Source organism: Burkholderia sp. MBR-1 (assembly GCF_013822785.1).
GTDB classification, from domain to species: domain Bacteria; phylum Pseudomonadota; class Gammaproteobacteria; order Burkholderiales; family Burkholderiaceae; genus Burkholderia; species Burkholderia vietnamiensis.
The window spans coordinates 2,041,841-2,098,016 of record NZ_CP053609.1; the positions used below are offsets into that span (position 1 = coordinate 2,041,841).

52 protein-coding genes and 2 pseudogenes (2 of these 54 cut by a window edge) are annotated in these 56,176 nt (G+C 67.7%); 22 read left to right on the top strand and 32 right to left on the bottom strand.

The annotated features are described in order from the left end of the window. Positions 1–186: the final stretch of an OmpW/AlkL family protein gene (locus tag MBR110_RS09445; protein WP_011884926.1), read on the top strand. Its footprint begins 456 nt before the window's first position; 186 of the gene's 642 nt are visible here — the last part of the coding sequence; its start codon lies beyond the left edge, outside the window; it ends in the stop codon at positions 184–186. A gap of 221 nt (positions 187–407) precedes the next feature. Here MBR110_RS09445 and MBR110_RS09450 read toward each other — a convergent pair whose 3' ends face one another. After that, positions 408–611, bottom strand: coding sequence for a DUF1289 domain-containing protein (locus MBR110_RS09450; protein ID WP_011884925.1), 204 nt, complete (start codon positions 609–611; stop codon positions 408–410). Positions 612–1,119: 508 nt separating this feature from the next. Here MBR110_RS09450 and MBR110_RS09455 point away from each other — a divergent pair. From MBR110_RS09455 to MBR110_RS09470, 4 genes are all read left to right on the top strand, one after another. Next, positions 1,120–2,214 carry a polyamine ABC transporter substrate-binding protein gene (locus MBR110_RS09455; RefSeq protein WP_011884924.1) on the top strand — a complete coding sequence of 365 codons (1,095 nt, stop codon included), beginning with the start codon at positions 1,120–1,122 and terminating at the stop codon, positions 2,212–2,214. A gap of 86 nt (positions 2,215–2,300) precedes the next feature. Further along, entirely contained in the window at positions 2,301–3,461 is a 1,161-nt protein-coding gene (locus MBR110_RS09460) for an ABC transporter ATP-binding protein (RefSeq protein ID WP_011884923.1), read from the top strand. Next, positions 3,458–4,387 (top strand): ABC transporter permease subunit, encoded by a 930-nt coding sequence (locus MBR110_RS09465; protein ID WP_011884922.1) that lies wholly within the window; start codon positions 3,458–3,460, stop codon positions 4,385–4,387. Before MBR110_RS09460 ends, MBR110_RS09465 begins: the two co-directional genes overlap by 4 nt. Beyond that, a complete protein-coding gene (locus MBR110_RS09470; protein WP_011884921.1) occupies positions 4,384–5,205 on the top strand; it encodes an ABC transporter permease subunit in 822 nt (273 codons plus the stop codon). Before MBR110_RS09465 ends, MBR110_RS09470 begins: the two co-directional genes overlap by 4 nt. A 140-nt stretch (positions 5,206–5,345) precedes the next feature. Here MBR110_RS09470 and MBR110_RS09475 read toward each other — a convergent pair whose 3' ends face one another. Genes MBR110_RS09475 through MBR110_RS09485 form a run of 3 tightly spaced genes read right to left on the bottom strand, consistent with a single transcriptional unit; the run spans position 5,346 to position 8,765 of the window. Then, positions 5,346–6,152: a sulfite exporter TauE/SafE family protein gene (locus tag MBR110_RS09475; RefSeq protein ID WP_011884920.1), complete on the bottom strand. Its 807-nt coding sequence runs from the start codon at positions 6,150–6,152 to the stop codon at positions 5,346–5,348. An 18-nt stretch (positions 6,153–6,170) separates the two neighbouring features. After that, positions 6,171–7,838: a bifunctional protein tyrosine phosphatase family protein/NAD(P)/FAD-dependent oxidoreductase gene (locus MBR110_RS09480; RefSeq protein WP_181709038.1), complete on the bottom strand. Its 1,668-nt coding sequence runs from the start codon at positions 7,836–7,838 to the stop codon at positions 6,171–6,173. A gap of 42 nt (positions 7,839–7,880) precedes the next feature. After that, the gene (locus tag MBR110_RS09485) at positions 7,881–8,765 is read right to left on the bottom strand and encodes an MBL fold metallo-hydrolase (RefSeq protein ID WP_034193156.1); all 885 of its coding nucleotides are present in this window, start codon (positions 8,763–8,765) and stop codon (positions 7,881–7,883) included. A 249-nt stretch (positions 8,766–9,014) separates the two neighbouring features. Between MBR110_RS09485 and MBR110_RS09490 the strand changes: the two genes are divergently transcribed. Then, complete coding sequence (locus tag MBR110_RS09490; RefSeq protein ID WP_059735692.1) at positions 9,015–10,400, top strand: sigma-54 interaction domain-containing protein; 1,386 nt, start codon at positions 9,015–9,017, stop codon at positions 10,398–10,400. Positions 10,401–10,439: 39 nt separating this feature from the next. Here the strand turns inward: MBR110_RS09490 and MBR110_RS09495 are convergent. The 6 genes and pseudogenes from MBR110_RS09495 to MBR110_RS09520 form a co-directional block, all read right to left on the bottom strand. Further along, positions 10,440–10,682 (bottom strand): annotated as a pseudogene (locus MBR110_RS09495) (TipAS antibiotic-recognition domain-containing protein); the annotation flags it as partial. 7 nt (positions 10,683–10,689) lie between these two features. Next, entirely contained in the window at positions 10,690–11,850 is a 1,161-nt protein-coding gene (locus MBR110_RS09500; RefSeq protein WP_034193953.1) for an IS30 family transposase, read from the bottom strand. Positions 11,851–11,904: 54 nt separating this feature from the next. Beyond that, positions 11,905–12,702, bottom strand: a pseudogene (locus tag MBR110_RS09505) (MerR family transcriptional regulator); the annotation flags it as partial. Positions 12,703–12,825: 123 nt separating this feature from the next. Beyond that, positions 12,826–14,409 carry an efflux transporter outer membrane subunit gene (locus tag MBR110_RS09510; RefSeq protein WP_181709039.1) on the bottom strand — a complete coding sequence of 528 codons (1,584 nt, stop codon included), beginning with the start codon at positions 14,407–14,409 and terminating at the stop codon, positions 12,826–12,828. 2 nt (positions 14,410–14,411) lie between these two features. Next, on the bottom strand, positions 14,412–17,561 hold the full coding sequence (locus MBR110_RS09515) for an efflux RND transporter permease subunit (protein WP_011884914.1): 3,150 nt from the start codon (positions 17,559–17,561) through the stop codon (positions 14,412–14,414). Beyond that, on the bottom strand, positions 17,558–18,667 hold the full coding sequence (locus MBR110_RS09520) for an efflux RND transporter periplasmic adaptor subunit (protein ID WP_176300158.1): 1,110 nt from the start codon (positions 18,665–18,667) through the stop codon (positions 17,558–17,560). Before MBR110_RS09520 ends, MBR110_RS09515 begins: the two co-directional genes overlap by 4 nt. Before the next feature lie 190 nt (positions 18,668–18,857). Here MBR110_RS09520 and MBR110_RS09525 point away from each other — a divergent pair, with 190 nt between their 5' ends. Further along, positions 18,858–19,478 (top strand): TetR/AcrR family transcriptional regulator, encoded by a 621-nt coding sequence (locus MBR110_RS09525; RefSeq protein WP_011884912.1) that lies wholly within the window; start codon positions 18,858–18,860, stop codon positions 19,476–19,478. Between the two features lie 184 nt (positions 19,479–19,662). On the opposite strand, the gene MBR110_RS09530 is transcribed toward MBR110_RS09525, so the two are convergent. Together MBR110_RS09530 and MBR110_RS09535 are read right to left on the bottom strand one after the other, a co-directional pair. Further along, positions 19,663–21,396, bottom strand: coding sequence for a ClcB-like voltage-gated chloride channel protein (locus tag MBR110_RS09530; RefSeq protein ID WP_220138100.1), 1,734 nt, complete (start codon positions 21,394–21,396; stop codon positions 19,663–19,665). Positions 21,397–21,511: 115 nt separating this feature from the next. Continuing rightward, positions 21,512–22,585, bottom strand: coding sequence for a YeiH family protein (locus MBR110_RS09535; RefSeq protein WP_011884910.1), 1,074 nt, complete (start codon positions 22,583–22,585; stop codon positions 21,512–21,514). A 110-nt stretch (positions 22,586–22,695) separates the two neighbouring features. On the opposite strand from MBR110_RS09535, the gene MBR110_RS09540 reads away from it, so the two are divergent. The 8 genes from MBR110_RS09540 to MBR110_RS09575 all read left to right on the top strand — a co-directional run bounded on the left by MBR110_RS09540 (position 22,696) and on the right by MBR110_RS09575 (position 30,676). Beyond that, positions 22,696–23,589 carry a LysR family transcriptional regulator gene (locus MBR110_RS09540; protein ID WP_011884909.1) on the top strand — a complete coding sequence of 298 codons (894 nt, stop codon included), beginning with the start codon at positions 22,696–22,698 and terminating at the stop codon, positions 23,587–23,589. A gap of 314 nt (positions 23,590–23,903) precedes the next feature. Then, complete coding sequence (locus MBR110_RS09545; protein ID WP_059568172.1) at positions 23,904–24,668, top strand: xylose isomerase; 765 nt, start codon at positions 23,904–23,906, stop codon at positions 24,666–24,668. A 28-nt stretch (positions 24,669–24,696) separates the two neighbouring features. Next, complete coding sequence (locus MBR110_RS09550) at positions 24,697–25,698, top strand: sugar kinase (RefSeq protein ID WP_011884907.1); 1,002 nt, start codon at positions 24,697–24,699, stop codon at positions 25,696–25,698. Between the two features lie 163 nt (positions 25,699–25,861). Then, positions 25,862–27,142, top strand: a complete 1,281-nt coding sequence (locus MBR110_RS09555; RefSeq protein ID WP_181709041.1) for an MFS transporter — start codon at positions 25,862–25,864, stop codon at positions 27,140–27,142. Between the two features lie 5 nt (positions 27,143–27,147). Next, on the top strand, positions 27,148–28,113 hold the full coding sequence (locus MBR110_RS09560) for an NAD(P)-dependent oxidoreductase (RefSeq protein WP_059622592.1): 966 nt from the start codon (positions 27,148–27,150) through the stop codon (positions 28,111–28,113). Between the two features lie 301 nt (positions 28,114–28,414). Next, the gene (locus MBR110_RS09565) at positions 28,415–29,458 is read left to right on the top strand and encodes a LacI family DNA-binding transcriptional regulator (RefSeq protein ID WP_046427002.1); all 1,044 of its coding nucleotides are present in this window, start codon (positions 28,415–28,417) and stop codon (positions 29,456–29,458) included. 53 nt (positions 29,459–29,511) lie between these two features. Then, positions 29,512–30,300, top strand: a complete 789-nt coding sequence (locus MBR110_RS09570) for a YhfC family intramembrane metalloprotease (RefSeq protein WP_011884903.1) — start codon at positions 29,512–29,514, stop codon at positions 30,298–30,300. Positions 30,301–30,313: 13 nt separating this feature from the next. Continuing rightward, complete coding sequence (locus MBR110_RS09575; RefSeq protein ID WP_011884902.1) at positions 30,314–30,676, top strand: DUF3022 domain-containing protein; 363 nt, start codon at positions 30,314–30,316, stop codon at positions 30,674–30,676. A 58-nt stretch (positions 30,677–30,734) separates the two neighbouring features. Here the strand turns inward: MBR110_RS09575 and MBR110_RS09580 are convergent, their stop codons facing one another. Further along, positions 30,735–31,166: a PGDYG domain-containing protein gene (locus MBR110_RS09580; RefSeq protein ID WP_034193149.1), complete on the bottom strand. Its 432-nt coding sequence runs from the start codon at positions 31,164–31,166 to the stop codon at positions 30,735–30,737. A gap of 130 nt (positions 31,167–31,296) precedes the next feature. Continuing rightward, positions 31,297–31,827 carry a Spy/CpxP family protein refolding chaperone gene (locus MBR110_RS09585; protein ID WP_011884900.1) on the bottom strand — a complete coding sequence of 177 codons (531 nt, stop codon included), beginning with the start codon at positions 31,825–31,827 and terminating at the stop codon, positions 31,297–31,299. Between the two features lie 349 nt (positions 31,828–32,176). Between MBR110_RS09585 and MBR110_RS09590 the strand changes: the two genes are divergently transcribed. Then, a complete protein-coding gene (locus MBR110_RS09590; protein WP_011884899.1) occupies positions 32,177–32,641 on the top strand; it encodes an Lrp/AsnC family transcriptional regulator in 465 nt (154 codons plus the stop codon). A 906-nt stretch (positions 32,642–33,547) separates the two neighbouring features. After that, on the top strand, positions 33,548–34,648 hold the full coding sequence (locus MBR110_RS09595) for a saccharopine dehydrogenase family protein (protein ID WP_011884898.1): 1,101 nt from the start codon (positions 33,548–33,550) through the stop codon (positions 34,646–34,648). A 115-nt stretch (positions 34,649–34,763) separates the two neighbouring features. On the opposite strand, the gene MBR110_RS09600 is transcribed toward MBR110_RS09595, so the two are convergent. Both MBR110_RS09600 and cydX read right to left on the bottom strand, forming a co-directional pair. Continuing rightward, positions 34,764–35,381 (bottom strand): AAA family ATPase, encoded by a 618-nt coding sequence (locus MBR110_RS09600; protein WP_011884897.1) that lies wholly within the window; start codon positions 35,379–35,381, stop codon positions 34,764–34,766. Beyond that, positions 35,378–35,524: a cytochrome bd-I oxidase subunit CydX gene (gene cydX, locus MBR110_RS09605; RefSeq protein ID WP_014723062.1), complete on the bottom strand. Its 147-nt coding sequence runs from the start codon at positions 35,522–35,524 to the stop codon at positions 35,378–35,380. The genes MBR110_RS09600 and cydX overlap by 4 nt, the downstream gene beginning before the upstream one ends. Before the next feature lie 181 nt (positions 35,525–35,705). Here cydX and corA point away from each other — a divergent pair, with 181 nt between their 5' ends. Next, positions 35,706–36,683, top strand: a complete 978-nt coding sequence (gene corA, locus MBR110_RS09610; RefSeq protein ID WP_011884896.1) for a magnesium/cobalt transporter CorA — start codon at positions 35,706–35,708, stop codon at positions 36,681–36,683. An 8-nt stretch (positions 36,684–36,691) separates the two neighbouring features. On the opposite strand, the gene MBR110_RS09615 is transcribed toward corA, so the two are convergent. Continuing rightward, positions 36,692–36,979 carry a YciI-like protein gene (locus tag MBR110_RS09615; RefSeq protein ID WP_011884895.1) on the bottom strand — a complete coding sequence of 96 codons (288 nt, stop codon included), beginning with the start codon at positions 36,977–36,979 and terminating at the stop codon, positions 36,692–36,694. A 459-nt stretch (positions 36,980–37,438) separates the two neighbouring features. Between MBR110_RS09615 and MBR110_RS09620 the strand changes: the two genes are divergently transcribed. Continuing rightward, positions 37,439–37,927, top strand: coding sequence for an aminoacyl-tRNA deacylase (locus MBR110_RS09620; protein ID WP_181709042.1), 489 nt, complete (start codon positions 37,439–37,441; stop codon positions 37,925–37,927). Positions 37,928–38,359: 432 nt separating this feature from the next. Here MBR110_RS09620 and MBR110_RS09625 read toward each other — a convergent pair whose 3' ends face one another. The 10 genes from MBR110_RS09625 to MBR110_RS09670 are packed head-to-tail and all read right to left on the bottom strand — an operon-like array spanning position 38,360 to position 47,681. Next, a complete protein-coding gene (locus tag MBR110_RS09625) occupies positions 38,360–39,361 on the bottom strand; it encodes an NAD-dependent epimerase/dehydratase family protein (RefSeq protein ID WP_181709043.1) in 1,002 nt (333 codons plus the stop codon). Next, on the bottom strand, positions 39,358–40,398 hold the full coding sequence (locus MBR110_RS09630) for a fumarylacetoacetate hydrolase family protein (RefSeq protein ID WP_059740902.1): 1,041 nt from the start codon (positions 40,396–40,398) through the stop codon (positions 39,358–39,360). The genes MBR110_RS09625 and MBR110_RS09630 overlap by 4 nt, the downstream gene beginning before the upstream one ends. Next, the gene (locus MBR110_RS09635; RefSeq protein WP_045579098.1) at positions 40,395–40,991 is read right to left on the bottom strand and encodes a cupin domain-containing protein; all 597 of its coding nucleotides are present in this window, start codon (positions 40,989–40,991) and stop codon (positions 40,395–40,397) included. The genes MBR110_RS09630 and MBR110_RS09635 overlap by 4 nt, the downstream gene beginning before the upstream one ends. After that, positions 40,988–41,803, bottom strand: coding sequence for a cyclase family protein (locus tag MBR110_RS09640; RefSeq protein WP_045579099.1), 816 nt, complete (start codon positions 41,801–41,803; stop codon positions 40,988–40,990). Before MBR110_RS09640 ends, MBR110_RS09635 begins: the two co-directional genes overlap by 4 nt. Then, positions 41,800–43,026, bottom strand: coding sequence for an MFS transporter (locus tag MBR110_RS09645; protein WP_080938702.1), 1,227 nt, complete (start codon positions 43,024–43,026; stop codon positions 41,800–41,802). Before MBR110_RS09645 ends, MBR110_RS09640 begins: the two co-directional genes overlap by 4 nt. Before the next feature lie 14 nt (positions 43,027–43,040). Continuing rightward, positions 43,041–44,171 (bottom strand): FAD-dependent oxidoreductase, encoded by a 1,131-nt coding sequence (locus MBR110_RS09650; RefSeq protein WP_059734207.1) that lies wholly within the window; start codon positions 44,169–44,171, stop codon positions 43,041–43,043. A 19-nt stretch (positions 44,172–44,190) separates the two neighbouring features. Further along, the gene (locus MBR110_RS09655) at positions 44,191–44,562 is read right to left on the bottom strand and encodes a Rieske (2Fe-2S) protein (protein WP_181709044.1); all 372 of its coding nucleotides are present in this window, start codon (positions 44,560–44,562) and stop codon (positions 44,191–44,193) included. A 12-nt stretch (positions 44,563–44,574) separates the two neighbouring features. Beyond that, the gene (locus MBR110_RS09660; RefSeq protein WP_059461756.1) at positions 44,575–45,525 is read right to left on the bottom strand and encodes a VOC family protein; all 951 of its coding nucleotides are present in this window, start codon (positions 45,523–45,525) and stop codon (positions 44,575–44,577) included. Positions 45,526–45,551: 26 nt separating this feature from the next. Next, complete coding sequence (locus tag MBR110_RS09665; protein ID WP_059734202.1) at positions 45,552–46,715, bottom strand: alpha/beta hydrolase family protein; 1,164 nt, start codon at positions 46,713–46,715, stop codon at positions 45,552–45,554. Positions 46,716–46,766: 51 nt separating this feature from the next. Next, the gene (locus tag MBR110_RS09670; protein ID WP_059734199.1) at positions 46,767–47,681 is read right to left on the bottom strand and encodes a SphA family protein; all 915 of its coding nucleotides are present in this window, start codon (positions 47,679–47,681) and stop codon (positions 46,767–46,769) included. Positions 47,682–47,978: 297 nt separating this feature from the next. Here MBR110_RS09670 and MBR110_RS09675 point away from each other — a divergent pair, with 297 nt between their 5' ends. After that, positions 47,979–48,905, top strand: a complete 927-nt coding sequence (locus MBR110_RS09675) for a LysR family transcriptional regulator (RefSeq protein WP_045579103.1) — start codon at positions 47,979–47,981, stop codon at positions 48,903–48,905. Positions 48,906–49,408: 503 nt separating this feature from the next. On the opposite strand, the gene MBR110_RS09680 is transcribed toward MBR110_RS09675, so the two are convergent. Together MBR110_RS09680 and MBR110_RS09685 are read right to left on the bottom strand one after the other, a co-directional pair. Beyond that, positions 49,409–50,749 (bottom strand): APC family permease, encoded by a 1,341-nt coding sequence (locus MBR110_RS09680; protein ID WP_011884877.1) that lies wholly within the window; start codon positions 50,747–50,749, stop codon positions 49,409–49,411. A gap of 136 nt (positions 50,750–50,885) precedes the next feature. Next, on the bottom strand, positions 50,886–51,731 hold the full coding sequence (locus MBR110_RS09685) for a carbon-nitrogen hydrolase family protein (RefSeq protein WP_014723049.1): 846 nt from the start codon (positions 51,729–51,731) through the stop codon (positions 50,886–50,888). A gap of 150 nt (positions 51,732–51,881) precedes the next feature. Between MBR110_RS09685 and MBR110_RS09690 the strand changes: the two genes are divergently transcribed. After that, positions 51,882–52,700: a response regulator transcription factor gene (locus tag MBR110_RS09690; protein ID WP_011884874.1), complete on the top strand. Its 819-nt coding sequence runs from the start codon at positions 51,882–51,884 to the stop codon at positions 52,698–52,700. A gap of 271 nt (positions 52,701–52,971) precedes the next feature. Here the strand turns inward: MBR110_RS09690 and MBR110_RS09695 are convergent, their stop codons facing one another. The 3 genes from MBR110_RS09695 to MBR110_RS09705 form a co-directional block, all read right to left on the bottom strand. Next, positions 52,972–53,115 carry a hypothetical protein gene (locus MBR110_RS09695; RefSeq protein ID WP_014723047.1) on the bottom strand — a complete coding sequence of 48 codons (144 nt, stop codon included), beginning with the start codon at positions 53,113–53,115 and terminating at the stop codon, positions 52,972–52,974. After that, positions 53,112–53,483, bottom strand: coding sequence for a GFA family protein (locus MBR110_RS09700; RefSeq protein WP_014723046.1), 372 nt, complete (start codon positions 53,481–53,483; stop codon positions 53,112–53,114). The genes MBR110_RS09695 and MBR110_RS09700 overlap by 4 nt, the downstream gene beginning before the upstream one ends. A gap of 156 nt (positions 53,484–53,639) precedes the next feature. Next, positions 53,640–54,740, bottom strand: coding sequence for an NAD(P)H-dependent flavin oxidoreductase (locus MBR110_RS09705; RefSeq protein ID WP_014723045.1), 1,101 nt, complete (start codon positions 54,738–54,740; stop codon positions 53,640–53,642). A 359-nt stretch (positions 54,741–55,099) separates the two neighbouring features. On the opposite strand from MBR110_RS09705, the gene MBR110_RS09710 reads away from it, so the two are divergent. Continuing rightward, positions 55,100–56,176, top strand: partial view of a hypothetical protein gene (locus MBR110_RS09710; RefSeq protein WP_059734195.1) — the 5' portion only. 72 nt of this gene lie beyond the right edge of the window; only the first 1,077 of its 1,149 coding nucleotides appear in the window; its start codon is at positions 55,100–55,102; the stop codon falls past the right edge of the window.

Sequence of the window (56,176 nt, forward strand, 5' to 3'; positions counted from 1 at the left end):
AACAAGAGCAGCTTCGGTCCGGCGCTGCAGTTCGGCGTCGACGTGCAACTCACCAAGAAGGTGTTCATGAACGTCGACTTGAAGAAGATCTGGATGAGCACCGACGCGACGCTCGGCGACAAGGGCATCGGCACGCTGCACATCGATCCGCTGATCGTCGGTATCGGCGTCGGGATGAAGTTCTAAGCGAGCAGAGCAACAAACTGAGTTGGGGTTGGCGGCATGGCAGTCGGCATGCCGCTCTTTTTTTATGCAGCGCCGTTGCGGGCAGAGCCGGGGGCACGCAGCGCGCGGCGGCAAGCGGGACGCGTACGTCGCGCTGCCGGAACACGCCGGCGTCGCGATTAACCGGCAGCGGCGTTGCCGTTCACGGGCCGCGCGAGCGGTACGTATCGACGCGCGTCGTCTTACAGCTTGTCGTACTGGAAGCGCATCGCGGTGCCGTCGCGCGTGATGCGTTCCCACACGGCGCGCTTTTCTTCGTCGCTGAGGAACACCCAGTTCGATACCTCGGCGGCCGTACGGCCGCACCCCTTGCACACTTCGTCGAACAGGGTCGAGCACACGCCGATGCAGGGGCTGTCGGGCAGGTCGTGGAGATTGGAGGCCATCTGAAGGGTTCGCGCGGTGGAGTCGACGGGGCGTCATTTTAATGCATCGGCATGGCTCGACCCGGGCGAGCCGCCATCCGGGCGCACGGCGCGTCGCCCGACCGCGCGTGCGGCTGACCGGGCGCCGATCCACATCGGCCGTCCAGCACGGCACGGCATGCGGCGACGTCACCCACTGAGCGCCTACGCGCTCGCGACCCGATCGCAACCTTGGCGTGCCCTGCGCGCCCGCAAGCACGACTCGCACGCCGATTCACCGCCGCCTTGTTTTCCCCATGGACAGACGCCGATTACCCGATAGAATTCCCCGGGATGCGTTGCTGCGCGCGCCGCCTGAGCGGCCGGTGGCGGCAATGTGTTCCGTTTGCGCGACACGGGCATGATTTTTTTGTGACCGGGCGCGAATGATGATAGCGTTCGGGGTTTTCGGGGGGCGGCGCGCCCAACTGCGCCGCCATGATGAGGCAGACGGCAGCCGGACAAACGGTCCGGTCGGAGGGAGAGCGGGATGAAAGCAAAAGTAGTGGGCCGGTTCGCAGCGCTCGCGCTGTGCGTGGGTGCATCGGCGGCGGCGGCGAAGGATACGCAGCTCAATGTCTATAACTGGTCGGACTACATTGCGAAGGACACGATCCCGAACTTCGAGAAGCAGACGGGCGTCAAGGTCCGCTACGACAACTACGACAGCGACGACACGCTGCAGGCGAAGCTGCTCACCGGCAGCTCGGGCTACGACATCGTCGTGCCGACCAGCAACTACGCGGGCAAGCAGATCGCGGCCGGCATCTTCGCGCCGCTCGACAAGTCGAAGCTCCCCAACCTCAAGTACCTCGATCCGCAGCTGATGGCGCTGGTCGCCGGCGCCGATCCGGGCAACAAGTATTCGGTGCCGTGGGCATACGGCACGACCGGTCTCGCGTACAACCTGACGAAGGCGCAGCAGGCGCTCGGCAAGGTGCCGCTCGACAACTGGGACATTCTGTTCAAGCCGGAAAACATCTCGAAGCTGAAGACCTGCGGCGTGTCGGTGCTCGACGCGCCGGACCAGATGTTCGCGGCGGCGCTGCACTACATCGGCAAGGATCCGATGAGCACGAACCCGGCCGACTACAAGGCCGCGATGGACGTGCTGAAGAAGATCCGTCCGTACATCACGCAGTTCAACTCGTCGGGCTACATCAACGACCTGGTCGGCGGCGACATCTGCTTCGCGTTCGGCTGGTCGGGCGACGTCGTGATCGCGAAGCATCGCGCGGTCGAAGCGAAGAAGCCGTACAAGGTCGAGTACTACATCCCGAAGGGCGGCGCGCCCGTGTGGTTCGACGTGATGGCAATCCCGAAGGACGCGAAGAACAAGGACGCCGCGCTGCAATGGATCAACTACATCGAGGATCCGAAGGTGCACGCGGCGATCACCAACGCCGTGTACTACCCGAGCGCGAACGCCGAAGCGCGCAAGTACGTGCGCCCGGACGTCGCGAACGACCCGGCCGTCTATCCGCCGGCCGACGTCGTGAAGACGCTGTTCCTGCTCAAGCCGCTGCCGCCTGAAATCCAGCGTCTGCAGACCCGTCTGTGGACCGAGCTGAAATCGGGCCGCTGACGCGCGCCGCGGTGAGCCAGCAGTCATGAAGCCCCTGGTGTCCCCGGGGGCTTTGTTCGTCAAACGCAGGAGAGAAGCAGCACATCATGAATAGCCAGTCGGGCGCGCCGGTCGCGGGTGCGCCGTCCTTCGTTCCTTCTTCCGGCGCCGCGTCGCGCGCGGAGAACTTTGTCCAGATCGTCGACGTCGTCAAGAAGTTCGGCGAAACCGAAGTGGTCCGCAATGTGAACCTCACGGTGCGCCAGGGCGAGCTGTTCGCGCTGCTGGGCAGCTCGGGTTCCGGCAAGTCGACGCTGCTGCGGATGCTCGCCGGCCTCGAGACGGTCACGTCGGGCAAGATCCTGATCGACGGCGAAGACCTCGCGCAAATGCCGCCGTACAAGCGGCCCGTGAACATGATGTTCCAGTCGTATGCGCTGTTCCCGCACATGTCGGTCGAGGCGAACGTCGCGTACGGCCTGAAGCAGGAAGGCACGCCGAAGGCCGAGCTGAAGGAGCGCGTGGCCGCCGCGCTCGAGCTCGTGCAGATGAGCAAGTACGCGAAGCGCAAGCCGCATCAGTTGTCGGGCGGCCAGCAGCAGCGCGTCGCGCTCGCACGCTCGCTGGTCAAGCGTCCGAAGGTGCTGCTGCTCGACGAGCCGATGTCGGCGCTCGACAAGCAGATCCGCCAGCGTACGCAGATCGAACTCGTCAACATCCTGCAGAAGGTCGGCGTCACCTGCATCATGGTCACGCACGACCAGGAAGAGGCGATGACGATGGCCAACCGGCTCGCGGTGATGAGCGAAGGGCAGATCGTGCAGATCGGCTCGCCGAGCGAGGTCTACGAATATCCGAACAGCCGCTTCTCGGCCGAGTTCATCGGCTCGACGAACCTGTTCGAGGGCATCACCGTCGAGGACGAACCCGACTACGTGTACATCGAATCGCCCGAGCTGCCGAGCCGGCTGTACGTGAGCCACGGCATCACCGGCCCGCTCGGGATGCCGGTCACGGTGTCGGTGCGCCCCGAGCGCATCGCGCTGACCCGCAAGCCGCCCGAAGGCGCGTTCAACTGGGCGCACGGCCGGATCGCCAACGTCGCGTACATGGGCGGCTATTCGCTGTATCACGTGAAGCTCGACGCGGGCAAGACGGTGATCGCGAACGTGTCGAGCCTCGCGATCAGCGAGCTCGAAACGCCCGCGCTCGGCGACGAGATCTACGTGCGCTGGAGCGCGACCGCCGGCGTGGTGCTGACGTCATGAACGCGCTCAAGTCGATGTTCTCGTGGCCCGTGCGGCGCTTCAACCTGACGGGCGCCACGGCGGTCGTCGCGGGGCCGTACACGTGGCTCGTGCTGTTCTTCCTCGTGCCGTTCGTGCTGGTCGTGAAGATCAGCTTCGCGGAGCTGCAGCTCGGCATCCCGCCGTACACGGAGCTCGCGTCGTATACGGACGGCGTGTTGCACATCGCGCTGAACCTGTCGCACTACGCGTTCCTGCTCACCGACAGCCTGTACTTCGCGACCTACGTGAACTCGGTCGTGGTGGCCGCGATCACGACGCTGCTGTGCCTGCTGATCGGCTATCCGATGGCGTACTACATCGCCCGCTCGAACCCGGCCACGCGCAACCTGCTGATGATGGGCGTGATGCTGCCGTTCTGGACGTCGTTCCTGATCCGCGTGTACGCGTGGATCGGGATCCTCAAGAACAACGGCTTGCTGAACAACTTCCTGATGTGGATCGGCCTGACGCACACGCCGATCGAGCTGTACCGCACCAACTACGCGGTCTATATCGGGATGGTGTATTCGTATCTGCCGTTCCTCGTGATGCCGCTGTACGCACACCTCGTGAAGATGGACCTGCGCCTGCTCGAGGCGGCGTACGACCTCGGCGCGCGGCCGTGGAAGGCGTTCGTGCAGATCACGCTGCCGCTGTCGAAGAACGGGATCATCGCGGGCTGCCTGCTGGTGTTCATCCCGGCGGTCGGCGAGTACGTGATTCCGGAGCTGCTCGGCGGCGCGAACACGCTGATGATCGGCCGCGTGATGTGGAATGAGTTCTTCAACAACGCAGACTGGCCGATGGCGTCGGCCGTGACCTGCGCGATGGTGCTGCTGCTGCTCGTGCCGATGGCGATGTTCCAGCACTTTCAGGCGAAGGAGCAGGAGGGCCGCCGTCGATGAAGCCGAATCGTTTCCTGCAGTTCGCGGCGCTGTTCGCCGGCTTCGCGTTCCTTTACATCCCGATCGTCAGCCTGATCGTCTACTCGTTCAACGAGTCGAAGCTCGTCACCGTCTGGTCGGGCTTCTCGTTGCGCTGGTATGCGGCGCTCGTGCAGGACGACGAGCTGCTCGCGGCCGCGTGGCTGTCGCTGAAGATCGGCGTGCTGACCGCGTTCGCGTCGGTCTTCATCGGCACCTGGGCCGGCTTCGTGCTCGCGCGGATGGGGCGCTTCCGCGGCTTCGCGCTGTTCAGCGGGATGATCAACGCGCCGCTCGTGATCCCCGAGGTGATCCAGGGCATCTCGTTGCTGCTGCTGTTCATCGAGCTCGCGAAGTGGATCGGCTGGCCGGCCGAGCGCGGCGTGTTCACGATCTGGCTCGGCCACGTGATGCTGTGCATCTCGTACGTCGCGATCATCGTGCAGTCGCGCGTGCGCGAGCTGAACCCGTCGCTCGAGGAAGCCGCGCTCGATCTGGGCGCGACGCCGCTGAAGGTGTTCTTCACGATCACGCTGCCGCTGATTTCGCAGGCGCTGGTGGCCGGCTGGCTGCTGTCGTTCACGCTGTCGATCGACGACCTCGTGCTGTCGGCGTTCCTGTCGGGTCCCGGCTCGACGACGCTGCCGCTCGTCGTGTTCTCGCGCGTGCGCCTCGGCCTGAATCCGGAGATGAACGCGCTCGCGACGCTGTTCATCGTCGCGGTGACGGCCGGCGTCGTGATCGCGAACGTCGTGATGCTGCGCCAGCAACGCAAGCGGATGGCGGGCTTCGCGGCCTGAGCGCCGCTTGAGTGGCGCTCGAGTGTCACCTGAGCGCCGCTTGACGCGCCGGTTGCCGCGCAACCGGCAACAACAAAACGCCCGGCGCCGACGATGAGTCGGGCCGGGCGTTTTTGTCGCCAGCGCAGGCTGCGCGCGGCTTATGCGCTGAACGCGGCCTTCGCGAGCAGGCCGAGCGCCACGCACACGAGCACGATCGCGAAGCCGGCCTGCACGTGGCGCGCGGACAGGTGCCGCGAGGCTGCGCGCCCGACTACCATGCCGAGCGCCGTCGCGACGGTGAACCACAGCATCATGTCGAGCGGCGCGCGCGTGCCCGCCACGAAGGTCGCGAGCACGCCGCCGGTGCCGACCAGCGCGATCACCATCAGCGACGTCGCGACCACGCCGTGCATCGACACGTTCGTGAACTTGCGCAGCATCGGCACGATCACGAAGCCGCCGCCGACGCCGAGCAGCCCCGTCATCAGTCCCGTCACCGCGCCGGTGGACGCGAGCGCGAACCCGACCGGCCACGACCACACGAGGCGGCCGGTGTCGGGATTCACGCGGCCGACGCACAGGCGCGACTCGTCGTGCTCGCCGGCGCCTTGGCGCAGTGCCTGCCGCAGCAGACGGGCCGCGACGATCAGCATCGTCAGCGCGAACAGCGCGAGCAGCACGCGTTGCGGCAGCACGTGCGCGAGCCGCACGCCGAGCGTGGTGAGCGGCACGCCCGCGAGCGCCATCAACAGCGCCGCGCGGTAGCGCACGAGCCCGCGGCGAAACCCTTCGAGCGCGCCGAGCGCGGCGCTGCCGGCCACCGCGACGAGCGCGACCGGCGTGGCCTGCTGCATTGGCCAGCCCATTCCGACGACGAGCGCCGGGACCGCGAGAATGCCGCCGCCCGCGCCGGTGAGGCCGAGCACGGCGCCGACGAAGCCGCCGAGTACCAGAGAAATCAGCATGGTGTCATCGGCTTCCGGTCAACGTGCGATCGCGGGCTTCGCGAGCCATTCGCGGCCCTTGAGCATCCCCTTCCAGTACAGCGGCGGCAGCAGGCGCTCCTTGAGCAGCCACGCGAGCCGCGACGGACGCCGGCCGTCGATCAGCCACGCGGGGAAGGTCGGCGCGACCTTGCCGCCGTACAGGAACTCGGCGAGCACGATCTTGCCGCGCTCGACCGTGAGCGGACACGAGCCGTAGCCGTCGTACGCGGCGTCGCCCTGCACGCGGCCGAGCGCCGCCAGCACGTTGTGCGCGACCACGGGCGCCTGCTTGCGCGCGGCCGCGGCGGTTTTCGCGTTGGTGGTGTTGGCGACGTCGCCGAGCGCGAAGATGTCCGGGAAGCGCTTGTGCCGCAGCGTCGCCGGGTCGACGTCGATCCAGCCGGCAGCATCGGCGAGCGGGCTCGCGCGCACGAAGTCGGGCGCCTTCTGCGGCGGCACGACGTGGATCATGTCGAAGTTGCGCTGGACGGTCTCCGTGCTGCAGTCGGGCAGCGTGCGCCGGAACGTCGCGCGCCGCGCCGGCCCGTCGATCGCGATCAGGTTGTGGCCGAACGACAGCGCGATGTCGTAGCGCTCGACGTATTCCATCAGCGCGGGCACGTAGTCGGCGACGCCGAACAGCACGGCGCCCGCATTCAGGAATTCGACGTTCGCCGCGCCCAGGCGGCCGTTGCGCCGCCAGTGATCGCACGACATGTACATCGCCTTCTGCGGCGCGCCCGCGCACTTGATCGGCATCGGCGGCTGCGTGAACAGCGCATTGCCGCCGCGGAACGCCTGCACCAGCTGCCACGTGTACGGCGCGAGATCGTAGCGATAGTTGGACGTGACGCCGTTGTGGCCGAGCGTGTCGGCGAGGCCCTCGATCGCGTCCCAGTCGAGCTTCAGGCCCGGGCACACGATCAGCTTGCGATAGCCGATGCGGCGGCAGCCGTCGAGCACGACCACGTGCGCGTCGGGCTCGAAGCCGGCGACGGCCGCCTGGATGCGCTTCACGCCGCGCGGCAGCACGTCGACGATGCGGCGCGCGGTCGTCTCGGGCCGGAACACGCCCGCGCCGACCATCGTCCAGCCCGGCTGGTAGTAATGGATCTCGGCCGGGTCGATCACCGCGATGTCGAGCGAGCCGTCGCGCGCGAGCAGGCTCGACGCGACCGCGACGCCGGCCGCGCCCGCGCCGACGATCACGATGTCGTGCTGCGCGTCGACGGCCGGTGCGCTCTGCGCCGCGCCGCGTGCGAGCCGCGACGCGACTGCCGCGAGATCGTAGCCGGCCTTGGCGGCCGTCGCGACGATCTCTTCGATCGGACGCGAGCCGGCCTGCGACAGCGCCCACAGCGTCGCCGAGCGCATGCCGCTGCGGCAGTACGCGTGCACCGGGCCGGCGAGCGACGCGACGAGCACGCCGAACTGCGCGGCCTGCTCGTCGGTGACCTTGCCCGTGTCGACCGGCAGGTAGTGCACGGCGATGCCGAGCGGCGCGGCGGCGGCGCGGATCTCGGCGACGGTCGGCTGATCCGAGCCTTCGCCGTCCGGCCGGTTGCAGACGATTGCGCGCACACCTGCCGCTTGCAGCGCGGGCAGGTCGGTCGCGGCGATCTGGGGGGAGACCGATAGCGTGTCGGTCAGCTTGCGGATGTTCATGTCGGGGGTTCTCCGGTCGGGCGGCGGCTCGGCTTCAGATCGTCAGATCGCGTTCAGCGGGATCTTCAGGTAGCGCACGCCATTGTTTTCGGGTTCGGGCAGGTGGCCGGCGCGCATGTTGACCTGCACCGACGGCAGCATCAGCACCGGCATGTCGAGCGTCGCGTCGCGCGCGGTGCGCATGGCGACGAAATCGTCCTCGCTCACGCCGTCCTTCACGTGGACGTTCGCCTGACGCTGCTCGGCCACCGTCGTCACGAACTGCACGTCGCGGCCGCCGGGCTGGTAGTCGTGGCACAGGTACAGGCGCGTATCGGCCGGCAGCGCCAGCACGCGCGCGATCGAGCGGTACAGCGTGCGCGCGTCGCCGCCGGGGAAGTCGCAGCGCGCGGTGCCGTAGTCGGGCATGAACAGCGTGTCGCCGACGAAGGCCGCGCGCTGGGTCGCGTCGTCGACGCAGTAGGTCATGCACGCCGGCGTATGGCCCGGTGTGTGCATCGCGCGGATCGTCAGCGCGCCGAGCGCGAGCGTGTCGCCGTCGTCGAGCAGGCGGTCGAACTGGCTGCCGTCGTGCGCGAAGCCGGGGCCGGCATTGAACAGCGTGCCGAACACGTCCTGCACGCGGCGCACGTGCGAGCCGATCGCGATCTGGCCGCCGACGTGCGCCTTCAGGTACGGCGCAGCCGACAGGTGGTCGGCGTGCACGTGCGTCTCGAGCAGCCAGTGCACGGTCGCGCCGAGTTCGGCGACGCGCGCGATCAGCCGGTCGGCGCTGTCCGTGCGCGTGCGGCCGGATTTCGGATCGTAGTCGAGCACGCTGTCGATCAACGCGCAGGCGCGGCTGCCGGTATCGAGCAACAGGTAGCTGACGGTATGGGTCGCCGGGTCGAAGAAGCCTTCGACCGACAATTGGGGGGCATGGCTCACGTTATGTCCTCGCTGGGGTTCTGCATCTGCAATTGCGTATCCCATGTTCAAGAAGCGTGCCAATCGACGCGGTAATCGGGGTCAATGTGACAAGTGCTTGATTGGGATCGGGTTTCAGGTGGGGCGGCGGTGCGTCATGCGGCGTCGCGCGCGGCTGCGGGCCGATCGGCACTGCCATGTGCGGCAGTGTCGTGGCAGAATTGGCAGTCGGCCTGGCAGTCCGTCGGGCGACCGTGACCGAGCTTCCCCATGAATCAACACGACATCATTCCGATCGTTCCCGCCCAGCCGCGGGACGTGACGCCCGACGTGCGCGCGCTGATCGCGTATCTGGAGCAGGACCCGCAGCCGATGATCGTCGTCGATCCCGACTACCGGATCCTCGCGGCGAACGGCGCGTACCGGCGGCAATTCGGCGTGGCCGGCGTCGAGCACGTGGGGCGCCATTGCTTCGAGGTGTCGCATCACTACGCCGTGCCGTGCGACCAGGCGGGCGAGCACTGCCCGATGAAGCAGGCGATCGAATCGCGCAGCCTGAATCGCGTGCTGCACATCCACCATACGCCGCGCGGCCCCGAGCACGTCGACGTCGAGTTGCGGCCGATCTTCGATGCGCGCGGCGACGTGACCGCGTTCGTCGAGCGGCTGACCACGGTGCGCAGCGCGTCCGCGCAGCCGAGCGCGGAAGGGCTGGTCGGCGGCGCCGACGCGTTCAATGCGGCACTGGGCGCGCTGCAGCGCGTCGCGCCGTCGATGCTGCCGGTGCTGCTGCTCGGCGAGTCGGGCACCGGCAAGGAGCTGTTCGCGCGCGCGCTGCACGAGGCGAGCGAACGCGCGATGGGCCCGTTCGTGGTGGTCGACTGTTCGGGGATCGCCGAGACGCTGTTCGAGAGCGAGCTGTTCGGCTACGAGAAGGGCGCGTTTACCGGCGCCAATCAGCGCAAGCCCGGGCTGGTCGAGACCGCACAGGGCGGCACGCTGTTCCTCGACGAAATCGGCGACGTGCCGCTGCCGATGCAGGTGAAGCTGCTGCGGCTGATCGAGTCGGGGACGTTTCGCCGGGTCGGCGGCGTCGAGGCGCTGCGCGCCGATTTCCGGCTGGTCGCAGCGACCCACAAGCCGCTGCGCGAGATGATCGACGACGGCCGGTTCCGTCAGGACCTGTACTACCGCATCAGCGCATTTCCGATCCAGCTGCCGGCGCTGCGCGAGCGCCGCGGCGACGTCGCGCTGCTCGCCGAATCGATCCTGCGGCGCATCGCCAATACGCGCGCCGGCAGCGGCGACGCAGGCGCGCGGCCGTTCGTGCTCACCGACGCGGCGCGCGCGTGCCTCGATGCGTATGCGTGGCCCGGCAACATCCGCGAGCTGCGCAACGTGCTCGAACGCGCGTGCCTGTTCGCCGACGACGGCGTGATCCGCGTCGAGCATCTGCCTGCCGAACTCGTCGCGGCGTCGGCATTGCCGCACGACGCGCAGCGTGCGGCCAACCCGCCGAGCGACGCGGAACTGCTGCGGATCGCGAGCGGCTTCGTCGGGACGCGCAAGGCGCTGGCCGAGCGCACGGGGCTCAGCGAGCGCACGCTGTACCGGCGGCTGAAGGCGCTGGGGCTCGGCGCGCGCGGCGACGATTGACGGTGCCGCGTCGCGCGGCCGTCGCGCTGCCGCCGTCGTTCAATGCCGGGCCGTCTGCAACTGCGCCATCGCGTCCCGCACGAAGCCGAGCAGCGTCTCGTCGGTCCACGCGTTCTTCAGCAGCGCGGGCTCGGTCGCCATCGCGTGGCGGAACTTCGCGTGCGTGGCCGGATCGGTGCCCGCGTAGCTGCAGAACAGCTCGAGCCAGCGTCGCGCGAGCGCGCGGCCTTCCGGCGAAGCGGGCGTCTTGCCGGCGTCGATCGCATCGCGCGCGTCGGCGATTGCGGATTCAACCGGTCGATGCAACAGATTGATGGAACCGCTGGGCGGGTGTGTCAAAGTTTAGCGTCTTACGCGGACGCTCGTTGAGACGCCTCGCTACAGCGTCGAGTTGGGCTTGGGAATAGGCAGAGAGGTCGGTGCCTTTCGGGAAGTACTGCCTCAGCAGTCCGTTCATGTTTTCATTCGAGCCGCGTTGCCACGGATTCTGCGGATCGCAGAAATAGACCTGAATCTTGGTCGCCACGGTAAAGCGTTTGTGATCAGCCATTTCCGTGCCCCTGTCCCAGGTCAGCGATTTATATAGTTCTCGAGGTAACTTGCTGGCGTGTCGTATCAGCGCGTTGACCACAGCCTCGGAATCCTTACCGGCTACTTTTACCAGCATCACGTATCGACTCTGACGTTCGACAAGAGTCGCAATCTGGCTGGTCGCGTTGCCAAACAGCAAGTCACCTTCCCAGTGCCCGGGTATCGCGCGATCCTCCGCCGTCGCGGGGCGTTCACTGATCGATACAGCGTCGCGAATGTTCGTGCGGTCTTCGGTTTTCAATGTGTGATGGCGAGACCGGCGCATCGCTCGAGAGCGTCGCAAGTGTTCAAGCAATTCCTTTTTCAGGGCACCGCGGGCTTGAATATAGAGGCTCCGATAGATCGTCTCGTGTGACACCAGATGGTCCTTGTTGACGGCATACGCATGCTTGAGCCAACCAGAAATCTGCTCAGGGGACCACTGCAGCCTCAGCTTTGCAGCGACAACTCGCGCCAGCGTCTGGTTGCTCACTAATTTGCAAATCTTTGGGCGACGTGCCCGATCCCAGGCGAGCTCATCCGCACGGCTCGCTCGATAACCTTGGCTGCCTCCGTTGCGCTGCAGCTCGCGGCTGATCGTGGAAGGAGCACGTCCCAGCTTGACCGCAATAGACCGAATCGATAATCCGCTCACCAGGCAGCGAGAGATTTCCTCGCGTTCCGCGAGCGTCAATGTCTGCGGTGCGCGACGTCTTTGCGGAGGCTCGATGCCGCCGGCCTCTGACAGAATCCGCTGTATCGAAGAGTGGCCCCGATCGAACAGTTTGGCAATTTGATGAATCGTTTCACCTTTACGCCAGCGGTCCCACATGAGTGCTTTCTGACTCTCAGAATAGTAGATCCTCGGCCTCTGCTTCATTTGCAACACCTCCACTGCTTGCGCAGATTCTAGTGTGTTGCATCGACCGGTTGAATCTGCAATCAGCTGCGGCCATTCCATCGCGCGCTCGCCGTAGTGCGCGCGCATGAAGCGGATCTCGTCCGGCGCGAGGTACTTCTCGAACACGCGCATCTTGGTTTCGGCCATCGCCTTCAGCACGTAGTCGCGCAGTGCGGTCGAGATGCCGATCTTCGACTGCATCGACGGCTCGCGCTCGTGCATCAGGTTCAGCTTCGCGAGCAGGCGCGGATCGTTGTTCGTGTCGCGCACCAGCAGCGTCATCCAGCGCTCGGCGAGCGCGCGCGCCCGTTCGTCCTCGGGCGGCACGCCCGCGTCGTGCAGCGCACGCACGTCGGCGACGAGCGCGACCCATTCCGCGTCGCCCGTCTGGCTCTTGCGGTACATCGGCATGCGCGCGAGTTCTTCCTCGGAAAAGTATTTGTCGTACACGGTCATCAACTCCAGTGTGGTGAGCCAATCGGCCAGTTCCGGCTCCGTGCCCGCGGCAAGTTGCGCGTGCAACTGCACGAGCCGCTCGCGCAGCTGCGCCGCCTGCGCGAGCTGGCGCTCGAGCGACGCGATCTGCTTCGCAACGAGCTCGACGAGCGGCGTGCCGGGCTGGTTCAGGTAGTCGCCGATCTCGGCAAGCGACAGCCCGAAGCGGCGCAGCGCCTGGATCTGGTGGAGCCGGGCGATGTCGTCGCGGTCGTACAGCCGGTAGCCGTTGTCGGCGCGGGCCGAAGGAGCCAGCAGGCCGATCGCGTGATAGTGATGAAGCGTGCGGACGGTCAGCCCGCTGCGTTTCGCCAGTTCTCCCACTTTCAGCCGCATGATGTCCTCCGTTCGGTACGCACACTGCAGTCTCGAACGTTACGCTACGTGAGGGTCAAGCGGAAGATTGCGGCGCGGCGCGCGCGGTGGTGCGCGCGCCGGGTGCGTGCCGCGCCGGCGGCGTCAGTTCTGCCGGGGCGCGGTGTCGGGCGGAGTGTCGGGCGCGGCGGCGCCCGCGCCGTTGCCGGCGTCGCTGGGCGTGGCGGCGCCGGCGTTCGCGGCCGTGTCCGTTCGCTTGGCGCCGTCGGCCGGCGGCGTGCCCATTGCCTGATAGAGGCGCGCGGTATCCGCGAAGCGCGCGCCGGTGGCGCGGATCTCGTCGAGCCGCGCGTTGCGGTACTGCAGCTCGCTCGCGCGCGCGGCCGACGGCGGCAACGCGCCGAGCCGCACGCGGGCGGCCGCGTCGTCATACACGCCTTGCGCGGACAGCGCCGCGTGCGACGACGCCTGCAGCGCCTGCGCATCGTGCTCGAGCGCGGCGAGCGAATCGGCGACGTTCTGGAACGCGGCCAGCACGGTCTGCCGGTACTGATCGACGGCCGCCTCGTAGCTGGCCTTCGCCGCCCGGCGCTGCGCGAGCAGCGCGCCGCCGTGGAACAGCGGCTGGCTCAGCGATGCGCCGACGTTCCAGATCGCGCCGCCGCCCGACAGCATCGCCGGCCAGCTGAAGCCGCCTTGGCCGATCGCCGCCGACAGCGACAGCTGCGGGAACAACTGCGCGGTCGCGACGCCGACTTCAGCCGCGGCGGCCCGCAGCCCGGCTTCGGCGGCCTGGATGTCGGGCCGGCTGTGCAGCAGGCCCGACGGCACGACCACCGGCACCTCTTCGGGCAGATGCAGATCGGCGAGCGTCAGGTCGGCCGGCGGCTGGTCGGGCGTGCGGCCGATCAGCACCGCGAGCGCATGGCGCGCCGTGTCGCGTTGCTGGCGCAGGGCCGGCAGGCTCGCGGCGAAGGTGTCCGCGCTTTGCTGCGCATTCAGCGCATCGCTGCGCGACGCCGAGCCGAGCGCGTAACGACGTTGCGCGTCGTGCGCCTGATCGTTGGCGAGCGCGACGAGCCGTTCGGTGGTCGCGATCTGCGCGTTGAGCACCGACACCGTGATCGACGCGGTGACGATGTTCGCGGCGAGCGCGCGGCGCGCCGACTCGAGCTGGAACGCGCTGACGTCCACGCGCTTGGCGAGCGCGCGGTTCGCGAAGCGCGCCGCGCCGAACAGGTCGAGCGTATAGCTCGCCTGCAGCTGGCCGACGAAGGTGTCGTACAGCAGCGTGGGCGCGCCGAGCGCGGGGATCGGCACGCCGAGCGCGCGCTGCCGCACGGCCTGGCCGCCCGCATCGATCGACGGCAGCATCGAGCTGCCGATCTGCGCGCGCAATTGCTCGCGCGCGGCATCGAGCGAATGCGCGGCCGCGCTCAGCGTGGGGCTGTTGCGCAGCCCTTCGTCGACGAGCGCGTTCAGCGCAGCGCAGCGGTATTGCGTCCACCAGTCGGGCACGGGCTGCGCGCCGACGTCGAAGCGTTGCGCGACGCCCTGCGCGGCGACCGTCTGCTGCACTTGCGGTGCGGCGCCGTAATGCGCGGGCGACGGCATCGCGGGCGGCTCGCCGCTCGGCGCGAACCAGGCGCAGCCGGCGAGCGGGCCGGCGAGGGCCGCGGCCGACAGCGCGCGGGCGAGGGTCGTTTTCATATCCATCGACGGTTTCATGATCAGGCTCCCGACGGTGCGGCTGCGGCGCCGCCGTCGTGCGGCGGCCCGTCGCGCGGGTCGCGTTCGTCGCGCTTGACGCGGAACCACGTGGCATACAGCGCGGGCAGGTAGAACAGCGTCAGCACGGTCGCGCTCGTGATGCCGCCCATCAGCGCGGTCGCCATCGGCCCGAAGAAGTTCGAGCGCAGCAGCGGAATCAGCGCGAGCACGGCGGCGGCGGCCGTCAGCGTGATCGGGCGGAAGCGCCGCACCGTCGCGCCGACGATCGCGTCGAAGCGTCCGTGGCCGGCGGCGATGTCCTGCTCGATCTGGTCGACCAGGATCACCGAGTTGCGCATGATGATCCCGAACATCGCGATCACGCCGAGCATCGCGACGAAGCCGAACGGCTGGCCGAACAGCAGCAGCGTGCCGACCACGCCGATCAAGCCCAGTGGCGCGGTGAGCACGACCATCAGCACGCGCGAGAAGCTCTGCAGCTGGATCATCAGTAGCGTGAACACGGCGATCGCCATCAACGGCATCTGCGCGTTGATCGAGCTCTGCGCCTTCGCGCTTTCCTCGACCGAGCCGCCGATGTTGATCTGATAGCCGACCGGCAATTGCGCGCGCAGCGCGTCGAGCTTGCCGTCGATCGCATGCGTGACGTCGATGCCTTGGGCGCCGGCCTGCACGTCGGACTGCACGGTGATGGTCGGCTGGCGGTCGCGCTCCCATACCACGCCGTATTCGAGCGTCGGCGTGAAGCGGCCGAGCGAGCCGAGCGGCACCGGGCCGTTCGGCGTCGGCAGCGCGAGGCCCGCGAGCTTCGCCGGATCGACGCGATCGGCGCGCGGCGCGCGCAGGTCGACCGCGATCAGCTTGTCGCGCTCGCGGTACTGCGTGACGGTCGTGCCGGACAGCGTCATCGCGAGGAAGCTCGACACGTCCTGCGACGTCACGTTCAGCTCGCGCGCCTTCTTCTGGTCGAGCTCGAAGCGCACCGAGCGCTCGGCCGGCTCGTCCCAGTCGAACTGCACGTGCACCGTGCGCGCGTCGCCGCGCATCGTCGCCGCGACCTTCTCGGCGATCGCGCGCACCGTCGCGATGTCGCTGCCGCTCACGCGGAACTGCACCGGGTAGCCGACCGGCGGCCCGTTCTCGAGGCGCGACAGACGCCAGCGCACGCTCGGGAACTGGTCGCGCAGCGTCGTCTCGAGCCAGTTCGCGAGCTTCTCGCGCGCCTCGACCGATTTCGCGGTGACGACGAACTGCGCGAAGTTCGGCAACTGCAACTGCTGGTCGAGCGGCAGGTAGAAGCGCGGCGCGCCGCTGCCGACGAAGTTCACCGCATGGTCGATCTCGGGCCGCTTGTCGAGCACCTTCTCGAGGCGCTGCGTCTCGCGCAGCGTCGCCGCGAACGACGCGCCTTCGGGCAGCCGCAGATCGATCAGCAGCTCGGGGCGATCGGAGCTCGGGAAGAACTGCTGCGGCACCAGCGTGAAGCCCATCAGCGCGACGACGAACAGCACGCCGGTGATCAGCAGCACGACGAAGCGCCGCTCGATGCACCAGTCGATCCAGCCGCGCAGCCGCGCGTAGAAGCGCGTGTCGTAGATGTCGTGCTCGTGATCGTCAGGCAGATGCGCTTCGTGCGCGTGCTTCTTGCGCTCGGGCAGCAGGTGATAGCCGAGCAGCGGAATCAGCACGACGGCCGCGAACCACGACGCGATCAGCGCGATCGCCGACACCTCGAAGATCGAGCGCGTGTACTCGCCGGTGCTCGACTTCGCGAGCGCGATCGGCAGGAAGCCCGACACCGTGACGAGCGTGCCCGTCAGCATCGGAAACGCGGTGCTGGTGTACGCGAACGCGGCGGCGCGCGCGCGGCTGTAGCCCTGTTCGAGCTTCACCGCCATCATCTCGACCGCGATGATCGCGTCGTCGACCAGCAGCCCGAGCGCGAGCACGAGCGTGCCGAGCGACACCTTGTGCAGGCCGATGTCGAACAGGTACATGAACAGCGCGGTCACCGCGAGCACGACCGGGATCGAGATCACGACGACCATCCCGGTGCGCAGCCCGAGCGACACGAGGCTCACGACCAGCACGATCGCCACGGCTTCGGCGACGGCCTCGAGGAAGTCGTCGACCGAATGCGAGACCGCCTGCGGCATGCTCGACACCTCGGTGAGCTTCAGCCCCGCGGGCAGTTGCGCCTGCAACTGTTTAGATTCCGCGTCGAGCGCGCGGCCGAGCCGGATCACGTCGCCGCCCGGCTGCATCGTCACGCCGATGCCGAGCACCGCGCGGCCGTTCGCGCGCATCTGCGTGACCTGCGGATCGTCGTAGCCGCGCGTGACGGTCGCGAGATCGCCGAGGCGGAACGTGCGGCCGTTGATGCGCACCAGCGTGTCGGCGATCGCGGCGACGTTGTCGAACTGGCCGCTCGGACGCACGAACACGCGATCGTCGGCGGTCGTCAGCACGCCGCTCGACGAGATGTCGTTCTGCGCGTTGAGCGCCTGCCCGAGCTGCTGCGGCGAGATGCCCAGGCGCGTGAGCTGCGCGTTGTTCACCTCGATGAAGATGCGCTGGTCCGGGTCGCCGAAGTAGTCGACCTTGCCGACGCCCGGCACGCGCAGCAGCACGGTGCGCAGCTGATCCGCATAGTCGTGCAGCTGCGCGGGCGTGAAGCCGTCGCCTTCGAGCGTCCAGATGTTGGTGTAGACGTCGCCGAACTCGTCGTTGAAGAACGGCCCCTGCACGCCGGGCGGCAGCGTATAGCCGATGTCGCCGATCTTCTTGCGGATCTGGTACCAGGTCTCGGGCACGTCCTTCACGGGCGCCGAGTCCTTCATCGTGAAGAACAGCAGCGATTCGCCGGGGCGCGAGTAGCTGCGCAGGAAGTCGATGGCCGGCGTTTCCTGCAGCTTGCGGCCGATCCGGTCGGTCACCTGTTCCTGTACCTGCCGCGCGCTCGCGCCGGGCCAGAACGTGCGGATCACCATCACGCGGAACGTGAACGGCGGGTCTTCCGATTGCGCGAGCCGCGTGTAGGCGAGGATGCCCGCGAGCGTCGCGAGCGCGATCAGGTAGACCACCAGCGCCTGATGGCGCAGCGCCCATGCCGACAGGTTGAAGCGGCCTTCTTCGCGAGGGCCGCTCATGATGCGAAGTCCTCCGCGTGCAGCGGCGCGACCGGCCGCACCTTCTCGCCGGCGCTGACCGTATGCACGCCTTGCACGACGACGCGCTCGCCCGGCTGCAGCCCGCGCGACACGGTGACGGTGCGCTCGCCGAAGCGCGCGACGTCGACGCGGCGCAGCTCGAGCGTGTCGTTGCCGCTGCGCACGACCCACACGGCCGGCCGCGGGCCGTCATGGAACAGCGCGGTCGCGGGCAGCGTGACGGTCGGCGCGCCCGAGGCAGCCGGCGCGCCGTCGAACGCGACGTTCGCGGTCATGCCGAGGCGCACGGCCGGATCGGGCGACGCGAGCGTGAGCTTCACGCGGTAGGTGCGGCTTTGCGGATCGGCGGCCGGCGCGATCTCGCGCACCTTCGCGGTGAAGCTGCGGCCGGGCAGCGACGGCAGCGTGACGCTCGCCGCATGGCCCGGTGCGAGCGAGGCGAGCGCGGTTTCGGGCACGTCGCTGACGACGTCGACGTCGCCCGACCATGCGAGCTGGTAGACGGCCTGGCCGGCCGACACGTTCTGGCCGGTGTCGGCCTGCTCGGCGGTGATGGTGCCCGCGTGATCGGCGGCGAGCGTCGCATAGCGCAGCTGGTTCTTCGCGAGGGCGAGCTGCTGCTGCGCCTGATCGCGCTGCGCGAGCGCCGACGCATAGCTGTTCTCGGTCTGCTCGAGCTGCGCGGTCGCGATCAGGTTCTCGCGCGCCTGCGCGCGATCGCGGTCGAGCTGCTGCTTCGCGAACGCGTACGTGTGCGACGTCGCATCGAGCTGCGCCTGCGCGCTGGCGACGTTCTTCTCGACGTCGGACGGATCGAGCAGCGCGACGATCTGGCCGGCCTTCACCATATCGCCGAGCCGCACCTTGCGCTCGATGATCTTGCCGGCGATGCGGAACGACAGCGGCGTCGCATAGCGCGGCTGGACTTCGCCGGGCAGCGTGGCGGCGACGGCCGCGCCGTCGGCGTGCGCGGTCAGCGTGACGACCGGGCGCGGCGCGGGCGCGGCGGCTTCCTTTGGATGACAGGCGGCGAGGACGAGCGCGGCGCCGACGAGCAGCGCGGCGCGGGAACCGGAGCGAATCACGAAACCCCCAGAGCAGGTGACAGCGGAACGAGGCCGGCAAGCGCGGCGCGCTTGCCCCGAGTGGCGCCGGCATAGGCGCGCACGGACAACGGCGAACGAGGTCGTTCGGAGACTGTCGCGGATTCTAATACACAGTTGTATCTGAATGCAAAGCTGAATCCGAACGGGGGTTGGTGCTAGACTTCGCGCCATGAAACCACAGCGCTTAACTCGCGAGCAGAGCAGGGATCAGACGCGCGAGCGTCTGCTGACTGCCGCGCACCGGATTTTTCAGAAGAAAGGCTATGTCGCCGCGAGCGTCGAGGACATCGCGGCGGCGGCCGGCTACACGCGCGGCGCGTTCTATTCGAATTTCCGCAGCAAGTCGGATCTGCTGCTCGAGTTGCTCGAACGCGATCACGATTCGGTGCGCGCCGATTTCGAGGCGATCTTCGACGAAGGCGGGCCGCGCGAGCAGATGGAATCGATGGCGCTCGCGTACTACCGGACGCTCTTTCGCGACGACGAGTATTCGCTGCTGTGGGGCGAGGCGAAGCTGCAGGCGGCGCGCGACGCGAAGTTTCGCGTGCGCTTCAACCAGTTCCTGCACGGCAAGCGGCTGCAGATGGCCGAATTCATCCAGCGCTTCGCCGAGCGCGCGGGCACGCCGCTGCTGCTGCCCGCCGAGACGCTCGCCTTCGGGCTGATGTGTCTGTGCGACGGCGTGCAGTCGTATTACACGGCCGATCCGCAGCACGTGTCGGCCGATGCGGCCGAAGCGGTGCTGGGCGGCTTCTTCGCGAGAGTCGTGCTGGGGCGCGCGCCGGACTGATGGCGCCGGAGGCGGCTCGCAGGGGCGGGATCTGGCTTGATGTGCTTCGAGGCTTCGGCGATCCGTTCGGGTCGCTGCCGGAGCGGCAGGCCGGCGTGAAGGGTTCGAGCGGGCTGCTGGACGGCGCGGATGGCCCGCATGGCGCGGCACCGCGGCGCTTGCCGCGCGCACCCCGCCGCGCCGGTCAGCGCTCGCCGGTCATCCGCCGGTACGCGTCGAGCAGCGACGTCTTGTAGACCACCCCGACGAGCAGCGGCTCGGCCTCGCTCTCGATCACCGGCAACCGTTCGCCCTTGAACGCCATGAAGCGTTCGAGCGCCGTCGCGAGCGGCATGTCCGGCGTGAGCAGCGGAAACGGCGTATGCGCGTAGTGGGCGGCCGTCTTGTCGGTCGTGTCGCGCTTCTCGAGCAGGTCGGACGTGATGTCCTTCAGCGCGACCGCGCCGCGAAAGCGCCCGGCGTCGTCGGTCACGTACAGGTACTTCACCGGATATTCGAGGAACACGCGCGTCATGTCGGCGACGCTCGCGGTGAGCGGCACGACCGTCTGCGCGGGCTGGATCAGCTCGCGCATCTGCGTGGTGCGCAGCCGCAGCCGTTCCTGTGCGTCCTGATGATGGCGCAGCGTGATTTCGTACATCGACGTCGTGCCGGTCGCGCGCGCGACGAAGTACGCGAACACGCACGACACCAGCAGCGGCAGCACGACCTGATAGCTCAGCGTCATCTCGAAGATCATCAGGATCGCCATCAGCGGCGCCTGCGTCGCGCCGGCCAGGAACGCGCCCATGCCGACCATCGCATAGGCGAAATACGCCGACGTGTGGCCCGGCCACAGCCCGTTCATCGCGAGCCCGAACAGCGAGCCGAACACCGCGCCGACGAACAGCGTCGGCGTGAACACGCCGCCGACCGCGCCCGAGCCGGCGGTCGCGGCCGTCGCGACCACCTTGAACACCAGCACCGCGACGAGCGCCTGCCAGGTCCACGGCGAATGGAGGATGTGGTTCACGACGCTGTAGCCGTTGCCCCACACGTCGGGAATCCACACCGAGATCACGCCGACCACGAGCCCGCCGAGCGCGAGCCGCACCGGCAGCGGCACGGGCATCCGCTTGAACTGGCGCTTCGACGCGTCGAGCAGATGCAGGAACTGCGGCGCGAGCACGCCGCACAGCGAGCCGAGCACCACGAACAGCAGCACCTCGGGGCCGGTCACGGCCGGGAACACCGGCATCTCGTACGGCGGCCGGTAGCCGGCGAATTCGCGCATCACGATGTTCGCGACCACCGAGGCGACCACCATCGGCCCGAAGCTCTCCATCGCGATCGTGCCGAGCACGATTTCGGAGATGAAGAACGCGCCGGCGATCGGCGCGTTGTATGCGGACGTGATGCCGGCCGCCGCGCCGCAGGCGACCAGCAGGCGCAGGCGCGGCGGGTCGAAGTGCACGAAGCGGCCGACCAGCGACGCGGCGAGCGCGGCGAGCTGCACCATCGGGCCTTCGCGGCCGATCGAGCCGCCGCTGCCGATCGTCAGCAGCGACGACACGCTGCGCCACAGGCTCTGGCGCACCGGCACGACGCCGTCGCCGAGCGCGACGGCCTCCATGTAGTCGGTGTTGCCGGCCTTGCGGTCGCTGCGCGTCGCGAGCAGCAGCACGCAGCCGGCGAGGAAGCCGCCCGCCGCCGGCATCCAGAAACGCACGTACCACGGCAGGCTGCGTGCCATCTGCACGAAGCTGCCGCTGTGCCCGGCGATCAAGCGTTGCATCAGGTCGATGCCTTCGCGGAAGGCCATCGTCGCAAATGCGCCGCCGACGCCGACGATGGCCGACCAGATCAGCATCGTATGAGCGTCGGACAGGCGAAACAGCTTCTGCGCGCGCGTGCGCAGTTTCAGCAGGAACGAGAGCACGGCTGAAAGACGGAGAGGAAGAGGACGAAGGAAAACGACGCGAAGCATAGCACTGCGCCGCGCCCGCGGGTTCCCCCGGCGGGCGCGGCGCAGTGCGCGGCGGCGTGGACGCGGATCAGCCAAGCCAGTGCTGCACGGCCCACGTGATGCCGTAACCGCCGACGATCAGCCACACGTAGAGGATCAGGCCGGTGGTCAGCGCCCGCGGGCCGGCCTCGCGAATCTGCGACACGCGCGTCTCGATGCCGAGCGCGGTCATCGCCATCGTCAGCGCGAAGGTGTCGAGCACGTTCAGCGTGTGGGTGGCGCTCGCGGGCAGCACGTTCAGCGAGTTGACGATCACGAAGCCGAGGAAGCCGAGCGCGAACCACGGCACGGCCACCTTGCGCTTGCCGTGGGCGCCGTCGCTCGCGCGGGCCGAACGTGCCGAGCGGGCCAGCCACCAGCCGAGCGCGAGCAGCACGGGCACCAGCAGCATCACGCGGGTCATCTTGACGATGGTCGCGACGTGCGTGACTTCCGGGCTGATGTCGCTGGCCGCGCCGACCACCTGCGCGACCTCGTGGATCGTGCCGCCGAAGAACAGGCCGAGGCCGGCCGGGTCGAGGTTCAGCAAGCCGGCGTGGTACGCGAGCGGGTACAGGAACATCGACAGCGTGCCGAACAGCACGACGCTGCCGACGGCCATCGCGCTCTGGTGCGGCTTCGACTGCAGCGTCGATTCGAACGCGAGCACCGCGGCCGCGCCGCAGATCGCGCTGCCGGCGGCGGTCAGCAGCGCGGCGTCGCGATCGAGCTTCATCACCTTCATGCCGACCCAGGTGCCGATCGCGAGCGTGCTGACGACGACCAGCACCGACACCGTCAGCCCCGGCAGGCCGACCTGCGCGATTTCCTGCAGGCTCACGCGCAGGCCGAAGAACGCGACCGCGATGCGCAGCAGCTTGCGCGCGGAAAAATTGACGCCGGCCGCCCAGCTCGCGGGCATGCCGTCGCGCAGCGCGTTGCCATACAGGGCACCGGCGACGATGCCGACGATCAGCGGCGACAGGCCGAGCGACGCGATCGTCGGCAGTTCGGCGAGGCTCGTGACGGCGGCGGCGAACAGCGCGACGAACAGCACGCCGTTCAACTGGCCGCGCATCGTCGGCGCGGCGTGGGACACAGGGGAATGCGTGGCAGTCGACATGAGGCACCGGCAGCAACTGATTGCGATGGCCTAATCCTAGTTTGGTTATATCGATATGAAAAATTGTGATTTGTGACATAAACTATCTGGAGAGCCGATAATTCACGTCCATGACCCCGGATCAACTGATAACTTTCGCGGCCGTCGCCGAGCATCTGAACATCAGCCGCGCGGCCGTCGCGCTGCATCTGTCGCAGCCTGCGGTGTCGGGGCAGTTGCGCGTGCTGCAGGACGAATTCGGCGAGCCGCTGTACCAGCGCGACGGCCGCGGCATCCGCCTGACGCCGGTGGGCGAGCAGCTCGCGCAGTACGCGAACGCGCAGCGCGACACGTTCGCGCAGGCGCGCGCGTTTCGCGACGCGGTGCGCGGGCTCGACGCCGGCACGCTGCGCATCGGCGCGAGCACGACGCCCGCGAGCTATCTGCTGCCGTATCTGATCGCCGCGTTCCAGCCGCGCGCGCCGCGCGTCGCGATCCACACGATGAGCGGCAATACGGCCGACGTGGTGGCCGCGCTCGCGTCGCTCGACATCGCGATGATCGAAGGGCCGCCCGGCGACGCGCTGCCGCCCGGCACCGCCATGCACGCGTGGCAGGAGGACGAGATCGTCGCGGTGGTGCCGGCCGGTCATCCGCTGGCGGCCGCCGCGTACGACGATGGCGTGCCGCTCGCGGCGCTCGCCGCCCATCCGCTCGTGCTGCGCGAGGAGGGCTCCGGCGTGCGGCAACTGGTCGAACGCGCGTTCGCGCAGAGCGGCGCGCCGATGCGCGTCGCGTTCGAGATCGCGGGCGTCGAGGCCGTCAAGGAGGCCGTGCGCGCGGGAATGGGCGTCGGCTTCGTCTCCGCGATGTCGTTGCGGCACGAGGATGCGGCGCTGGTGCCGCGCTCACTCGCGCCCGCGCCGCTCACGCGGCATTTCTCGATCCTGGTGCCGCACGGCGCCGCGCCGTCGCGCGTGGCCGGCCGGTTTCTCGAGATGTGCATCGGGGAGGCGGGCGGGTAGGCGTCGGGATGGGCGTTCGGACAGGCACTCGGACAGGCACTCGGACAGGCACTCGGACAGGCACTCGGACAGGCACTCGGATAGGCGCGCGGATAGGCGCGCGGATAGGCGCGCGGATAGGCGCGCGACCAGACGTTCGAACAGCCGCCGGACGCTCTCCGGGAACGCCCGATGCGTGTCCAGAACCGCGCTTTCGCGCGGCAGCCGTTGCTTAGGGATTTCCTCTATGGCGTGCATGAGAAGCGAAGCGCACCATCCGTCTCAAGCAAATGGAACCGGTTCCATTCCGGTTTAAAAGGGCTGAAAGGTTAGAAATGGCAGACATCGTGATCGTGGCGAGCGCATTCGGGATGGACCGCGTGCGTACCGAGGGCCACCGGGCATTCATCGCGACGGCGGCGGCGTCCGGCGCGAGCGGTTTCGAGGTGCGCCGCGAGCTGTTCGCAGCGGACGAGGACGCGACGCCCGACGCGCTGGCCGAGCTCGGCGTGGCGGTGGCCGCGCACGGGCTGTGGTCGGTCTACTCGACGCCGGCCACGCTGTATACGGAAAGCGGTGCGCTCGATGCCGCCGCGTTGCGCGACACGCTGGTCGAAGCGGACGCGCTCGGCGCGCGCTTCGTCAAGTTCCAGCTCGGCGGCTTCGCCGGCGACGCGCACGCGGCCGACATCGTTGCCCTGTCGCACGGCGCGCGTGCCCGCGTGGTGGTCGAGAACGGCCAATTGCCGGTGGGCGGCGCGCTCGCGCAGTTTCGCGCGCTGTTCGCCGCGCTGAGCGGCGCGGGCATGCCCGATGCGCTCGGCATGACGTTCGACATCGGCAACTGGCAGTGGCCGGGCGAAGCGCCGCTCGCGTGCGCGCATGCGCTCGCGCCGCACGTGGAATACATTCATTGCAAGGCCGTGGCCGGCGCAGGCGCGCGCCGCTTCGCGGTGGCGCCGGCGCCCGGCGATGCGCTGGTCGCGGACGTGCTGGCCGCGCTGCCGCACACCGCGCCGCGCGGCATCGAGTTCCCGTTCGACGCGGCGGATCTGGCGGCCGACGCCGGCCGGCGTGTCGCGTGGCTCGCGGCCGCCTGACGCCGCCAGGATACGGAGGAGTTCACTCATGAAAGCAGCACTCGATGTCGTGACCTACGGCGAAGCGATGGCGATGTTCGTCGCCACCGAGCCCGGCCACCTCGCCCACGCGACGCAATTCACGAAACGCGTCGCCGGGGCGGACCTGAACGTCGCGATCGGGCTGTCGCGGCTCGGCTTTCGCGTCGGCTGGATGAGCCGCGTGGGCCGCGACTCGTTCGGCGGCTACGTGCTCGACACGCTCGCGCGCGAAGGCATCGACGCGTCGTGCGTGACCGTCGATCCGCAGTACCCGACCGGTTTCCAGCTGAAGTCGCGCAACGACGACGGCAGCGACCCGACCGTCGAGTATTTCCGCAAGGGCTCGGCCGCGAGCCATCTGTGCTGCGACGACTACGTGGCCGACTACGTGCTCGGCGCGCGGCACCTGCATCTGACTGGCGTCGCGCCGGCGATCTCGGCGACGTCGTGCGAGCTCGCGTTCAAGCTCGCGCGCGAGATGCGGGCGGCCGGCAAGACGATTTCGTTCGACCCGAACCTGCGCCCGACGCTGTGGCCGTCGGCGGAAGCGATGGCGACCACGCTGAACGCGCTCGCCGCGCTCGCCGACTGGGTGCTGCCGGGCCTCGCCGAAGGGCAGCAGCTCACCGGCCGCGACGCGCCGGCCGACATCGCCGGCTTCTATCTGGCGCAGGGCGCCCGCGGCGTCGTGATCAAGCTCGGCCCCGACGGCGCATACTTTCGCACGGCCGACGGCCGCGAGGGCACGGTGGCCGGCGAGCGCGTCGCGAACGTCGTCGATACGGTCGGCGCCGGCGACGGCTTCGCGGTCGGCGTGGTCAGCGCGCTGCTGGAGGGCAAGCCGATCGAGCAGGCGGTCGCACGCGGCAACCGAATCGGCGCGCTGGCGATCCAGGTGATCGGCGACTCGGAAGGCTTGCCGACCCGCGCGGCGCTCGATCGGCTCGAAGGCGCCGACGCTGGCGCCGCGCACGCCGAGCGTCAGGAAGAAACCGTCACCGCGCAATGAGAGGCCGACCACGGCCCGATCCGCGGAATCACTTCGTGCCACGTGCACGGTTTTGAATGAGGCTGGACCCGGCGCCGCCGCGCCGACGCCGGTCGATTTCCGAACGACGGGAGCGGAGCCGGTATGCGACCGGCCCGCTCCGGTCACCCCAGGAGACACTCAGATGGCAGCCAACCTTGCAGTCCGACGCTGGTGGACGATCATGCCGATCGTCTTCATCACCTACAGCCTCGCTTACCTCGACCGCGCGAACTACGGGTTCGCGGCAGCGGCCGGCATCAACCAGGATCTCGGCGTCAGCAAGGGCTTGTCGTCGCTGATCGGCGCGCTGTTCTTCCTCGGCTATTTCTTCTTCCAGATTCCCGGTGCGATCTACGCGGAACGCCGCAGCGTGAAGAAGCTCGTGTTCGCGAGCCTCGTGCTGTGGGGCGCGTGCGCGGCGCTCACCGGCGTGGTCACGAACATCCCGTCGCTGATGGCGATCCGCTTCGTGCTCGGCGTCGTCGAGGCCGCGGTGATGCCGGCGATGCTGATCTACATCAGCAACTGGTTCACGAAGAATGAGCGCTCGCGCGCGAACACCTTCCTGATCCTCGGCAATCCGGTGACCGTGCTGTGGATGTCGATCGTGTCCGGTTATCTCGTCCACGAGTTCGGCTGGCGCCACATGTTCATCGCCGAAGGCGTGCCGGCGATCGTCTGGGCCGTGTGCTGGTGGTTCCTCGTGCAGGACAAGCCGGCCGATTCGCCGTGGCTCAGCGCGCAGGAAAAGCGCGACCTCGCCGCGGTGCTCGCAGCCGAGCAGGCGGCCATCAAGCCGGTGCGCAACTACGGCGAAGCGTTCCGCTCGCCGGCCGTGATCAAGCTGTGCTCGCAGTATTTCTGCTGGAGCATCGGCGTGTACGGCTTCGTGCTGTGGCTGCCGTCGATCGTCAAGAACGGTTCAGAGCTCGGGATGGTCGCGACCGGCTGGCTGTCGGCGCTGCCGTATCTCGCGGCGACGATCGCGATGCTGGTCGCATCGTGGGCGTCCGACAAGGTCGGCTCGCGGCGCGGCTTCGTCTGGCCGTTCCTGCTGGTGGGGGCCGCCGCGTTCGCCGCGTCGTACGCGCTCGGCTCGTCGCATTTCTGGATCTCGTACGCGCTGCTGGTCGTCGCCGGCGCCGCGATGTACGCGCCGTACGGCCCGTTCTTCGCGATCGTGCCGGAACTGCTGCCGAAGAACGTCGCCGGCGGCGCGATGGCGCTGATCAACAGCATGGGCGCGCTCGGCTCGTTCGTCGGCTCGTACTTCGTCGGCTACCTGAACGGCGCGACCGGCTCGCCCCTCGCGTCGTATGCGTTCATGAGCGTCGCGCTGGTCGCCGCGGTGATCCTCACGCTGTCCGTCAAACCCCAGGCGCGCGATGCGCATCCGCTCGCGACGCCGTTGCAAGGAAAATGAAAACGATGAAGCCTCGTATCGTCGCGTACAAGCCGCTGCCCGATGACGTACTCGTGTATCTGCGCGAGCACGCCGAGGTGATCCGGGCCGACGGCGCCGACGCGCTCGCCGACGCGCTCGGCGAGGCGGACGGCGCGATCGGCGCGAGCCTGAAGATCACGCCGCAGATGCTCGATCGCGCGCCGCGGCTGAAGGCGTGGTCGACGATCTCGGTCGGCTACGACAACTTCGACGTCGCCGATCTCACGCGGCGCGGCATCGTGCTCGCGCACACGCCCGACGTGCTGACCGAATCGACCGCCGATACCGTGTTCTCGCTGATCCTCGCGTCCGCGCGCCGCGTGGTCGAGCTGGCGGAATGGGTCAAGGCCGGGCACTGGGAGCGCAGCATCGGCCCCGAACTGTACGGCACCGACGTGCAGGGCAAGACGCTCGGCATCGTCGGGCTCGGGCGCATCGGCGGCGCGGTCGCACGCCGCGCCGCGCTCGGCTTCCGGATGCAGGTGCTGTACACCAACCGTTCGGCGCACGCCGAAGCGGAACAGCAGTACGGCGCGCGGCGCGTCACGCTCGACGAACTGCTCGCGCAGTCGGATTTCGTGTGCCTGCAGGTGCCGCTGTCGCCGCAGACGCATCATCTGATCGGCGCGGCCGAATTCGCGAAGATGAAGCGCGGTGCGATCCTGATCAACGCGTCGCGCGGCCCGGTGGTCGACGAGGCCGCGCTGATCGACGCGCTGCGCGCGGGTACGATCCGCGGCGCGGGGCTCGACGTGTTCGAGAAGGAGCCGTTGTCGGCCGACTCGCCGCTGCTGCGGATGAGCAACGTCGTCGCGCTGCCGCATATCGGCTCGGCGACGCACGAGACGCGTCATGCGATGGCGCGCTGCGCGGCGCAAAACCTGGTCGGCGCGCTGGCCGGCACGCTGCGTACGAATCTCGTCAATCCGGACGCGCTCGCGCATGCGTGAGCGCCGGCGCGTGACCGGCGGGGGCGGCGGGGGCGGATAGAGGCGGCGGTCTTGGTGCGGGAGGGCAGGCTGCGTTATGATCGCCCGCTCGTCGCATCGACGAACCGGCCGCGCGGCCGGCGGCGTGGTGCGACGGGCATCCGTGCCGGGTCCGGTGCGGCCGGCGCCATCCGGTTCAGGTGGCCGCAGCGGGCGAGCGCGCAGCACGATCGCGGCGACGCGGGCCGGGCGGCTTTCGTATCCAACAACAAAGGTCCGTCCGCAGACGAAGCGGCGCGGATCGTACGTCGCGAGGCACGACTTGAGCGATTCGCAACCTTCCACGCAGCGTCCGGCGACGATCAGCGACGTCGCCCGCGAGGCCGGCACGGGCAAGACCAGCGTTTCGCGCTATCTGAACGGCGAGACGCACGTGCTGTCCGCCGATCTGCGCCAGCGGATCGAGGCGGCGATCGCCCGCCTGAACTACCGGCCGAACCAGATGGCGCGCGGGCTGAAACGCGGCCGCAACCGGCTGCTCGGCATGCTCGCGGCCGACCTCACCAATCCGTATACCGTCGAAGTGCTGCAGGGCGTCGAGGCCGCGTGCCACGCGCTCGGCTACATGCCGCTGATCTGCCACGCCGCGAATGAAGTCGAGATGGAGCGGCGCTTCCTGCAGCTGCTCACGACCTACCGCGTCGAAGGGCTGATCGTCAACGCGCTGGGCGCCGAGGAAGACGCGCTGCGCCCGCTGCGCGGCGGCGGCATCCCGGCCGTGCTGGTCGACCGGACGGTCGAGGGCTTCGAGGCCGACCTGATCGGCCTCGACAACACCGACGCGATCGAGACGGCGCTCGCGCACCTGATCGCGCGCGGCTTCGAGGCGATCCATTTCATCGTGCAGCCGTTCGAGCGCGTCAGCTCGCGGCGTCTGCGCGAGGCCGCGTTCCGCGCGGCGCTCGACGCGCGCGGGCTGCCGGTGCCGCCGACGATCGTGCTCGACCTCAACGAGCCCGCGACCGCGGCGGCGGCGCTCGCCGACCTCGACGCGCGCGTCGACGACGCATTGCGGCGCGGTGCGCGCGCGGCGCTGTTCGCGGCGAACGGCCCGGTCGCGCTCGCGATCGCGCGCCATCTGCGCGCGCGCTTCGGCCCGGCATGGCAGGAGAAGGCCGCGCTCCTGTCGATCGACGACCCGGAGTGGGCCGAGCTGATCGGCATCACGACGATTCGCCAGCCGACCTACGAGATCGGCTACAAGGCCGTCGAATTCGTGCACGAGCGCATCGACGGCGCGGGCGGCGACCCGCGTGTCGCGCTGCTGCGCGGCGAGCTGGTCGTGCGCGCGTCGACCGCAAGCTGAGTATCATTCGGGCACGCGGCGCAGCGGGTGCGCCGCTCCGAACAAGGAAATACATGACTGTCGCCCCCGTCACGCTGGCGGTACTGATCGCCGCCACGCTGATCATCGCGCTGCTGCCGTTCGTGCTGTTTCGTATGCTGCGCAAGCCGCTTGCGCTCGACCGCCGCGACACGATCGTCGGCGTCGCCGTCTTCACGCTGTTCGCGATGATCGTCGAACGCGCCTTCCACGGCCTCGTGCTGAGCCGCACGCCCGACGGCGGCTGGCTCACGCAGCCGCTTGCGTTCGTCGCGTACGGTGCGCTCTCGAGCGCCGTGTTCGAGGAGGTCGGCCGCTACGTCGGGATGCGCTTCCTGAGCCGCCGCTATGGGGCGTCGGCCGGCGACGGACGCGGCATCGGCTACGGGCTCGGCCATGCCGGCGCCGAAGCGTGGTTCGTCGGCGTGCTCGTGTGGGGCCAGTGGTCGTATCTCGCGTGGCTGGCGAGCCGCGGACAGCTCGAAACGCAGCTCGCGGACCTGCCGGGCGATACCGTCGTGCGGCTGCACGTGATGCTCGCGACGCTGTCGGCCCAGTCGATCCTGCTGTTGCTGCTCGAGCGCTGCGCGGCGTTCGTCGTGCAGCTGGCGCTGTCGGTGCTGGTGTGGCGCGGCGTGCGCGCCGGCCGCGCGACGGTGCTGCCGCTCGCGATCGTGCTGCATGCGCTGGCGCTCGCGCCGGCGCTGCTGTACCAGGTGCGGGCGCTGCCGGCCGGCTGGCTCGAGGCCGTGTATTTCGTGCTGGCCGCGATGCTGGTCACCGTGCTGATGAAAACGTGCCGGCCGCCGCGTGCGGTGGCCTGACGGGGGAGAGCGAATGGACGACTATCTGATCGAATGCCAGAGCGCCGAATTCGATGCGCTCGCGCGCGTGATCTGCGAGCTTTTTCCCGAGCAGACGCGCTTTACCGAAAGCAGCGACGAGCGCGGGCGCTTTTTGTCCGTGCAGTGGCTCGCGATGCGCTTCGGTTCGACGCCGAAACGCATGACGCTCGACATCCGCATCGTGCCGGCCGCGCTGGCGCGCTATCTGGCGCTCAGGCCGATGCAGCGCGCGCGCAGCCACGCGGTGCTGCATGCGTACACGGAAGCGATGCTCGGTTCGCTCGAGGAACGCCATGCGGCGGGCGAGGCGATCGAGCGCAACGCGGAACTCGAACTCGACGAAGACTTCGCGTGAAGGTGGACGCCGCGGGCGTGCCGGCGCGGAGCCAGTGTGCGGCGTCGGGCGTTACGCGTTACGCGTCGCGGTAGACCTGGGCGAAGCGCTGTGCCTGCACGACGCCGTAGTCGCCGGGCGCGTATTGCATGACCCAGTCGCCGGCGGTGCCGCGCAGCGTGTCGCCGTTTTCGGAGCGCGCGATCGTGAACGGCTCGTCCATGCGGCGGGCCAGCACGACGGCCGGGCGGTTGCGGTATGCACCGGGCGCGCCGTGCGCGAGCGCCGGATCGGCGGGCAGATACTTCACGTCGAAGCGTTCGCGCGACACGACCCAGCGGTCGCCGGTCGAGCCGGTGACCAGCGCGTCGCCCGCGACATAGCGGTTCGGACCTTCGAGGCTCATCAGTTCGCCGTCGGCCTGCGCGAATGCGACCGTGACGGTTTCGTCCTTGACGACGCGACGGGCCTGCGGGTCGGTACGCAGATCGATGTGCTTGAGTTCGAGCATGGCGGGGGAAGTGCGGGAAAAGCCGGGAGCTTATCCCGAATTCGGCGCGCCGTGTGACGCGCCGGTTCCGGCGGCAGCGGCAGGCGCGCGGCCGTTCAGCCGTGCGCCTGCCGCGCGGTGGCGATGGGTGTCAAGGCTGCGCGGGCGCGCTGGCGGCCGGCGCGGCGGCTGCCTTGCCTTCCCGGGGCGCGGCCTTGCCCTTGCCGCGATGCGCGCCGCCGTGGTGCAGCCAACTGCGGAACGTGGTGTCGGCCAGCGCCTTCTGGTCGGCCGGGAACGACTCGTAGAGCGGCGCGAAGGCGTCGGCGAGCTTTTTCGCGCCGTCCGCGTTCGCTTGCGCGAGCGCCGCGTACTGCTTCATGTCGTCGACCGCCGATACGTCGCGGCTTTCCATCCGTTCGCGATACAGGCGACCCATCGTGTCGCCGTTCTCGCGCATCGTGTCGGCGAAGGTTTTCCATTGCGGCTCCTGCGCCGAGGTGATCTTCAGCTGGTCGTGCAGGTACTTGATGCGTTGCTCGACGCGTGCTTCGTGGCGCGCGGCGCGCTGTTCGGCGCTGGGCGCCGACGCGGCGGGCATCGAGGCCGGTTGCGGCTGGCTTTGCGCGAAGGCGCCGGCGGCCGCGGCGAGCATCGCAAGGGTGAGCGAGATTTTCTTCATGATGGGCTCTCCGGGGTGGTGTCGTGCGAGCGGGCGCGGGCGCGCATCTCGCATCGCCCGATATTAGTAGCACGTCGGCTGCAACCCGGCAGTGAAAGCGACACTTGCTTACATCGGATACTTGTCGAAATCGATGTTGGTGGGGCGCACGGTGGGGCGGGGGGCGTTCGGTTGGGGTGTCGTGCCATATCGCGCTGCCTGCGACACCTGCGATGGGCCGGCCGCGTCATGCCGGCGTGCGACATCGGGAAGCCGCTCCCGCGCCATGCCGTGTGGGCGGGTCGCGGGTTCGGCGCTATCATCGCGTCACGTTCCATTTCGCCGGCGCGCTGCACGCCGGCCCAGCCTCATGCGTCCACCTCGCCTCGACCAACTCGACGATCTCGACCGGCAACTCGTCGCGCTGCTGCAAGCCGATGCGCGCGCGAGCGTCGCCGATCTCGCGCGACAGCTCGACGTCGCCCGCACGACCGTCGTCGCGCGCATCGCGCGGCTCGAGCGCACCAACGTGATCGCCGGTTACAGCGTGCGGCTCGGGCAGGACGTGCTGGACGCGAGCATCTACGCGTACGTCGGCATCATCCTCACGCCGAAGTTCGGCAAGGACGTGCTGCGCAAGCTGGACCGGATGCCCGAAGTGCAGCTGCTGTGCGCGGTGAGCGGCGAATACGACTATGTCGCGTGGCTGCGCGCCGATTCGCCGGAGCGGCTCAACGACCTGCTTGACCAGATCGGCTCGCTCGAAGGTGTCGAGCGCACGACGACGTCGATCATTCTGTCGCGCAAGATCGATCGCGGCACCATCGGTGGATGATGCGGCGCATGCGTGCTTCATGCGTGACGCCGTGGCGCGATGTGGGTCGTTGCGCCGGGTGTTTCTTCGTTTCCCTCTGGTGACGCGGGCCGCGGCGGGGGGAGGTCGGGGCGCGTTGGCCGTTTCTTCGCTTGTGTTGGATGGCGTCGGCTGCGGCGCGTAACGTTGGGTCGCGCTCGCTGTTTCTTCGTTTCTCGCCGGCGGCGTCGGTTGCGGCGTGTTACGTCGGCTCGTGCCGGCTGTTTCTTCGTTTTGGTCCGGTGACGCTGGCCGCGGCGCGGTAGGCCGGTCGTGCTGGCCGTTTCTTCATTTCTTCCAGGTGGCGTCGGCTGCGGCGTGTTACGTCGGCTCGTGCCGGCTATTTCTTTGTTTTGGTCCGGTGACGCTGGCTGCGGCGCGGTACGCCGTCGTGCTGGCCGTATCTTCGTTTCTCGCCGGTAACGCCGGCTGCGGCGGGTGATGTCGGGCCGTGCCCGATGTTTCTTCATTCTCTCTACCGACGCCAGGACCGACGCGTCACGTCGAGCTGCGTCGGCTATTCCTCGGTTTCTCTCCGTGACGCCCGCGCAACGAGCGCATTGCGTCGCGTCATGTCAGGCCTCTTCGCGCATGCATCGGTGCGGCGAACGCGTGTCGGCGCGCGTCATGATGTCTCGCCTGTGTCCCGCATTGCGGCTTCAGCCCGCCCCCATTCGCTTCAAACGCCCGCGCCAGCCGCTTGCCCGGCGACATATCTGCGATTTTTATACGATCTCGTCGAAACGGCGAAACCATTCGTCAATTAGTCGAATTTATCGGTCGTTTCGCATCATTCTTCGTCTTGGAACTGATTTTGCGCGTCCCTAAACTGTGTTCATGGCTCGACGCCGTACACGAACACCAAACCCATCATCAGGAGATAAGCGCATGAAAATCGCCATCGTCGGCGCAGGTCTGATCGGTCACACCATTGCTCACATGCTGCGTGAAACGGGCGACTACGAGGTCGTGGCATTCGACCGCGACGCCGATGCGCTTGCCAAGCTCTCGCGTGAAGGCATCGCGACGCAGCGGGTCGATTCGGCCGACGCCAATGCGATTCGCGAAGCCGTGAAGGGCTTCGATGCGCTCGTCAATGCGCTGCCGTACTACCTCGCGGTGAACGTCGCCGCGGCAGCGAAGGCGGCGGGCGTGCACTATTTCGATCTGACCGAGGACGTGCGCGCAACCCACGCGATCCGCGAACTCGCCGACGGCTCGGACCACGCGTTCATGCCGCAATGCGGTTTGGCGCCGGGCTTCATCGGCATCGCCGCACACGAGCTCGTGAACGGTTTCAGCGAAGTGCGCGACGTGAAGATGCGCGTCGGCGCGCTGCCCGAGTATCCGACGAACGCACTGAAGTACAACTTGACCTGGAGCGTCGACGGGCTGATCAACGAATACTGCCAGCCGTGCGAAGCGATCCGCGACGGCCGCAAGCAGTGGGTGCAGCCGCTCGAAGGCCTCGAGCACTTCTCGCTCGACGGCACCGAATACGAGGCGTTCAACACGTCGGGCGGCCTCGGCACGCTGTGCGAAACGCTGTCGGGCAAGGTCGAGTCGCTGGATTACAAGTCCGTCCGCTATCCGGGCCACCGTGCGCTGGTGCAGTTCCTGCTCGAGGACCTGCGCCTGTCGAGCGACCGCGACACGCTGAAGGCGATCATGCGCCGCGCGGTGCCGTCGACGAAGCAGGACGTCGTGCTCGTGTTCGTCACGGTGACGGGCGTGAAGGACGGCCAGCTCGTGCAGGACGTATTCACGCGCAAGATTTTCGCGAAGGACGTATGCGGGATGCACATGAGCGCGATCCAGATCACGACGGCTGGCGCGATGTGCGCGGTGCTGGATCTGTTCCGCGAGAAGAAGCTGCCGCAGAGCGGTTTCATCCCGCAGGAGAAGGTCTCGCTGAAGGCGTTCCTCGCGAACCGCTTCGGCAAGCTGTACGAAGGCGGAACGATGGAGCGCGTGCACGCACTGGCGTGACGCACGCGTCTTTGGTACGAGGGTAAAGGCGACGCCGGGAGCGCAACAGCGCTTCCGGCGTTGTCGTTTCGACGCAGGCGCCGCGTCGCGCGGCGTCAGGCGGGCAGGGGAGCGTTCAGGCCGACCGCGACGCGCCGGCGGCCGGTTGCTCGTGCGGCTGCGCGAGGCGGTGCAGCAGCGCGTCGATGTCCGCGTCGGACGGTGCGGTGTTGTCGAACATCACGATGCCGTCGCATTCGTCACCGGTCGGCACGAAGCGGCGCTGCCGGTATTCGTCCCAGTGGGCGAGCTTGTACGCATCGTTCGGATTGCCGCGCGCGACGATCCGCTGGTGCGCGACGTCTTCGGCGGTGTGGACCCAGACGACCGTCAGCGAGATGTCAGGCCCGATGCCGAGCCAGTCGCGGTCGAGAATGCGCCCGTCACGCACTTCGCGCGACAGCGGGGCGACCACCAGCACGCCGATGCCGAGCGCGAGATTCTCGCGGGCCGTGTCGAGCAGGCCCTGGTATTCGGGGTCACGCAGATGTTTCAGGTAGAGCGGGCTGTCGCGATCGTTCGGGTCGGCGGTGAGGGCGCCCATCGCGGCCGAGCTGTAGCGGCCGTACAGCGTGTCCTTGTCGAGCAGGCAGAAGGCTTCGCCGGTGGCTCGCATCAGCGGCCCGATCAGCCGCTTTGCGAGCGTGGTCTTGCCGGTGCCGGCATGACCGCAGAAGAACACCAGATGCGTCACGAATACCGGCTCCCCGAATCGGCAGGCGACGCGTCGGAGCCCTTGTTGCCGCGCGAAAACACTTCGGCCTCGAGCCACATCGCGTTGATGACGCCGAAACCGAGCGCCACGCCGATGCCGAGTATCCACGAGAAATACCACATGGGTTCGTCTCCTTGAAGGTTGGGCCGCGCGGGGCTGCCGCGCGTGTGTCGAAGCGATGCCGACGCATGCGCCAACGGCGCATGCAGCCCGATCATGACCAATATCGGCGAGCGGCGCAAGCCGGGCCGATTGCGAGTCAAACCGGTAAACTGGTGCGAAAACTGCAACGCCACGGACACCATGCTGATCAACTGTGCTGCATACCAGGACGGCCGCAAGCTGGCCGACATCGATATCGAGGCCATCAGCGACTACGTATCGAAGCCCGAATGTTTCGTCTGGGTCGCGCTGAAGGAGCCGACGCCCGACGAAATCGACCTGATGGGCGAGGAATTCGGGCTGCACGAGCTTGCGCTCGAGGATGCCCGCAAGGGGCACCAGCGGCCGAAGATCGAGGAGTACGGCGACTCGCTGTTCGCCGTGCTGCATACCGTCGAGCTGGACGACGACGGCGAATTCAAGGTCGGCGAACTGAATGTGTTCGTTGGCCCGAACTACGTGCTGTCGATCCGCAACCATACCGAACAGGACTTTCGCGACGTGCGCAAGCGCTGCGAGCGCGAGCCGCATCTGCTGCGCGAAGGTTCGGCGTTCGTGTTCTATGCGCTGATGGATCAGGTCGTCGACCGCTATTTTCCGATTCTGGAAACGCTCGGCGCCGAGCTCGAGGAGCTGGAAGACCGGATCTTCGCGAAGGCGACGCCTGCCGCGTCGCGCGCGATCATCGAGGATCTCTATTCGCTCAAGCGCCGGCTCGTGACCTTGTATCAGCACACGGCGCCGCTGATGGAGCCGCTCGCGAAGCTCACGGGCGGGCGTATCCCGCAGGTCTGCAGCGGGATGCAACATTACTTTCGCGACGTGTACGACCACCTGCAACGCATCGTGAAGACGATCGAAGGGCGGCGCGAAATGGTCGTGACCGCGATCCAGGTGAACCTCGGGATGATCTCGCTGGCCGAAAACGAGGTGACCAAGCGGCTCGGGTCGTTCGCCGCGCTGTTCGCGATCCCGACGATGATCGCGGGCATCTACGGGATGAACTTCGCCAACATGCCCGAACTGCACCTGAAATATGGCTTCTACGGCTGTATCGCCGCGATGGCCGTGGCCGACCTCGCGCTGTGGTGGCGCTTCAAGCGGGCGGGGTGGTTGTAGGCCGTAGCCTAGCCCGGTGCGTGCCGGCCGACGACGACCCGCCACGGCCGCACGCGCCACGACTTGACGAGCCCGTTCTGCACGTACGGATCGGCGCGCGCGAACGATTCAGCGACGGCCGGCGAATCGCTTTCGAACACGAGCACGGCCTGATCGGCCGGATCCTGCAATGCGCCGGCGAGCACGAGTTCGCCGCGTTCCGTGGCCGCGCGCGCCAGCGCGAGATGCTCAGCACGGTATTGCTCGCGCCGGGACAGGTAATCGTCGACGAGTTCGTAGATCAGCTGGTAGTGCATGGTCGCTCCGGGGAAGTCGGTTGCCTCACGGTCGGCGGGTTGTCTTGGCTCAGTATAGGGTGCGGTTCGTGGGTCGGCGCGGTGGTTTGCGGCTCGGGCTGCGTGGGTGATTCGGGCCGATGCGGACGATATGATCGAGCGGCATTGCGTCTCCCCATTATTTGCAACTAACGGTCTTTTCCCCGGCTTCCATCCTATTGACGCGCGTTGCTGCGCCTGAATGTGCTTCTCCAAAACCGTCTTCAGCGCGGTGGTTCACCGCTCGTTTTTCGCATATTCCAGATTCGTTTTTCATGCCGTCAACATGGTCGAACGGCATATCGGGAAAGGGGGCCGAAAGCGACGATCGCCGCTGGTCTCGAGACGATCCGAGGCCGTTTTCATTGACCGGAATGCGACCTATGCTGAACGAATCCGGAGCGAACTTCGTTCGCTCGATTCGTCCAGACGAGGTGTGCGATGCCTGTTTCCGCGACGCTGCAGGACTGCCTGCGCGAGAAGTCATCCCGGTACGAAGTCGTGTACCACCCGTATAGCCATACCAGCATGGAGACGGCCGCAGCCGCGCATATCCCCGGCGAACGGCTCGCCAAGACAGTTCTGCTCGAGGACGATCAGGGCTACGTCGCCGTGGTGCTGCCGACGTCGCATGCGATCCGGTTCTCCGACCTGTGGATCAAGACCGGCCGCCATCTCTTTCTTGCCAAGGAAATCGAACTGCGCCAACTGTTCAAGGATTGCGAGATGGGCGCGTTGCCGCCGATATGCATGGCGTACGGGATGAAGACGTTCCTCGAGGAGCAACTCGCGCAGCAGCCGGAAGTTTATTTCGAGGCCGGCGATCACGAGGCGCTGATCCATATGACGCAAGACGAATTTCTCGCGCTGATGGAAACCGCCGAACGCGCGCATTTTTCGCACAAGATGCTCGGGATGTGGGTGTCCTGACGGGTGTGTGGTGCTTGCGATTCGCAGTTCGTGGCTCGCCGGGAAGATCGGGAACGGCGCCGTGCGGGCTGCGGTCGCGAGTTTGGACGCGGTCCACTGGGGGGCGATAGACGGCTACCGTTCGGGGCGAACTGCGGGGCCGGGGTCTGTTGGTCGTTGGTGGAATCCTTGATTTGACATAATCATTATTATCAAATTAATGGGTTGTAAGAGCAAAGTAGTAATGTCGCGTTTCCGCTAAATAATCGAGGCTGTAGCCGGGTGTCGGCTCAAACGGCCAACCGGCTGGAATTGACGACGCGGCAGATTCGCCGCTCGGCCACGACCGACTCGAGCACGGATTGCTTCTGCGATGTTTGGGGCCGTGCTGCGGACACCTGACATCCCACGAACCAGATTGACGCAAGGAAACGTCTCAAGCGCAGATTGCCATCACGCACTTGCCGCACCGAGACAACCTGCGTTTGATGTCAGGGCTTCCGTGCCGCCCTCGAGCGCCGCCTCCACCAGCCTTTCAATAGTGTCATCGTGCCGAAACCCGGCCTCGAGCGCTCGCCTATCCACGAGCGGCGGTTGCCGTCCAAAACGTTGCTCGATCTGATCCACGGGCGCGTAGTCGATCGTGAACGCGCCGAAGCGCCGGCGCAACGCATCGACGATCTCTCCCACGGAAAGATGCAAGACTGGCGGCGTCCACACGCGGCCCGCGTGCAACGACGCCGCCGGCATGCGCGCGGCGTGCAGCAGGTTGTCCACGCAGCATCTTCGCGACATCCACCATGCGGTAGCGTCGGGCGACACGGGGCACGTATAAGCCTCGCCGCGCTGTGCCATGCGAAAGATCTGGCTCATGAACGCCGACCCATGTCCCGACGACAACTCCGGCCGCGCCACGATGCCGGGCAGCCGCAGCGCGCGGCCGTCCAGCTCGCCGCGACGCGTCCAGTTCGCAAGGATCAGTTCGCCGACCAGCTTGTGCGTACCGTAGCTCGTGGCCGGGTGCGGCGCCGTGTGCTCATCGACAAAGTTCGGCAACGGTTCGCCCAACACCGCAACGCTGCTCGCGTAGACCACGCGTGCCGCGTACCCGTCGTGCAGCACGGCCTGCTTCGCGAGAAGTTCGAACAGCGTGAGCATGCCCCACAGATTGACGCTGTCGCCGGCAGCCGGCTCGGCTTCCGCTTGCGCGCCGGGCATGCTTGCCAGATGAAAGACGACGTCCACTGGTCTCGCGAGTAGCGGCTCGAGAATCTCGGGGCGGCCGAAATCGCCGGCCACCGCCGTGACGCGCGTGTCACCTGGCGCGCGTTCCACTCGTCGATCGATCAGCACGAGTTCCGACACATCGCCGGACTGCGTGATGCCATCGTGCAGCAAGCGCTCGACAAGCGCCCTCCCAACGAATCCTCCCGCTCCTGTGACGAGCACTCTCATGATCGCAGCGCCTCGCTTGTGACCTCGCTTGTGACCTCATCCCTGACCTGCTCTGCGTCGCGAGACGCGCGCACGACCTGCTGGTCGATCGACCCGAACGGCGTGCCGCCCGCGTCGTCGCGAGCCGTCATGCGAACGCGGTCGCCAAACTGCATGAACGGTGTGTGTGCCTTTCCTTCATCGATCATCTCGATCACGCGCCGCTCGGCAATGCACGCGGACCCGGCGCCGCGGTCCACGTTCGACACCGTGCCGGAACCGACGATCGTCCCCGCCGACAGCCTGCGCGTACGCGCCGCATGTGCGATGAGCTCGCCGAACCCGAAGCTCATTTCCCCGCCATGCGGATGCCCGAACCAGCGCTCATTCCAGTCCACGTGCAAACGCAGATGCACGCGACCGTCGCGCCAATGCTCGCCCAGTTCGTCCGGCGTGACCGCGACGGGCGCAAAGCTCGTGGAGGGCTTGGCCTGCAGAAACCCGAAGCCGGTCTTCATCTCGCGCGGCCCGAACGCGCGCAGGCTCCAGTCGTTGAGCTGCACGATGAGGCGCACGCGCCGAACCGCATCGTCGGGCGACACACCCATCGGCACGTTTGCCACCACCACGCCGAACTCGCCTTCGAAGTCGATGCCGTCGTGTTCGTCCGGCAAGGGCACGTCGTGGTGCGGCCCGAGAAAATCATCGCTTGCGCCCTGGTACATCACAGGGACCGTGTCGAACTCGGGGATGGGCGGCGTATTGAACGCCTGTTCCATGAGGCGACCGTGATTCAGGAACGCCGAGCCGTCGCACCACTGCGGACTGCGTGGCAACGGCGCAGCGCAAGCCTGCGGATCGAACGGGCGTGCGTCGGGCAACGCGCCCGCATTCAGCGCGTCGTAACGTGCCGCGAGTAGCGGCGCGACCGCGTCCCAACGTTGCAGCGCATCGAGCAACGTCGGCGCGATCGGTGCGGCGTCCACGGCATAACGAAGGTCGCGCGACACGAGCAGCAGGCGGCCATCGGCGCCGTCCGGCAACGAACTGAATTTCATCGTGCCTCCCTCTCCGTCCGGCTCGCGAGCGCGGCGGCAATCGCCGGGTCGTAGACGCCGTCGATCAACGCGAACAGCATCCGGCACATGCGTCCCGAGCGATTCGCCCACGCATGGTTGGTCCCCCGTTGAATCACCACGTTGCCCTGCTTCAGCACGACCTCGGCGCCGTCGAGTATCAACGTCATCTCGCCTTCGATCACGACGCCATAGTCGATCGACTCCGTGCGATGCATGAGCGGATGCGGCGAGTCGGCCTGGACGGTCGATGCATCGGCGTCGCCGATCTGGCTGAACGCCGCATGCATGGCCGCGGCGCCGTGCGCGAGAAACTCCGGCGTGTCGGGCGGAATGTCGACGAAGCGCACGCGCGTGCCGTATCTCGGCGGCGGCAACATGAGCTCGCCGATGGTGGGATCGGAGCCGTTGTTCACCACCGCGGGGCTTTCCGACGTGCTCCAGACTTCGTGGAATACCGTGCCGGGAATCGCGGCAATTTCCGCGACGGTGGACAACGGACCATCGGACATGACGATCGCCCGGCCGTTGGCGTCATGGCCGGTCACGACGCGACGAATGGTGGAAAAGCTCATGCTGCGCGCTCCGCATCGGGTTGGTCGAGAATCGCGACGGCGCGCGTCCAGCCGGCGGAAGCGCCGCGGATCTTGTGCGGGAAGCAACTGATCGTGAAGCCGGCGGGCGGCAACGCTTCGAGGTTGTGCAGTTTCTCCAGATGGCAGTAGCCGATGTCGCGGCCGGCCTTGTGCCCTTCCCAGATCAGCGACGTATCGCCCGTCTGCGCAATCTTCGTCGCGGTGTAGGAGAACGGCGCGTCCCAACTCCAGGCGTCGGTGCCCGTCAGGCGCACGCCGCGCTCCAGCAGATACATGGTGGCCTCGTAGCCCATGCCGCAGCCCGCGTTCACGTAATCGCCGTGCCCATAGCGCGAGCCGGCCCGCGTGTTCACGACGACGATGTCGAGCGGCTGCAACGCGTGGCCGATACGCGCCAGTTCGGCCTCGACATCGGCGGCGCTCGCGACGTAGCCATCGGGGAAATGGCGGAAATCGAGCTTCACGCCGGGCTGGAAACACCACTCCAGCGGCACCTCGTCGATCGTGATGGACGGCCGCGCCTCGCCGAGCCGTGCGTCCATGGTCGAATGGAAATGCCAGGGCGCGTCCAGATGCGTGCCGCTGTGCGTCGTGAGCGTGACCCATTCCGCGGCGGCAGCCTCGCCGTCGGGATAATCGTCGGCTTTCGTGCCCGGCAGCATGGCCATGAATTCGGGCAACGTGTCTGCGTGCTTCTGGTAGGTGATCTTCGGCGCGAGCGGCGGCGGATCGGACAGCACGTCGTTCTCCAGATAAATGGAGAGATCGACAAACCGGCGAACAGGCTTCATGCGTTGACTCCTTGCGTATCAGGACGGCCCTCGAGCCGCGAAAAGCAGAACACCGCCGCCACCGCGATCATGGCCGCCGCAATGCCCAGGCTGCCGTAGCCCGAATGCTTGACGAGCGTGCCGCCGAGGAGCGGCCCGATTGCGGCGCCCGTCATCAGCATGGCGGGCGTCGCGGCAACGGCGCGTCCGGTACGGTCGATGCGGGCGAGCATGCCGAACGCGAAGGTATGGGTGAAGATCATCACGGCGGCAAAGACGGCGGTGGCCGCGGCATACGGCCCGACGGTCGCGCTGTGCGTGATGATCAACGCAAGCGCCGCCTGTAAGATGGGACCGCCCTGCACCACCCTGCGCCCCGCGATGCGCCGTTCGAGCAGCCCCGCCACCGGTGCGGGAAACAGGTTGACGAAGCCGAGCGCGATCAGCGTGCCCGTCACGGCGCCGAAGCCGAAACCGTGGTCGAGCCCGATGCGCTGCACGAAGCTGAAGAGCATCGACTGCGTGAGCCCCATGCATCCCACGCTTGCCATGCCGAACCAGACCGCGCGCGCGAAGCGCGGCTCGGCGACCGACGCCGTGCTGTGTTGCGCGCGAATCGACGGGAATGCCAGGGCGCAGGCAATCGCCGCCGTAGCCATGATCCCCGCGAAAACGCGAAACAGCATGGCGCCGCCGTGTTGCGCGATCAACGCAGGCGTGCCGCCCAGAAACGCGATTGCGAAGATGCCGAGCGCGAGCCCCGCGCCGGCGAACAGGCGATGCGGATGGCGGCTGCGTCCGATCGTGCCGTGTGCGAAGCTCAGCCCGCAGCCCACGGCGATACCGGCCAACGCATGCAGCACCGCCATCGCCGCATAGCCGTCAATCGACGCGATGCCGACGAACGCGAGCGTCGCCGTGCCGAAACCGAGCGTCGCCATGACGCGCGCCGGCAGACGGTTCAGGCGCGGCGAGAAGAACAGGCTGCCGACGACGGCCCCCGCCAGAAACAGCGTGGCGAGCAGGCCGGCCTGCTGTGGGTCGAGCCGGTACGCGCCGATCAGGGTGCCCACCCATACCGGCAAGGCGACCAGATCGACCATGCCGGCACAGTGCGAGATCAGCAGGACCGCGATGCCGGATGCGCGCAGGCGGGTGCCCGCATCCGCGTCCGCATCGGCGCCGCCCGGCAGGTCGACGTGCGCGGCATGCGCCGCGTGTGCCGCAGAAAGGTTCGTTTCCATCGTGGCTCCGGTCGTCAGATCTGCTGCGCGAGCCGCTGGTGCGTCTCGTGCATGATGCGGGTGTGTTCAGCCTTGTCGCCGCCGCTGATCTCGATCTCGCCGAGGCGCCCGGAGTTTTCCACCACCATGCGGCAGCGCTCCCAGCGCCGCGCCTGGAAAGCCTGCAACGCCGCCTGCACCGTCGCGCCGCGTCCCAGCTCCTCGGCCAGCACGATGCCGTCTTCGATGCCGATGCCCGCGCCCGCGGCCATATGCGGCGTGGTGGCGTGCACGGCGTCGCCCACCAGCACCACGCGCGCGCTGAACCAGGGCTGCGGCAGCAGCAGGCTTTCCAGCGGACGATAGATGCAGTGCGACTGCGGTCCCACCTGCGCGCGAATGGATTGCACCAGCGGCGCGCCGAACGGCGCCAGCAGATCCGCGAGCATGCGCGGCCAGTGCGCGGGATCGACGCGCTCGTTCGTCGGCCGGTCTTCCGTGACGAAGACGTACATTTCTTCCTGCGAAACAGGATTGACGCCGACCTTCACCTTCTGCCCCAACCACATCGTGGCGCAGGCGATCTCCGCCGGCCGCGGCACGACCGCACGCCACACGCCCTGACCGGTGTAGCGCGGCTTGGGCGCATCCGGGAACACGGCATCGCGCACTTTCGAGTACAGGCCGTCGGCGCCCACCACGAGATCGTAGCGGCCGTTCGTGCCGTCCGTGAACGTCACGTCCACGCCGTCGTCGCGCTGCGCGATCTGCGAGAACGTGCAGCCGAGCCGCACGTGCACGCCGGCCGCACGCGTCGCATCCGCCAGAATTCCGGCCAGCGCGGGGCGCATGATGGCTCCGCCGCCGGGCACGTCGTCGCCCGCTACGCGCGGCGTCGGCAACGTGCCGATCGGATGGCCCGCGGCGGTGAAGAGGTTCACGCCGTCGCCGCCGTGGCCGTGTTCGAAGAAGGCGTCGAGCACGCCCACGGTGCGCAGGGCGCGCAGCGTCGGGCCGCCGATGCTGATGCCCGCGCCATACGAACGCCAGCCCGTGTCGATTTCCACGAGATCGACGCTCAGGCCGAGCTTCGCGCACTGGATCGCGGTCGTCATGCCGGCGAACCCTCCGCCGATGACGAGGATGCGCTGAAGGGAGGATGTCATAGGGGTGTCTCCTGGTGCTTTATGTGACCGATCGTGTGTCGTGCCGGACCAGCACGACGTAGCCGTCTTCCGTCACTTCGATGGGAACCGCGATCAGCCGCCGGCCGAGGCACGGTCCGAGCAGGCACACGCCGCTCGCCATGTCGAACTGCGCGCCGTGCGCGTGACAGACGATGCGCGTGGCGTCGCCGTTCAGATAGGCGTCCTTGCGCCAGGCCATCGGCGTGTCGCCGAAATGCGGGCAGGCGTCGCGCCAGGCATGAAGCTGCTCGCCGCGCCGCACGACGAAGATCGTGTCGCGCCCCGCTCCGTCGGGATCGAAGCCGCGCGCGCCGGGATCGGGCAGATCCGCGACGCTTGCCAGGCGTACTCGAAGCAATGGCTCGGACATGGTCGTGCGCGGTCAGTCCGCCTTGACGCCGGCCGGCGGCGCCGCACCCGGCGCCCAGTTCTCGCGATGCTGGAACAGGAACAGCTGCGATGTGTCCGCGCCCAGCGCGGCCTCGCGTGCGGTCCAGTCCGTATCGTGCAGGTCCATGTCGGCGTCGTACTCCACGTGGCAGCCGAACGGGCTGTTGAAGTACCAGAACCAGTTGGAGCCGAAGCGGTGACGCCCCGGCCCCCAGAACGACTGGTAGCCCTTCGCGACGAACCGCGTGCCTGCCTGAAGCACCTCGCTCGGACCGCCCATATGGAACGTGAAGTGTTCGCAGCCCTTCATGAACGGTGGCGTCTCGATCATGAACAGCGTGTGATGGTCGAGCGTGCCGGCCGGCTGCAGGAACGGGCCGACGCCCGTGAAGCGGTCCGTGCAGCGAAAGCCGAGCCGCTCCACGTAGAACGCCTCGGCGCGCGCGGCGTCCGGCACGAAGTAGACGACGTGCGAAAGCGTGCGCGGCGTGAGCGCGGCATCGTCTCGTGCGCCGACCACGTTCGGTGCGCGTTGCGCCGGCGCGCCCGGCGCGTTCACCGGCTCGGCGGGCAGCGAAAGCGGCCGGCGCTTCGTGAGCTGAAAGCCGATGGCAAAGCCCATGTCGTCCATCGATTCGATCGACCCGTCGGCGAGCGTGCGCACTTCGCGGTCGCGATGCAGCTCGCCGGCAATCGCATCGAGCGCCGCGGCGTCGGCCACGCCGTAGACGGTCTTGCGCAGCATGCTCGCCGTGCCGAGCGAAGGTGCGAGGCGCGCGTCGTCGCGATGCGCGATTTCGATGCCCGTGCCGTCGAGCGCTTCGAAGCGCCCGCCGGTGTCGTCGCGGCGCACCGGCACCAGGCCATAGTCGATCAGATACTGGCCGCACGCGGCGACGTCGTCCACGCCGAAGGCCAGCGTATCGAGTCCGATGATGTTCATAAGATTGCGTTCCAAGAAAAGGTGGATCAGCGTGCGGTGCGTCCGCCGAGGGTTTCGGCGACCCAGTCGGCGATGAAGTGCCCCGCGTTGATGGAGTTGTCGAAGCTCGAGTGCTGCACGCCGCCTTCGCGTTCGGTGAAAATCTTCAGTTCGCGCTTCGGGCTGTTCACGAGCTGCTCGTAGGTGCGATGCGCCCAGGCCACGGGAATCTGCGAGTCCTTCGAGCCGTGCGTGACGAGGAACGGCACCTTGATGCGTTCGACCACGCCGTCGAGATGCACGTCTTCCGCGATGCGCATGAAGTCGTCGATGTCTTTGGCGCCCCAGACCCAGCAGACGTGCTTCCAGTAATGCGGCACCGGGAAGTTGCCCTCGCGCTGCAGGCGCTTTTTCTGCACGTCGCGCCAGTCGTGATTCGCGCCCCATACGACGCCGCACGCGAAACGCGGCTCGAAGGCGACCGCGCGCGGACAGTAGTAGCCGCCGAGCGAGACGCCCTCCATGCCGATCCGCTTTGCGTCCACGTCGTCGCGCGTTTCGAGCCAGTCCACGATACGGCTCGCCCAGACCTCGGTGTTGTAGACCGCGTGCATGCCATGCAGCCGCAGCGCTTCGCCGGTGCCGGGCTGATCGACGATCAGCGACGACACGCCGCGCTGTGCGAGCCATGCCGGCAAGCCGACGAAGTACTTCATTTCCTTGGTCGAATCGAGGCCGTTCACCTGCACGAGCAGCGGGCTGCGCGCGCCGCAGGTCTGCTGCGCCTTCACGAGCAGGCCGGACAAGTGCCCATCGCCGTACGGAATGGTCACGCGCTCGCAGTTTTCGCCGGTCAGCGCGATGGCCCGGTCGAACGTATCGAGCGAACGGCGGTACAGGTCGATGCGCCCGGGCGCATCGTGCGCAAGCATGCGCTCGGCCGTGATGAGATACATGGCGGCACGCCGGTGTTTCTCGCCCGCGGAGAGCAGCCGTCCTTGCGCTTCATCTTCGCCTGCGAGGTCGCACAGGCGGTCGGCCGTCTTGACCCAGGCTTCGCGAAACGCGCGGGTGCCTTCCGCATCGGGCTGGCGCGACGCCTCCATTAGCGGCGCGCACATGTCCTCGATTTCGCCCATGCGCGCGCCCATTTCAATGGCGAGATCGACGGACAGGTTCCAGACGTAGTTGGTAGGAAAGTAGCGAAACATACTGATTGCCTTCGTTGAGGTGACGTACTGCTTGCGATGCGCGCGTAAGCGCTAGCCCTTGCGCCCGAAGCCGGGCCACAGCGGAATGGCGATGTTCAGCCACACGTTGTTGCTCTTCGATGTATTCGCGGCATACACGCCCTGCTGATAGTTGAGGTTGATGTTCCAGCTTCTCGCGTCGTAGACGAGCGACGGGCCGATGCCGAAGGTCCGCATGCGATTGCCCACGTTCGCGCCGTTGGCCTTGTCGTCGCTGAACTGGTTCAGATACTCGCCCACCACGCCGAGCTTCCAGGGGCCGAAGTTCCAGCCGGCCTCGAACTCGCCGACATAGCCATTGCCCGAGCGATAGTTCGTCGTGCCGTTCTTCGCGTTGAGCAGCAGGCGGTTGGCGATGCCGACGTCGAGGCCGTTGGGCGCGTTGTAGCGAATCGAGAACACCGGCTGCACCGACGTGTAGCCCACCGCGACGCTCGCCTTCACGGGGCTGTAGGAACCGTTCTCGAACGCGACGTCGATGCCCGACGCGATCGCAAGGTTCTGCGACAGGCGCCATTGCAGCAACACGGGTGTCAGCGTGATGTTGGAAAGGCCGTTCTGCGTGCCCGACTGCCCCGCTACGCTCGTATGCAGCGACACCACCGGAATGACGAGCTGCGTATAGACGCTCCCGCCCAGCAGATGAAACGGATAGGCCAGCAGCAGACGCGTCGTCTCGGAGAACACCGACGAATGAAACGGGATGGGCAGCTTCTTGCCGTCGTTGCCATAGAGGCCGTTCGAAAAGCTGTAGTTGAACTGCTGCAGCGCGAACAGGCCCGGAATCGGCGGAAGATTGGCGAAATTCGTGCCCACCGCGCCGGCGGGATACGGCGAAACCCCGCCTTCGAATGCCTGTGCCTGGTTCATCGAAACGGCTACCGATACTGCGCAGCCGATGGCCATTGCGGCCGATTTTTTCAACATGCTGTCTCCTCAACCTGGACGGCGTTCGTGCCGTGCGGCGTCTCTTTAGTAGTGGAAAGCGTGGCGCGCACGGCGCACGTACGAGTCGTACGTGCACGCTGAAAGTGCACTGACGCTGGCCTCCCGACGCGATGCATGCGTGATCGCAGCGGGATGTGACATAGGTTAAGATAGGCCCACGTATTGCAGAAATGGATTCAATCCATACGCGCTATCGATGGTGTGAATACACTCAGGTGTAACCCTGTATGCCGCGCTCACACCGCGACAAGAATGAGAAGCACGGAGACGCCCCGCATGCGGTTCAACAAGCTCGACCTCAATCTGCTCGTCGCGCTCGACGCGCTCTTGAGCGAACAGAACATCAGCCGCGCCGCCGAGAAAATCCACCTGAGCCAGTCAGCGACGAGCAACGCGCTTGCGCGGCTACGCGAATACTTCGACGACGAACTGCTCGTGCAGGTTGGTCGCAAGATGGAGCCCACGCCGCGTGCCGAGGCCCTGAAGGACGCCGTGCGAGACATCCTCGTCCGTGTGGATGCCACGGTGACGGCCCAGCCCGAATTCGTGCCCGCGCAGGCGTGTCGCCTGTTCCGGCTCTTCGTGTCCGACTACACGATGACGACGCTGATTCCGCACCTGTTCAGGCTCGCCTACGCGCAGGCGCCCGGCATCGGTTTCGATCTGCGCCCGCAGGTCGCCTATCCGCACCGAGTGCTGGAGCGCGGCGAAGCGGACCTGCTCATCATCCCCAAGGAATATTGCTCGACCGAGCATCCGGCCGAGGTGCTGCTGGAGGAAACGTTCTGCTGCGTTTTATGGGAGCACAGTCCGCTCGCAAAGGGCGAGCTGACCAAAGAGCGCTACATGGGCGCCGGGCACATCGTCGTGCAGGTCGGCGAAGGGCAGACCGCGCTCGAAGCCTGGTTCATGCAGCGGCTCGGCGTCGTGAGGCGCGTGGAGGCGAGTACGTACAGTTTCCTCTCGCCCGCGCATCTGCTCGTCGGCACGAACCGCATTGCCACGATGCACCGGCGGCTCGCCGAAGCGGCTGCGCGCGACCTGCCGCTCGTGTTGCGCGACGTGCCGCTCACCGTGCCCACGATGGAGCAGTCCGTTCAATGGCACAAGCATCGCACGTCGGACCAGGGCCTCATGTGGCTGCGCGCGCTGCTGAAAGAGGCCGTCGCGGCGATGGACCGCGCACGTCTTGGCGACGGCTAGATCGTCGCGGTCGGGGTATCGGGGATGACCCGCTGTGCTGGATTGGTCGACGATCGTCGCTGCGGGCTCGGTCGTGTTCGTGCGGGTGTTGGTCGCGGGTAGTCAGCAGCATGGCTGCGGGGGCGCTCGATATGCCGCAGTGGATGGCGAGCCGCAACATCACGCAACTCGAACCGCGACGCGCCGACTGCTCGTTTCGCCGAACCGAATGCAGTGTGGGTTTGGCGGGCTCGGAACGATGCCCACCGAAAGGTTAGCGGCGCACTGCCGGCAGTGCGCCACTCGATACGTCGAGCGCTTCGATCTTCGCGTCAGCCGGGAAGGCTGCGCTCGACACTAGCATCGTCAGTTAGCCCGGCCCACGACGTACCGATCGCAAACTCGAGCCGTGGTGCCCGGCGCAACCGCTGACGCCCGCATTGACGACACCGCCCGACCACAGGGCGGTGCGATGATTGACATGCGCGACGCCGCCCAACGCCGGCAAGCGTCGCCGACCCAACTCAAATCGCCACTTCAGGCGGCGCCTGCCGAAACAGCCGCGTAATCCAGCACAGATACACGAGCCCGAGCCCGAACCACACGAGGCCCAGCACGATTGCGGTTTTCTCGAGGCTCGCCAGCAGCCAGAGGTCGGCCACCGCGCCGATCGCCGGGAACACGAGCCCGCCGAACACGCCGATCCGGCGCTCGCCATGACGGCCCGACAGGTACAGGCGAATCACGCACAGATTGACGGCCGTGAATGCAAGGAACGCGCCGAAGTTGATGAACGACGTCGAGGTGGCGACATCGAGCTTCAACGCGATCAGCCCGACGATGCCGGCCAGCGCGATATTCACGGCCGGCGTCTTGAACCGCGGATGAATGACCCCGAAGATGCGCTTCGGCAGGATCTCGTCGCGGCCCATTGCATACAGCAACCGGCCGACGCTCGCTTGCGCCGAGATGCCGGACGCGAACTGCGCGAGGATCAGCCCGGCGAGGAACACCGTCACGAACAGATCGCCGCCGATCATCTTCGCCACTTCGAAGGCGGCCGAATCCGTGTCCTTGAATTCCACGCCCGGATGCGCGAGCTGCATCGCATATGCCGCGATCACGAAGATTGCGCCGCCGATCAGCGCAATCAGCAGGATCGCGCGCGGCATGTTGCGTTTCGGATCGATCGTCTCTTCGGTCAGCGTCGACACCGCATCGAAGCCGAGATACGAATACGCGGCGATCGCCGCGCCGGCCATCGTTGCGCCGAACGGTACGTGCGGCTTGAAGAACGGCTCCGCCATCGCGATGCCGCCCGCGCCCGCCGCTGCCGACGCATAGTGCCAGCACAGCACGACGAACATCGCGACGATCGCGAGCTGCACGACCATCAGCACGATGTTGAAGCGCGCGGCGAGCTCGATGCCGACGATGTTCAGGCCGCTCGTCAACACGATGAACGCGACGATCCAGATCCAGGTCGGCACGTGCGGAAATGCCGCATTCAGGTACGCGGCGCCGATCAGCCAGATCACCATCGGCAGGAAGAAGTAATCGAGCAGCGTCGCCCATCCGATCATGAAGCCGAGATGCGGATTGAACGTCTTGCGCGTGTACGTATAGGCCGAGCCGGCGGTCGGATAGAGCCGCGCGAGCTTGCCGTAGCTGAGCGCGGTGAACGCGATCGCGACCAGCGCCAGCAGATAGGCGAGCGCGGCCGTGTCGCCGCTGGCCTTGGCCAGCACGCCGTACGTGCCGTACACGATCAACGGCGCCATGTAGGCGAGCCCGAACAGCAGCACGGACGGCAGGCCGAGCGTGCGCTTCAGCTGCAGCGGTTCATGGGTTGACGAGGCTTGCATGTTATCTCCCGGGCCTTCGCGGCCAATACGAATCTGTCTGCCGTCCGGCCGGCAACGCAATGGAACGAGCGCGCATGGGCCGGGCGTCGCGCCCTGCCCCATGCGATGAATGGACTGCGGCTTTCGGTGCTTTCGGTTACTCGCCGCGCCGGCGCGGCGGCTCGATGGTGCGCGTGCGTTGTCCGTCGACCTGTTCGATGCGTGTCAGGCCGAGCGCCACGCGCGCGTCGTGCAGATAGTTGTAGTGCTCGCGGCTCGCTTCGAGGCGCGTCGGATCGATGCGCGCCTGCACGATCGCTTCGTCGCGGCCGAGCTCCAGCACGGTGTCGCCGAACGGATCGACGAGCGCGGAAAGGCCGGCGAACGTGAGGTCGTCGTCGCCGCTGCCGCAGCGGTTCACCATCAGCGCGAACATCTGGTTCTCCATCGCGCGCGCGACGATCGCGCGGCGATGCACGGGGCCGAACGGGTCCATGTTGCCGTTCGTCACGATCAGCAGATCGGCGTCGAGCGTGCCGATCGCGCGTGCCGTTTCCGGAAACTCGATGTCGTAGCAGATCAGCAGCCCCACGGTCAGCCCGTTCCACACGCAGGTCGCGAAGCGCTCGCCCGGTGTGAACACGCCGACGTCGGACGCCCACAGGTGCGTCTTGCGATAGTGCAGCACGATGTCGCCGTGCTCGTCGACGAGCACCGTCGTGTTGTAGAAGCGCTCGCCGTCACGCTCGGCAAGGCCGACCGCGACCGCAACGCCCTTGCGCCGCGCCGCGTCGCGCACCGCCGACAATGCGGGGCCGTCGAGCGTCTGGGCGACGTCGGCGACGTTCTCGCGCGTCGGGAAACCCGACAGCGTCGTTTCGGGGAACACGATCAGCCGGGTGCCCGCCGCCGTATCGGCGCGCTCGATCGTGTCGAGCACCTTGCGCGTGTTGTGCGCGACGTCGGCGTCGACGAGCGTCAATTGCGCGAGTTCTACCTGCATCAAACCTTCTCCTTCCAATTGGCTTTCGTTGGCGCGTCTGGTGCGCCGCGCGGGCCGCATGCGCCGCGGCACAACGAACCGGAAGCGATTATCGGGGTATTATTTTTGACCTCAAATTCCCCGCCAGGGTTACCCCCACCGGAGCACACGATGGACTTCGAATGGCGAGATCTCGCCTTTCATCGGGAGATCGGCTCGGCCATCGAGGCGCTCGATGGCCCGCATTTCTGGGCGCGCCTCACGCGTGTCCTCGAGCGGCACGTCGCTTTCGACAACTGGGTCGCGCTGCTGTTCGCGCGCGATGCGGCGCCGCTGGTGCTCGCCGAACAGGCGCTGCCCGACGGCAAGATCGACCTGATGTTCCAGGACTATCTCGCCGCGCTCTATCAGCTCGATCCGTTCTATCTGGCCGCCTTCGAAACGCATGCGTCGGGCTTCTACACGCTCGCCGACGTCGCGCCTGACAACTTCCGTACGACCGAGTACTACCAGCGCTACTTCAAGAAGAACATCGTCGGCGACGAAGTGCATTTCAACGTCGTGATCGATCGCGACCACACGCTGGGATTCTCGCTCGGCAAGACGAGCAGGTACGACGAGCGCGAGACCGCGCTGCTGACGCTGTACACGCCGTGGGTGCTGTCGCTGATGCAGCAGCGCGTGCGCTTCGAAACGTTCGTCGCGACCGCCGCGCCTCGGGCGGCGCCGCACGCGGCGCCCGATCCGCATGCGCGCTTCGGGATGCTCACCGGAAAAAACGGGCGCGGCGCGCTGACCACGCGCGAGATCGAAGTCGCGATGCTGTCGTTGAGTGGATTTTCGTCGCGTGCAATCGCGGAGAAGCTGTCGATTTCGTTCGAGACCGTGCGGGCGCACAAGAAGCATATCTACGCGAAGCTCGGCGTCGGATCGCAATCCGAGCTGTTCGCGACGTTCTACGACCGCGAGCGCACGGGCGAGCGCGGTTGAGGTTCGTGGTGGCGCGATGTTGCGTGCGCTTTCCTTCTCCGGCGGCCGGTTCGATGCTGGCCGTCGCGCGGCTCGTCGATGGAATCGGTGCATGCGCCGAAGTGTTGCCATGACCGCGCCGCCGCCGTTCTCCGCCCTTCGACGCAAGACTGTTCGTCCACGGTGGGTGTTCGAACGCCGGCTCGACGCGCCTAGAGTGGCGTCCATCGATTCATCGGATCCATCGATCCGGTCGGCGCTGAAGTCGAGAACCCATCACCGGTCGATACGCTCACACGCTACTGCCGTCGCCGCGAACGCGCCGATTGCCGCTACGCTGCCGGCTGACCGGCAGCAGCGAGCATTGCACCGGATGCGCAACTTCGGTCGCGACGCCGCCTGCGGCGAACAACAGGATCATCAGCCAGCGCTTCATGCGTCCTCCACGACGGAAAGGCTCGCGCCGTTGGCGACGGTCGCGGGCAGCGCATACGGATCGACGCCGTCGAGGCAACCGAGATTGACGCGCCAGCATGCCGGATCCCGGCGCGTTTGATGGAACGGATAGACGCCGCAACGGCTGCAGAAATAATGGCGCGCCGTGTGCGTGTTGAAGCGGTAGAGCGTCAGCACGTCCTCGCCTTCGACGATCTTCAGGTCGGCCGCGGCGAACATCGGGCTCATCAGCGCGCCGCGGCGGCGGCACAGGCTGCAGTTGCAGCGAGCGGCCGGCTCGAGCGCGGTCCGCACCGCGAATTTCACCGCGCCGCAATGGCACGATCCGTTGAACCACGTGACACTCATGTCGCACTCCTCGTTCGATCACGTGTGCGTTATAGCGTGCGGCGGCCGACGCGTTGTATCTCACTGTATCCGCGCGGCGCGCCGATACATGACGTTGCAATTCGGCGCCCGGTGCGGGTGCCCCATGGCACGCGCCGCGCCGAGCGGCCGGTGTGATCAGTCCAGCGCGTGCTGCAACCGTGCGACGGCGTCGCGCGTCTCGCGCTCGAGCACCGCGACGAGTTCCGCCGCCGGCAACGGCCGGATCAGCGGCGCGGCCTGCCCGGCCCACTGCGCGCCGTAGCCGAATTCGCCGTTGGCCTTCGCGGCCGCATGCAGCGCCTTGCCCGCGTCGTACGCGATCGGATAGGCAGGCGTCGGCGGTGCGTGCGGATCGTCGCCGAGGGCGGTCAGCCGGTTCGCGATGCCGCGCGCGACGCGCCCCGAAATCGCCGTCGTGAAGGTCGTGCGGCGCGCCGCGTCGCCGACGATCGCGCGGCGATAGCCGTCGTCGATCGACGTCTCCGGACACGCGACGAACGCGGTGCCGAGCTGGGCGGCCTGCGCGCCGAGCGCGAGCACCGCGGCGATGCCTTCGCCGTCCATGATGCCGCCCGCCGCGATCACCGGCACCGCGCATTCGCGCACGAGCAGGCGCGTGAGCGCGAACGTGCCGAGCCCGTCATCGCGTTCGGTCGAGTCGAATACGCCGCGGTGCCCGCCGGCCTCGATGCCCTGCGCGACGATCGCGTCGATGCCGGCCGCGGCGATCTGCGCGGCTTCGTCGGGATGGGTCGCGGTGGCGAACAGCGTGATGCCCGCGCGCTTGAGCACGGCGATGGCTTCATCGGACGGCAAGCCGAAATGAAAGCTGACGACGGCCGGCTTTTCGTCGAGCAGCATCTCGAGCATCGCATCGTCGGCGACGAAGCTCGTGTAGATTTCGGCGAGCGATGCGGGCGGCGCCGCGCGCTGCTCGCGGAACGCCGGCGCGAGCCAGTCGAGCCACGCGCGTTCGACGGCGGCATCGGCGCGGGCCGGCTGGTGGCAGAACAGGTTGACGTTGAACGGCCGCTCGGTGAGCGCGCGCGTGTCGCGGATCATCTTGCGCGCGCCTTCGGCGTTCGTCGCGCCGACGCCGAGCGAGCCGAGCCCGCCCGCATTCGACACGGCGGCCGCCAGCGCCGGCGTGCCGACGCCGGCCATCGGCGCCTGGATGATCGGGATACGCACGCCGAGCGTGCGCAACAGCGTCCGGTTGTCGGTCGGTCGAATCATGTTCTTGTCTCCTGCGATGTCCTGGATCGGAGTGCTGCGGCGGGGTCGCGCTCGGCCGGATCGTCCGCGTGGTCCGGTGCGGCAGCGCGGTGCTCGTGTGCGCCTCGAAAAACGGTCGCGCGGCTATCCGCATCCGCGGCCGGCGAACGTCGGAGGCGACGGCCCGCGCCGGCGTGACGATGAACGCTTTCATCGCATCGATGCGGTCCATGTGGGCCGAGGTGGTGGGTGATGGATGCGTGATGGGCGGCGCCGTGCGTGCGATAGCCAGCGGGCAGTCTACCGCACGCTCGGTGCGGCCTGTGCGGTCGCGCCGCTTCATGAAATACTGCGGCGACGCGTCTTTCCGGAACGCCGCAATGACCGAACGATCCGCCGTGCCATGCTCCTGTCGCCGCGTCGCGCATCGCGCGCTGACGTGCGTCGCGCTGTGGCTGATCGCCGGTCCTGCCGCCGCTGCGTCGGGCGGCGACGCGTCCCGCACGCCGGCCGTGCCGCCCGAGCGAGCGCCGCTGCATATTCTGTTCGTCGGCGACAGCCTCACGCACGGCCGCTACGAACCGGTGCGTTCGTACGGTGCAATGGACGCGGGCGGCCGGGAAGTCGGCGGCACCGCGCGCGTCGTCGACGAGAACTTCGGGCAGACCGGCGCGCGAGCGGAACGCGAGCGCGGTCCGTGGGGCGGCATTCCGGGCATCTTCGCGCGCTTTGCCGCCGAAGCCGGGCTCGACTACGACGTTCACCTCGAGGCGATGTCTGCGACGAGTCTCGCGAAGCACGACCGTGTCGCATCGGACGTGATCGACCGCCCGACCTGGGACGCGGTCGTGCTGCAGGAGCTGAGCGCGAAGCCGTTGCCGTTTGCGCTCACGCACGCGGCCGCGAGCGATCCGGCCGGGTTCTGCGCGAGCGTCGCGCAGCTCGCGCGCGGCATCCGGGCGGTCGCGCCGCACGCGCGCGTCTATCTATATGAAACCTGGCCGCGTGCCGAGCTCGCGCGAGCGCTAGCCGGCGAGCCGGGCAGCGCTGGTTTTCATGGGCGCTACCTCGCCCGGCTGACCGAGCTCGTCGCCGCATATCGCGACGCATTCGCGCGTGCGCGCCGGAGCGACCCGGCAATCGTCGCGGTTGCGCCGGTCGGCCGCGCATGGCAGCGTGCCTGGGCCACCGGCGTCGCCGATCCCGACCCGTATGCGCGCTCCGGCGCGCCGCTGCTGTGGTACGGAATCCGCGCGGACAACGACCCGCCGATCTCGCGGCCCGACTATCTGCATCCGGGCGTGACCGGCGCCTATCTGAGCGCGCTCGTGCTGTTCCAGCAGATCGCTGGCGTCGATGTGCGCACGCTCGGCGCGCGCGAGCAAGCGGCTGCGCAGCTCGGCATTACACCGCAGCTCGCGCAACGGCTGCAGGCAGTGGCGTCGGATACGGTGCGG

Bases quoted from the DNA above. Each gene is read 5' to 3' on its own strand.
- MBR110_RS09560 (WP_059622592.1), top strand. From the start codon at position 27,148: ATGAAGCCTCGTATCGTCGCGTACAAGCCGCTGCCCGATGACGTACTC.
- MBR110_RS09680 (WP_011884877.1), bottom strand. From the start codon at position 50,749: ATGCAAGCCTCGTCAACCCATGAACCGCTGCAGCTGAAGCGCACGCTC.
- MBR110_RS09460 (WP_011884923.1), top strand. From the start codon at position 2,301: ATGAATAGCCAGTCGGGCGCGCCGGTCGCGGGTGCGCCGTCCTTCGTT.
- MBR110_RS09645 (WP_080938702.1), bottom strand. From the start codon at position 43,026: ATGGAAACGAACCTTTCTGCGGCACACGCGGCGCATGCCGCGCACGTC.
- MBR110_RS09550 (WP_011884907.1), top strand. From the start codon at position 24,697: ATGAAAGCAGCACTCGATGTCGTGACCTACGGCGAAGCGATGGCGATG.
- MBR110_RS09620 (WP_181709042.1), top strand. From the start codon at position 37,439: ATGCCTGTTTCCGCGACGCTGCAGGACTGCCTGCGCGAGAAGTCATCC.
- MBR110_RS09650 (WP_059734207.1), bottom strand. From the start codon at position 44,171: ATGACATCCTCCCTTCAGCGCATCCTCGTCATCGGCGGAGGGTTCGCC.
- MBR110_RS09630 (WP_059740902.1), bottom strand. From the start codon at position 40,398: ATGAAATTCAGTTCGTTGCCGGACGGCGCCGATGGCCGCCTGCTGCTC.
- MBR110_RS09580 (WP_034193149.1), bottom strand. From the start codon at position 31,166: ATGCTCGAACTCAAGCACATCGATCTGCGTACCGACCCGCAGGCCCGT.
- MBR110_RS09700 (WP_014723046.1), bottom strand. From the start codon at position 53,483: ATGAGTGTCACGTGGTTCAACGGATCGTGCCATTGCGGCGCGGTGAAA.
- MBR110_RS09585 (WP_011884900.1), bottom strand. From the start codon at position 31,827: ATGAAGAAAATCTCGCTCACCCTTGCGATGCTCGCCGCGGCCGCCGGC.
- MBR110_RS09640 (WP_045579099.1), bottom strand. From the start codon at position 41,803: ATGAAGCCTGTTCGCCGGTTTGTCGATCTCTCCATTTATCTGGAGAAC.
- MBR110_RS09545 (WP_059568172.1), top strand. From the start codon at position 23,904: ATGGCAGACATCGTGATCGTGGCGAGCGCATTCGGGATGGACCGCGTG.
- MBR110_RS09475 (WP_011884920.1), bottom strand. From the start codon at position 6,152: ATGCTGATTTCTCTGGTACTCGGCGGCTTCGTCGGCGCCGTGCTCGGC.
- MBR110_RS09510 (WP_181709039.1), bottom strand. From the start codon at position 14,409: ATGAAACCGTCGATGGATATGAAAACGACCCTCGCCCGCGCGCTGTCG.
- MBR110_RS09540 (WP_011884909.1), top strand. From the start codon at position 22,696: ATGACCCCGGATCAACTGATAACTTTCGCGGCCGTCGCCGAGCATCTG.
- MBR110_RS09635 (WP_045579098.1), bottom strand. From the start codon at position 40,991: ATGAGCTTTTCCACCATTCGTCGCGTCGTGACCGGCCATGACGCCAAC.
- MBR110_RS09555 (WP_181709041.1), top strand. From the start codon at position 25,862: ATGGCAGCCAACCTTGCAGTCCGACGCTGGTGGACGATCATGCCGATC.
- MBR110_RS09490 (WP_059735692.1), top strand. From the start codon at position 9,015: ATGAATCAACACGACATCATTCCGATCGTTCCCGCCCAGCCGCGGGAC.
- MBR110_RS09480 (WP_181709038.1), bottom strand. From the start codon at position 7,838: ATGAACATCCGCAAGCTGACCGACACGCTATCGGTCTCCCCCCAGATC.
- MBR110_RS09450 (WP_011884925.1), bottom strand. From the start codon at position 611: ATGGCCTCCAATCTCCACGACCTGCCCGACAGCCCCTGCATCGGCGTG.
- MBR110_RS09570 (WP_011884903.1), top strand. From the start codon at position 29,512: ATGACTGTCGCCCCCGTCACGCTGGCGGTACTGATCGCCGCCACGCTG.
- MBR110_RS09685 (WP_014723049.1), bottom strand. From the start codon at position 51,731: ATGCAGGTAGAACTCGCGCAATTGACGCTCGTCGACGCCGACGTCGCG.
- cydX (WP_014723062.1), bottom strand. From the start codon at position 35,524: ATGTGGTATTTCTCGTGGATACTCGGCATCGGCGTGGCGCTCGGTTTC.
- MBR110_RS09515 (WP_011884914.1), bottom strand. From the start codon at position 17,561: ATGAGCGGCCCTCGCGAAGAAGGCCGCTTCAACCTGTCGGCATGGGCG.
- MBR110_RS09575 (WP_011884902.1), top strand. From the start codon at position 30,314: ATGGACGACTATCTGATCGAATGCCAGAGCGCCGAATTCGATGCGCTC.
- MBR110_RS09625 (WP_181709043.1), bottom strand. From the start codon at position 39,361: ATGAGAGTGCTCGTCACAGGAGCGGGAGGATTCGTTGGGAGGGCGCTT.
- MBR110_RS09690 (WP_011884874.1), top strand. From the start codon at position 51,882: ATGGACTTCGAATGGCGAGATCTCGCCTTTCATCGGGAGATCGGCTCG.
- MBR110_RS09455 (WP_011884924.1), top strand. From the start codon at position 1,120: ATGAAAGCAAAAGTAGTGGGCCGGTTCGCAGCGCTCGCGCTGTGCGTG.
- MBR110_RS09465 (WP_011884922.1), top strand. From the start codon at position 3,458: ATGAACGCGCTCAAGTCGATGTTCTCGTGGCCCGTGCGGCGCTTCAAC.
- MBR110_RS09660 (WP_059461756.1), bottom strand. From the start codon at position 45,525: ATGAACATCATCGGACTCGATACGCTGGCCTTCGGCGTGGACGACGTC.
- MBR110_RS09525 (WP_011884912.1), top strand. From the start codon at position 18,858: ATGAAACCACAGCGCTTAACTCGCGAGCAGAGCAGGGATCAGACGCGC.
- MBR110_RS09705 (WP_014723045.1), bottom strand. From the start codon at position 54,740: ATGATTCGACCGACCGACAACCGGACGCTGTTGCGCACGCTCGGCGTG.
- MBR110_RS09535 (WP_011884910.1), bottom strand. From the start codon at position 22,585: ATGTCGACTGCCACGCATTCCCCTGTGTCCCACGCCGCGCCGACGATG.
- MBR110_RS09595 (WP_011884898.1), top strand. From the start codon at position 33,548: ATGAAAATCGCCATCGTCGGCGCAGGTCTGATCGGTCACACCATTGCT.
- MBR110_RS09670 (WP_059734199.1), bottom strand. From the start codon at position 47,681: ATGTTGAAAAAATCGGCCGCAATGGCCATCGGCTGCGCAGTATCGGTA.
- MBR110_RS09500 (WP_034193953.1), bottom strand. From the start codon at position 11,850: ATGAAGCAGAGGCCGAGGATCTACTATTCTGAGAGTCAGAAAGCACTC.
- MBR110_RS09695 (WP_014723047.1), bottom strand. From the start codon at position 53,115: ATGAAGCGCTGGCTGATGATCCTGTTGTTCGCCGCAGGCGGCGTCGCG.
- MBR110_RS09615 (WP_011884895.1), bottom strand. From the start codon at position 36,979: ATGCACTACCAGCTGATCTACGAACTCGTCGACGATTACCTGTCCCGG.
- corA (WP_011884896.1), top strand. From the start codon at position 35,706: ATGCTGATCAACTGTGCTGCATACCAGGACGGCCGCAAGCTGGCCGAC.
- MBR110_RS09665 (WP_059734202.1), bottom strand. From the start codon at position 46,715: ATGTTTCGCTACTTTCCTACCAACTACGTCTGGAACCTGTCCGTCGAT.
- MBR110_RS09470 (WP_011884921.1), top strand. From the start codon at position 4,384: ATGAAGCCGAATCGTTTCCTGCAGTTCGCGGCGCTGTTCGCCGGCTTC.
- MBR110_RS09675 (WP_045579103.1), top strand. From the start codon at position 47,979: ATGCGGTTCAACAAGCTCGACCTCAATCTGCTCGTCGCGCTCGACGCG.
- MBR110_RS09590 (WP_011884899.1), top strand. From the start codon at position 32,177: ATGCGTCCACCTCGCCTCGACCAACTCGACGATCTCGACCGGCAACTC.
- MBR110_RS09655 (WP_181709044.1), bottom strand. From the start codon at position 44,562: ATGTCCGAGCCATTGCTTCGAGTACGCCTGGCAAGCGTCGCGGATCTG.